General features: G+C 36.3%; 57 protein-coding genes, 2 pseudogenes and 1 other annotated feature (2 of these 60 running past the window's edge). Of the genes and pseudogenes, 37 read left to right on the forward strand and 22 right to left on the reverse strand.

The window, feature by feature from the left end; translation table 11 throughout:
• From addB to QRY57_RS07345, 3 genes are all read left to right on the forward strand, one after another.
• Positions 1-2,073 carry the 3' portion of a helicase-exonuclease AddAB subunit AddB gene (gene addB / locus QRY57_RS07335; protein ID WP_286017084.1) on the forward strand. It extends 1,440 nt beyond the left edge of the window, so 2,073 of the gene's 3,513 nt are visible here — the last part of the coding sequence; its start codon lies beyond the left edge, outside the window; its stop codon occupies positions 2,071-2,073.
• A complete protein-coding gene (gene addA, locus QRY57_RS07340; protein WP_286017085.1) occupies positions 2,070-5,795 on the forward strand; it encodes a helicase-exonuclease AddAB subunit AddA in 3,726 nt (1,241 codons plus the stop codon). Before addB ends, addA begins: the two co-directional genes overlap by 4 nt.
• Positions 5,796-5,871: 76 nt before the next feature.
• Entirely contained in the window at positions 5,872-6,165 is a 294-nt protein-coding gene (locus tag QRY57_RS07345) for an RNA polymerase alpha subunit C-terminal domain-containing protein (protein WP_026590498.1), read from the forward strand.
• Positions 6,166-6,249: 84 nt separating this feature from the next.
• On the opposite strand, the gene gerPF is transcribed toward QRY57_RS07345, so the two are convergent.
• The 7 genes from gerPF to QRY57_RS07380 form a co-directional block, all read right to left on the reverse strand.
• Positions 6,250-6,465, reverse strand: a complete 216-nt coding sequence (gene gerPF, locus QRY57_RS07350; RefSeq protein WP_001141566.1) for a spore germination protein GerPF — start codon at positions 6,463-6,465, stop codon at positions 6,250-6,252.
• A gap of 45 nt (positions 6,466-6,510) precedes the next feature.
• The gene (locus QRY57_RS07355) at positions 6,511-6,897 is read right to left on the reverse strand and encodes a spore germination protein GerPE (protein WP_208017793.1); all 387 of its coding nucleotides are present in this window, start codon (positions 6,895-6,897) and stop codon (positions 6,511-6,513) included.
• A gap of 12 nt (positions 6,898-6,909) precedes the next feature.
• Entirely contained in the window at positions 6,910-7,104 is a 195-nt protein-coding gene (locus QRY57_RS07360) for a spore gernimation protein GerPD (RefSeq protein ID WP_090693406.1), read from the reverse strand.
• A 6-nt stretch (positions 7,105-7,110) separates the two neighbouring features.
• The gene (locus QRY57_RS07365; RefSeq protein WP_098303074.1) at positions 7,111-7,725 is read right to left on the reverse strand and encodes a spore germination protein GerPC; all 615 of its coding nucleotides are present in this window, start codon (positions 7,723-7,725) and stop codon (positions 7,111-7,113) included.
• An 83-nt stretch (positions 7,726-7,808) separates the two neighbouring features.
• Positions 7,809-8,000 (reverse strand): spore germination protein GerPB, encoded by a 192-nt coding sequence (locus QRY57_RS07370; RefSeq protein WP_026590494.1) that lies wholly within the window; start codon positions 7,998-8,000, stop codon positions 7,809-7,811.
• A gap of 16 nt (positions 8,001-8,016) precedes the next feature.
• Entirely contained in the window at positions 8,017-8,238 is a 222-nt protein-coding gene (locus tag QRY57_RS07375; protein ID WP_026590493.1) for a spore germination protein, read from the reverse strand.
• 170 nt (positions 8,239-8,408) lie between these two features.
• Entirely contained in the window at positions 8,409-8,588 is a 180-nt protein-coding gene (locus QRY57_RS07380) for an aspartyl-phosphate phosphatase Spo0E family protein (protein ID WP_026590492.1), read from the reverse strand.
• A 241-nt stretch (positions 8,589-8,829) separates the two neighbouring features.
• Here QRY57_RS07380 and QRY57_RS07385 point away from each other — a divergent pair, with 241 nt between their 5' ends.
• The gene (locus QRY57_RS07385) at positions 8,830-9,729 is read left to right on the forward strand and encodes a fumarylacetoacetate hydrolase family protein (RefSeq protein ID WP_286017086.1); all 900 of its coding nucleotides are present in this window, start codon (positions 8,830-8,832) and stop codon (positions 9,727-9,729) included.
• Complete coding sequence (locus QRY57_RS07390; RefSeq protein ID WP_231503893.1) at positions 9,701-10,204, forward strand: HXXEE domain-containing protein; 504 nt, start codon at positions 9,701-9,703, stop codon at positions 10,202-10,204. The genes QRY57_RS07385 and QRY57_RS07390 overlap by 29 nt, the downstream gene beginning before the upstream one ends.
• 34 nt (positions 10,205-10,238) lie before the next feature.
• Here QRY57_RS07390 and rocD read toward each other — a convergent pair whose 3' ends face one another.
• Positions 10,239-11,429 (reverse strand): ornithine aminotransferase, encoded by a 1,191-nt coding sequence (gene rocD / locus QRY57_RS07395; protein WP_026590489.1) that lies wholly within the window; start codon positions 11,427-11,429, stop codon positions 10,239-10,241.
• 147 nt (positions 11,430-11,576) lie between these two features.
• Here rocD and QRY57_RS07400 point away from each other — a divergent pair, with 147 nt between their 5' ends.
• Positions 11,577-11,945: a YisL family protein gene (locus QRY57_RS07400; protein ID WP_026590488.1), complete on the forward strand. Its 369-nt coding sequence runs from the start codon at positions 11,577-11,579 to the stop codon at positions 11,943-11,945.
• Positions 11,946-12,001: 56 nt separating this feature from the next.
• Here the strand turns inward: QRY57_RS07400 and QRY57_RS07405 are convergent, their stop codons facing one another.
• Entirely contained in the window at positions 12,002-12,556 is a 555-nt protein-coding gene (locus tag QRY57_RS07405) for a DUF2777 domain-containing protein (protein ID WP_026590487.1), read from the reverse strand.
• 272 nt (positions 12,557-12,828) lie between these two features.
• Here QRY57_RS07405 and asnB point away from each other — a divergent pair, with 272 nt between their 5' ends.
• On the forward strand, positions 12,829-14,682 hold the full coding sequence (asnB, locus tag QRY57_RS07410; protein WP_286017087.1) for an asparagine synthase (glutamine-hydrolyzing): 1,854 nt from the start codon (positions 12,829-12,831) through the stop codon (positions 14,680-14,682).
• Positions 14,683-14,810: 128 nt separating this feature from the next.
• Here asnB and QRY57_RS07415 read toward each other — a convergent pair whose 3' ends face one another.
• A complete protein-coding gene (locus QRY57_RS07415; RefSeq protein WP_286017088.1) occupies positions 14,811-16,049 on the reverse strand; it encodes a helix-turn-helix domain-containing protein in 1,239 nt (412 codons plus the stop codon).
• A 296-nt stretch (positions 16,050-16,345) separates the two neighbouring features.
• Here QRY57_RS07415 and QRY57_RS07420 point away from each other — a divergent pair, with 296 nt between their 5' ends.
• From QRY57_RS07420 to colA, 3 genes are all read left to right on the forward strand, one after another.
• Positions 16,346-16,570, forward strand: coding sequence for a DUF2187 family protein (locus tag QRY57_RS07420; RefSeq protein ID WP_026590484.1), 225 nt, complete (start codon positions 16,346-16,348; stop codon positions 16,568-16,570).
• Positions 16,571-16,766: 196 nt separating this feature from the next.
• The gene (locus QRY57_RS07425) at positions 16,767-17,114 is read left to right on the forward strand and encodes a hypothetical protein (protein WP_208017799.1); all 348 of its coding nucleotides are present in this window, start codon (positions 16,767-16,769) and stop codon (positions 17,112-17,114) included.
• Positions 17,115-17,672: 558 nt separating this feature from the next.
• Positions 17,673-20,309 (forward strand): collagenase ColA, encoded by a 2,637-nt coding sequence (gene colA, locus QRY57_RS07430; RefSeq protein ID WP_432804065.1) that lies wholly within the window; start codon positions 17,673-17,675, stop codon positions 20,307-20,309.
• A 159-nt stretch (positions 20,310-20,468) separates the two neighbouring features.
• Here colA and QRY57_RS07435 read toward each other — a convergent pair whose 3' ends face one another.
• Positions 20,469-21,266, reverse strand: coding sequence for a LysM peptidoglycan-binding domain-containing protein (locus QRY57_RS07435; protein WP_286017089.1), 798 nt, complete (start codon positions 21,264-21,266; stop codon positions 20,469-20,471).
• 706 nt (positions 21,267-21,972) lie between these two features.
• On the opposite strand from QRY57_RS07435, the gene QRY57_RS07440 reads away from it, so the two are divergent.
• From QRY57_RS07440 to QRY57_RS07470, 7 genes and pseudogenes are all read left to right on the forward strand, one after another.
• Positions 21,973-23,241: a helix-turn-helix domain-containing protein gene (locus tag QRY57_RS07440; protein ID WP_286017090.1), complete on the forward strand. Its 1,269-nt coding sequence runs from the start codon at positions 21,973-21,975 to the stop codon at positions 23,239-23,241.
• A 334-nt stretch (positions 23,242-23,575) separates the two neighbouring features.
• A complete protein-coding gene (locus QRY57_RS07445) occupies positions 23,576-23,749 on the forward strand; it encodes a hypothetical protein (RefSeq protein ID WP_155924314.1) in 174 nt (57 codons plus the stop codon).
• 283 nt (positions 23,750-24,032) lie between these two features.
• On the forward strand, positions 24,033-24,206 hold the full coding sequence (locus tag QRY57_RS07450) for a hypothetical protein (protein WP_155924314.1): 174 nt from the start codon (positions 24,033-24,035) through the stop codon (positions 24,204-24,206).
• 246 nt (positions 24,207-24,452) lie between these two features.
• Positions 24,453-25,088: a hypothetical protein gene (locus QRY57_RS07455; RefSeq protein WP_286017091.1), complete on the forward strand. Its 636-nt coding sequence runs from the start codon at positions 24,453-24,455 to the stop codon at positions 25,086-25,088.
• Positions 25,089-25,532: 444 nt separating this feature from the next.
• Positions 25,533-25,828 (forward strand): annotated as a pseudogene (locus tag QRY57_RS07460) (ferrochelatase); the annotation flags it as partial.
• A 190-nt stretch (positions 25,829-26,018) separates the two neighbouring features.
• Positions 26,019-27,485 carry a catalase gene (locus QRY57_RS07465; RefSeq protein ID WP_286017092.1) on the forward strand — a complete coding sequence of 489 codons (1,467 nt, stop codon included), beginning with the start codon at positions 26,019-26,021 and terminating at the stop codon, positions 27,483-27,485.
• Positions 27,486-27,701: 216 nt separating this feature from the next.
• Positions 27,702-29,162 carry a flavin monoamine oxidase family protein gene (locus tag QRY57_RS07470; protein ID WP_286017093.1) on the forward strand — a complete coding sequence of 487 codons (1,461 nt, stop codon included), beginning with the start codon at positions 27,702-27,704 and terminating at the stop codon, positions 29,160-29,162.
• Positions 29,163-29,407: 245 nt separating this feature from the next.
• Here QRY57_RS07470 and QRY57_RS07475 read toward each other — a convergent pair whose 3' ends face one another.
• A complete protein-coding gene (locus tag QRY57_RS07475) occupies positions 29,408-29,638 on the reverse strand; it encodes a hypothetical protein (RefSeq protein WP_098303066.1) in 231 nt (76 codons plus the stop codon).
• A gap of 288 nt (positions 29,639-29,926) precedes the next feature.
• The gene (locus QRY57_RS07480; RefSeq protein ID WP_286017094.1) at positions 29,927-31,165 is read right to left on the reverse strand and encodes an ammonium transporter; all 1,239 of its coding nucleotides are present in this window, start codon (positions 31,163-31,165) and stop codon (positions 29,927-29,929) included.
• A gap of 236 nt (positions 31,166-31,401) precedes the next feature.
• On the opposite strand from QRY57_RS07480, the gene QRY57_RS07485 reads away from it, so the two are divergent.
• From QRY57_RS07485 to QRY57_RS07495, 3 genes are all read left to right on the forward strand, one after another.
• Positions 31,402-32,682 (forward strand): alpha-amylase family glycosyl hydrolase, encoded by a 1,281-nt coding sequence (locus QRY57_RS07485; protein WP_286017818.1) that lies wholly within the window; start codon positions 31,402-31,404, stop codon positions 32,680-32,682.
• Between the two features lie 386 nt (positions 32,683-33,068).
• Complete coding sequence (locus tag QRY57_RS07490; protein ID WP_286017095.1) at positions 33,069-33,452, forward strand: ATPase; 384 nt, start codon at positions 33,069-33,071, stop codon at positions 33,450-33,452.
• A 78-nt stretch (positions 33,453-33,530) separates the two neighbouring features.
• Positions 33,531-33,887: an ATPase gene (locus QRY57_RS07495; RefSeq protein WP_286017096.1), complete on the forward strand. Its 357-nt coding sequence runs from the start codon at positions 33,531-33,533 to the stop codon at positions 33,885-33,887.
• A 303-nt stretch (positions 33,888-34,190) separates the two neighbouring features.
• Here QRY57_RS07495 and QRY57_RS07500 read toward each other — a convergent pair whose 3' ends face one another.
• Positions 34,191-34,682, reverse strand: coding sequence for a YajQ family cyclic di-GMP-binding protein (locus QRY57_RS07500; protein WP_208017808.1), 492 nt, complete (start codon positions 34,680-34,682; stop codon positions 34,191-34,193).
• Positions 34,683-34,824: 142 nt separating this feature from the next.
• On the opposite strand from QRY57_RS07500, the gene QRY57_RS07505 reads away from it, so the two are divergent.
• Positions 34,825-35,691: a CvfB family protein gene (locus tag QRY57_RS07505; RefSeq protein ID WP_286017097.1), complete on the forward strand. Its 867-nt coding sequence runs from the start codon at positions 34,825-34,827 to the stop codon at positions 35,689-35,691.
• A gap of 118 nt (positions 35,692-35,809) precedes the next feature.
• Here QRY57_RS07505 and prsA read toward each other — a convergent pair whose 3' ends face one another.
• Both prsA and QRY57_RS07515 read right to left on the reverse strand, forming a co-directional pair.
• A complete protein-coding gene (gene prsA, locus QRY57_RS07510; RefSeq protein WP_026590469.1) occupies positions 35,810-36,664 on the reverse strand; it encodes a peptidylprolyl isomerase PrsA in 855 nt (284 codons plus the stop codon).
• Between the two features lie 124 nt (positions 36,665-36,788).
• The gene (locus QRY57_RS07515; protein ID WP_081810956.1) at positions 36,789-36,920 is read right to left on the reverse strand and encodes a DUF3941 domain-containing protein; all 132 of its coding nucleotides are present in this window, start codon (positions 36,918-36,920) and stop codon (positions 36,789-36,791) included.
• 109 nt (positions 36,921-37,029) lie between these two features.
• Here QRY57_RS07515 and QRY57_RS07520 point away from each other — a divergent pair, with 109 nt between their 5' ends.
• Complete coding sequence (locus tag QRY57_RS07520) at positions 37,030-37,887, forward strand: YitT family protein (protein WP_090693300.1); 858 nt, start codon at positions 37,030-37,032, stop codon at positions 37,885-37,887.
• 27 nt (positions 37,888-37,914) lie between these two features.
• Here the strand turns inward: QRY57_RS07520 and QRY57_RS07525 are convergent, their stop codons facing one another.
• From QRY57_RS07525 to QRY57_RS07535, 3 genes are all read right to left on the reverse strand, one after another.
• Positions 37,915-38,112 (reverse strand): DUF3813 domain-containing protein, encoded by a 198-nt coding sequence (locus tag QRY57_RS07525; protein ID WP_026590467.1) that lies wholly within the window; start codon positions 38,110-38,112, stop codon positions 37,915-37,917.
• Positions 38,113-38,253, reverse strand: a complete 141-nt coding sequence (locus QRY57_RS07530) for a hypothetical protein (protein WP_003195901.1) — start codon at positions 38,251-38,253, stop codon at positions 38,113-38,115.
• A gap of 100 nt (positions 38,254-38,353) precedes the next feature.
• On the reverse strand, positions 38,354-39,163 hold the full coding sequence (locus tag QRY57_RS07535; RefSeq protein ID WP_286017098.1) for a Cof-type HAD-IIB family hydrolase: 810 nt from the start codon (positions 39,161-39,163) through the stop codon (positions 38,354-38,356).
• Between the two features lie 493 nt (positions 39,164-39,656).
• On the opposite strand from QRY57_RS07535, the gene QRY57_RS07540 reads away from it, so the two are divergent.
• Both QRY57_RS07540 and clpB read left to right on the forward strand, forming a co-directional pair.
• The gene (locus QRY57_RS07540; RefSeq protein ID WP_026590465.1) at positions 39,657-39,836 is read left to right on the forward strand and encodes a YjzC family protein; all 180 of its coding nucleotides are present in this window, start codon (positions 39,657-39,659) and stop codon (positions 39,834-39,836) included.
• 178 nt (positions 39,837-40,014) lie between these two features.
• Positions 40,015-42,615, forward strand: a complete 2,601-nt coding sequence (clpB, locus tag QRY57_RS07545) for an ATP-dependent chaperone ClpB (RefSeq protein ID WP_286017099.1) — start codon at positions 40,015-40,017, stop codon at positions 42,613-42,615.
• A gap of 36 nt (positions 42,616-42,651) precedes the next feature.
• On the opposite strand, the gene QRY57_RS07550 is transcribed toward clpB, so the two are convergent.
• Positions 42,652-42,834 (reverse strand): YjzD family protein, encoded by a 183-nt coding sequence (locus QRY57_RS07550; protein WP_016113766.1) that lies wholly within the window; start codon positions 42,832-42,834, stop codon positions 42,652-42,654.
• Positions 42,835-42,991: 157 nt separating this feature from the next.
• On the opposite strand from QRY57_RS07550, the gene QRY57_RS07555 reads away from it, so the two are divergent.
• From QRY57_RS07555 to QRY57_RS07590, 8 genes are all read left to right on the forward strand, one after another.
• Positions 42,992-43,726 carry a lipase family protein gene (locus tag QRY57_RS07555; protein ID WP_286017100.1) on the forward strand — a complete coding sequence of 245 codons (735 nt, stop codon included), beginning with the start codon at positions 42,992-42,994 and terminating at the stop codon, positions 43,724-43,726.
• Between the two features lie 57 nt (positions 43,727-43,783).
• Positions 43,784-44,644 (forward strand): NAD-dependent epimerase/dehydratase family protein, encoded by an 861-nt coding sequence (locus QRY57_RS07560; protein WP_286017101.1) that lies wholly within the window; start codon positions 43,784-43,786, stop codon positions 44,642-44,644.
• Between the two features lie 53 nt (positions 44,645-44,697).
• A complete protein-coding gene (locus tag QRY57_RS07565) occupies positions 44,698-44,871 on the forward strand; it encodes a ComZ family protein (RefSeq protein WP_026590461.1) in 174 nt (57 codons plus the stop codon).
• A gap of 118 nt (positions 44,872-44,989) precedes the next feature.
• The gene (fabH, locus tag QRY57_RS07570) at positions 44,990-45,922 is read left to right on the forward strand and encodes a beta-ketoacyl-ACP synthase III (protein WP_286017102.1); all 933 of its coding nucleotides are present in this window, start codon (positions 44,990-44,992) and stop codon (positions 45,920-45,922) included.
• 30 nt (positions 45,923-45,952) lie between these two features.
• On the forward strand, positions 45,953-47,191 hold the full coding sequence (gene fabF / locus QRY57_RS07575) for a beta-ketoacyl-ACP synthase II (protein WP_286017103.1): 1,239 nt from the start codon (positions 45,953-45,955) through the stop codon (positions 47,189-47,191).
• 298 nt (positions 47,192-47,489) lie between these two features.
• Positions 47,490-47,993: an SMI1/KNR4 family protein gene (locus tag QRY57_RS07580; RefSeq protein ID WP_208017813.1), complete on the forward strand. Its 504-nt coding sequence runs from the start codon at positions 47,490-47,492 to the stop codon at positions 47,991-47,993.
• 254 nt (positions 47,994-48,247) lie between these two features.
• Positions 48,248-49,036: a DUF2268 domain-containing putative Zn-dependent protease gene (locus QRY57_RS07585; protein ID WP_286017104.1), complete on the forward strand. Its 789-nt coding sequence runs from the start codon at positions 48,248-48,250 to the stop codon at positions 49,034-49,036.
• 520 nt (positions 49,037-49,556) lie between these two features.
• Positions 49,557-50,303 (forward strand): YjbA family protein, encoded by a 747-nt coding sequence (locus QRY57_RS07590; RefSeq protein WP_026590456.1) that lies wholly within the window; start codon positions 49,557-49,559, stop codon positions 50,301-50,303.
• Positions 50,304-50,692: 389 nt separating this feature from the next.
• On the opposite strand, the gene trpS is transcribed toward QRY57_RS07590, so the two are convergent.
• Positions 50,693-51,682: a tryptophan--tRNA ligase gene (gene trpS, locus QRY57_RS07595; RefSeq protein WP_090693277.1), complete on the reverse strand. Its 990-nt coding sequence runs from the start codon at positions 51,680-51,682 to the stop codon at positions 50,693-50,695.
• A 209-nt stretch (positions 51,683-51,891) separates the two neighbouring features.
• Positions 51,892-52,107 (reverse strand) — a binding site (T-box leader).
• 108 nt (positions 52,108-52,215) lie between these two features.
• Positions 52,216-52,596: a DUF3899 domain-containing protein gene (locus tag QRY57_RS07600; RefSeq protein WP_026590454.1), complete on the reverse strand. Its 381-nt coding sequence runs from the start codon at positions 52,594-52,596 to the stop codon at positions 52,216-52,218.
• A gap of 110 nt (positions 52,597-52,706) precedes the next feature.
• Between QRY57_RS07600 and QRY57_RS26995 the strand changes: the two are divergent.
• The 5 genes and pseudogenes from QRY57_RS26995 to QRY57_RS07620 form a co-directional block, all read left to right on the forward strand.
• Positions 52,707-52,920, forward strand: a pseudogene (locus tag QRY57_RS26995) (hypothetical protein).
• Positions 52,917-54,572 carry a peptide ABC transporter substrate-binding protein gene (locus QRY57_RS07605; RefSeq protein ID WP_286017105.1) on the forward strand — a complete coding sequence of 552 codons (1,656 nt, stop codon included), beginning with the start codon at positions 52,917-52,919 and terminating at the stop codon, positions 54,570-54,572. Before QRY57_RS26995 ends, QRY57_RS07605 begins: the two are co-directional and overlap by 4 nt.
• A gap of 126 nt (positions 54,573-54,698) precedes the next feature.
• Complete coding sequence (gene opp3b, locus QRY57_RS07610; protein WP_026590451.1) at positions 54,699-55,628, forward strand: oligopeptide ABC transporter permease; 930 nt, start codon at positions 54,699-54,701, stop codon at positions 55,626-55,628.
• Complete coding sequence (gene opp3C / locus QRY57_RS07615) at positions 55,625-56,641, forward strand: oligopeptide ABC transporter permease (protein ID WP_026590450.1); 1,017 nt, start codon at positions 55,625-55,627, stop codon at positions 56,639-56,641. Before opp3b ends, opp3C begins: the two co-directional genes overlap by 4 nt.
• A gap of 20 nt (positions 56,642-56,661) precedes the next feature.
• Positions 56,662-57,671 carry the 5' portion of an ABC transporter ATP-binding protein gene (locus QRY57_RS07620; protein ID WP_286017106.1) on the forward strand. Its footprint extends 34 nt past the window's final position, so 1,010 of the gene's 1,044 nt are visible here — the first part of the coding sequence; it begins with the start codon at positions 56,662-56,664; its stop codon lies off the right edge, out of view.

Below are 57,671 nucleotides of genomic sequence, written 5' to 3' on the forward strand. Positions count from 1 at the left end.
GTGGTACGAACACCGATTATTCGTTTGCAGAAACGCTTAAAACGTTCCGGTTCAATTGTACAGATGTGTGAAGCGGTATATTTGTTTTTAGAAGAATTAGATGTTCCTAAAAAACTAGAAGATTTGCGTATGCGTGCTGAGGCAGAGGGGAATTTCTTATTTGCAAGTGACCATGATCAAGTTTGGGAAGAAGTCATGAACCTTCTTGATACATTTGTAGAGATGCTTGGTGAAGAAAAGATGTCTCTTTCGATGTTTATCGATGTAATGACAACTGGGCTTGAGGCACTTCAATTTGCAAATATCCCGCCTTCTTTAGACCAAGTGCTTATTGCAAATATTGATCGATCAAGGTTATCGAATGTTCGTGCAACTTTTGTAATTGGTGCGAATGAAGGAATCATTCCAGCAGCCCCTTCAGATGAAGGCATGTTATCAGATGAAGAAAGAGAGCTTCTCACCACAGCTGGTGTAGAATTAGCGCCGACAACAAGGCAGACTTTATTAGAAGAGCAATTTGTGATTTATCAAACCGTAACTCGTGCTTCTGAGAAGCTATACATTTCTTGTCCACTCGCGGATGAAGAAGGAAAAACGTTACTTTCATCTAGCTTTATTAAGAAAGTGAAAAGAATGTTCCCTTCTATTAAAGAAGTATTTGTAACGAATGATGTGAATGACTTGTCTCGTCAGGCGCAAATTTCGTATGTAGCAACGCCAGAAGTTACCTTGTCATATGTAACGCAACAATTACAAAACTGGAAACGATACGGTTTTGAAGGAAATCTTGATTTTTGGTGGGATGTATATAACTTCTATGTTACATCGCCCGAGTGGGAGCAAAAAAGTAGTCGGGTATTATCTAGTTTATTTTATCGAAACCGTGCACAGAAACTCAGCCCAGTTGTAAGTAGAAATCTATACGGAGATACAATTAAAGGAAGCGTCTCTCGTATGGAACTATTTAATCGCTGCGCGTATGCTCATTTTGCACAGCATGGATTATCACTAAGAGAGCGTGATATTTTCAAATTAGATGCACCGGATATCGGTGAATTATTCCATGCGGCACTAAAGAAAATTGCAGATAAGTTACTTAGGGAAAATCGCACTTGGGCTGATTTATCGATTAAAGAGTGTGAGCATTTGTCTGCGGCAGTAATTGAAGAAATCGCACCGCTTCTGCAAAGGCAAATTTTATTAAGTTCAAATCGGAATCATTATTTAAAACAAAAACTGCAGCAAATTATTTTCCGTACGTCACTTATCCTTCGTGAACATGCGAAGTCTAGTGGATTCGTGCCAGTTGACTTAGAGGTTCCATTCGGTATGGGCGGGACAGGTTCACTTCCGCCGATGGAGTTTACACTCGCAAACGGTGTGAAAATGGAAGTTGTTGGCCGGATTGACCGCGTAGATAAAGCGGAAGATGAAAACGGTACGTTCCTGCGGATTATTGATTATAAATCAAGCACGAAAGCGTTAGATTTAACAGAAGTATATTATGGTTTAGCACTTCAAATGTTAACGTATTTAGACGTTGTCATTTCAAATGCAAATACGTGGATGAAAAAGGGACAGGCGGCATCACCTGCTGGTGTTCTATATTTCCATATTCATAACCCGATTGTGGAAATGAAAGGCGATGCTTCGGAAGAAGAAATTGAAAAAGAAATTTTAAAGAAATTTAAAATGAAAGGTCTCGTGTTAGGAGATGCGGATGTTGTTCGATTGATGGACAATAAGTTAAGTACGGGAAGTTCAGACATTATTTCTGCTGGTCTGAAAAAAGATGGTAGTTTTAGCGCGCGTTCTAGCATTGCAAGTGAACAAGAATTTACAACTTTACAGCAATATGTGCATCATACATTTGAAAACATCGGGAAAGACATTACAGAAGGTGTGATTGATATTGCACCGTATAAAATGGGGAATAAGGCTGCTTGTACGTTCTGTAATTTCCGCTCTGTTTGTCAGTTTGATGAATCACTTGAAGATAACGAGTTCCGTACGTTAAAAGATATGAAAGATAGTGAAGCGATGGAGAAAATGAGAGAGGAGGTTGGCGAATGATAGAGAATTGGCCACAGAAACCTGAAGGTAGTCAATGGACAGATGATCAATGGAAGGCAGTTGTCAGAGATGGCCGTGATATTTTAGTCGCGGCGGCAGCTGGGTCAGGAAAGACAGCTGTACTTGTAGAAAGAATGATTCGCAAAATTATTAATGCTGAGAATCCAGTTGATGTAGATCGTCTGCTTGTCGTAACATTTACAAATGCAGCAGCGCAAGAGATGAAGAACAGAATTGGCGAAGCGTTAGAAAAAGTATTAATTGATGATCCAGGGTCAGGGCATATTCGTAAGCAGCTCAGCTTATTGAATAAAGCATCGATTTCAACGATTCACTCGTTCTGTTTACAAGTTATTCGAACGTACTACTATATGCTCGACGTTGATCCGCGTTTTCGCATTGCAAACCAGACAGAAAATGAATTATTAAAAGAAGAAGTATTAGATGACATATTAGAAGAGGAATATGGCACAGAGGGAAATAATATTTTCTTTGAGCTTGTTGATCGCTATACGAGTGACCGAAGTGATGATGACTTGCAGCGCATGATTTTAGCGCTTCATACAGAATCAAGAGCACATCCAGATCCAGAGAAATGGCTTGATAAGCTAGTGGAAGCATATGATGTGGAAGGAAAATCAATTGAGGATTTAACGTATGCTTCTTACTTATTAGAAGATGTGAAGTTTCAGCTAGAAACTGCCGAAAAGCATGTTCAAAAAGCAATTGAACTTACTATGCTTCCAGATGGGCCAGCACCCCGCATGGAGACATTACAAGCAGATTTGGTGTTACTCGGAACGTTATCTAGTGCAGCGCATCAGTCTTGGACAAGTGTCTATGAAGCGATGCAAAATGTTTCGTGGCAAACGCTAAAGCGTATTAAGAAGAGTGACTACAATGAAGAGATTGTAAAACAAGTAGATTCACTTCGAAATAAAGCAAAAGATGAAGTGAAGAAGTTACATGAAGAGTTGTTTAGCCGAAAACCAGAAAGTTTTTTACGTGATTTTAAGGAAATGCATCCTGTACTAGAAAAGCTTGTTCAGATTGTAAAAGTATTTACGGAGCGATTCCAAGCGATCAAGCGTGATAAAGGAATGGTTGATTTCACAGATTTAGAGCATTTTTGCTTACAAATTTTAAGTGAACGTACAGAAAATGGTGAGCTTCGTCCGTCACCGGTTGCGCTTCAATATCGCAATAAATTTACTGAAGTACTTGTCGACGAATATCAAGATACAAACTTTGTCCAGGAGTCGATTATTAAGTTTGTAACGAAAGACTCTGAGCAAGAAGGTAATCTGTTTATGGTTGGCGACGTAAAACAATCGATTTATCGATTCCGACTAGCAGAACCGGGCCTTTTCCTAGGGAAATATAAACGTTTTACGGCTGAAGGAATAGACGGCGGTATGAAGATTGATTTAGCGAAAAACTTCCGTAGTCGTCACGAAGTGTTAGCCGGTACGAACTTTATTTTTAAACAAATTATGGGCGAAACGGTCGGGGAAATTGAGTATGACGCCGATGCTGAACTAAAGTTAGGTGCAAGTTATCCAGAAGGGGAAGATGTAGCGGCTGAGCTATTATGTATTCATCAGTCTGAGGGTGAAGAATCGGCAGAGGGAGAAGACGGTGTTGAAGTAGAAAAAGCACAGCTGGAAGCGCGTTTAATGGCCGGGAGAATTAAAGCGATGGTGGATTCCGGTTATGAAGTATACGATCGTAAAACAGATAGCATGCGCCCGGTGAAATATCGTGACTTTGTTATTTTACTTCGCTCGATGCCGTGGGCTCCTCAAATTATGGAAGAATTAAAGTTGCAAGGTATTCCTGTTTACGCTGAGCTTGCAACGGGTTATTTTGAAGCAACAGAAGTGACCGTTATGATGAATGTATTTCGCGTAATCGATAATCCGATGCAAGACATTCCGCTTGCCGCTGTACTACGTTCCCCAATTGTTGGATTACATGATGAGGAGCTTGCGATGCTTCGTGCTCATGAAAAGAAAGGTTCGTTTTATGAAGTGATGCGTTCCTTCTTACAAGGAGCGCCGCTTGAGGAAGAGGCGGAATTACACGGAAAACTACAATGGTTCTATAACCTTCTGCAAGGATGGCGTGAATTTGCACGCCAGCAATCACTTTCTGATTTGATTTGGAAAGTATATCGTGAGACAGGTTATTATGACTTTGTTGGTGGTCTTCCAGCAGGAAAACAGCGCCAGGCTAACTTACGCGTATTATACGACCGGGCAAGGCAGTATGAAGCAACATCTTTCCGCGGGTTATTCCGTTTCCTTCGCTTTATTGAGCGGATTTTAGAGCGCGGAGATGATATGGGAACAGCGAGAGCGCTTGGCGAGCAAGAAGATGTTGTGCGAATTATGACGATTCATAAAAGTAAGGGGTTAGAGTTCCCGGTTGTATTTGTAGCGGGACTTGGACGCCGTTTTAATACACAAGATTTAATGAAACGATTCTTATTACACAAGGATTTCGGTTTTGGATCACAGTTTATTGATCCTCGTAAGCGAATTAAATATACGACGCTATCGCAATTGGCCATTAAACGTAAAATGAAGATGGAACTTATTGCGGAAGAGATGCGCGTATTATATGTTGCTTTAACGCGTGCGAAAGAGAAGTTAATTTTAATTGGTACAGTGAAAGATAAAGCAAAAGAAATGGAAAAGTGGCTTGATGCAAGAGAGCATACAGATTGGTTATTACCAGATTATCTTCGTGCGGGTGCATCTTGTTACTTAGATTGGATTGCGCCGTCACTATATAGACATCGTGATAGTGAAATGCTTCTTGAACTTGGACAAGGAAATATACCAAATGAAATTTATGAATACGATGCGAGCTGGAAAGTGGAAATCGTTGATGGTAGCACTTTACTTGCACCTGAACCAGTACAAGAAGAGAAGCAAGAATTGTTAGAAGCACTTCGTGAGAAAAAAACTGTTCCGCTAGAAAGTGAACGAAAAGAAGAAGTGTATGCTCGTTTAACATGGGAATATGCGCATGAAGGTGCAACAATGCACCGGGCGAAGCAATCTGTTACGGAAATAAAGCGGAATTATCAGTCAGAAGATGGAAGTGATCATGCTTTTATTAAAAAACTTCGTGCTCCTATAAAAACGCGACCTCGTTTTATGGAGAAAAAGGGGTTGACCTACGCTGAACGAGGGACAGCTGTCCACGCCGTCATGCAGCATGTTAATTTACAAAAAACGATTACACCAGAAACAATCAAAGAACAAATTGCGGAAATGGTAAATAAAGAATTACTAACATTTGAGCAAGCAGAAGAAATTGCGATTGATCGAATTGTAGCATTTTTTGATACGGATCTTGGTAAACGTGTGTTAGCTGCGAAGAGTGTAGAGCGTGAAGTGCCCTTTACGATGATGCTTTCAGCAAAAGAGGCATATCAAGAGTGGGAAGGTCAGAGCAAAGAATCTATACTTGTCCAAGGGGTTATTGATTGTATGATAGAAGAGGAAGATGGGATTGTATTAATTGATTTTAAAACAGATACAATTGAAGGGCGTTTTCCGGGTGGATACGATCAAGCGCGACCTATTTTAGAAGACCGTTATAAAGTGCAAATTAATCTATATGCGAAAGCGCTAGAGAAAAGCTTACATCATCCTGTGAAGGGGAAATATTTATACTTCTTTGATGGGAATCACATAGTACATGTTGATTAAAAAAGTGAGTGAAATATACAGCAAAGTATAAATGTGAAAAGAGGAAAGATGTAACTTTAGAAAGGAGCTATGTAAAATGGTAGCATCCAAAAAAAGTTTAAGGACTTGTGACAGTGGACATCAATACTATAAAAGTAGCGACTGTCCTTCTTGCCCAATCTGTGAGAAGGAACGAAAACCAGAAAGTGGATTTCTTTCACTTCTCTCGGCACCAGCGAGAAGAGCGCTCCAACACAAGGAAATAACTTCTTTGCAGCGGCTCTCAAAATATAGTGAGAAAGAGATTTTACAACTGCACGGTATGGGACCAGCATCTTTACCTAAGCTTAGAACTGCTTTGAAGGAACATGGATTATCATTCAAAGACTAAACAATAAGAATGATTACACTTATTGAAGTGAGAACATGAAAAGCAATAGAACGAAAAAAGTAGGAGACTTTTCTCCTACTTTTTTTAAGCTGTTCCAATTTGATCTTGATCCGCAACATCTGAATCAAATGTATTCGTTGCACTGACACCGTTAAATGTATTGACTACAAAACCAACATTTGATGCTCCTGACCCGTTATATGCCTTTGTATTTTCTTTTGGAGATACGTTATAGAAATCACCTAAGTTAAAAGAGCCATTACTATTTTGAACAACGAGGTTCCCAACGACAGAGGGCATGTTATTCACCTACTTCAGCAGTCTTCTTTAACATCACTATATGATTTATTTGTTGAAATGTTCATCTGAAATATATTGGCGCATTTGGTGAATACGTGAATTACTAAATACATAATCAACTGAACCGATTTGAAAGCAGCCAGAATTTAATAAAGTACGAATCGTAACAGCATTTACTTCAATAAAGGGGCATTCATTTATAATATTCATTTTGACATCTGTCGATCTTTTGGGAATTGTAATGTACTCATCTGTAAAGATTTTAAAATCCTCGAATCTTCCTTCGCTTTTTAAATAGTAAGGAATTTCACGGTGTACGATAAGAGCTCGGGTTTTTAATTCCATCTGGTTCGCATCACCAACTTGAAAAACACCAGCATTCCCCATAGAAATAACTTTGGGTTGATGAACAATTGAAATGTGTCGAAGCATGAAGCCCCCTCCTTAACCTGGAGTAGAAGGCACGGCAGTTACGAGAGGTACAAATGGACCTTCAGTCACTGACTCGAAAGGTGTATCGAGAATAGAAGAGAGAATTAGGAGATTCGCATCACCGATTAAAAAAAGTGCAGCTGAAGATACCCCATTCGTTTTAACCTGCCCAACTTTTATTTCACGATTGACAACGGTAAAATTCATATGAATTTACTCCTTTCGAAAATTATTCGGTATGTGCTGAATAAAGGAAAGGAACGCTTTATCGATATCTTGCTTCATAGCCTGAATAATTACGTCTTTCATATACTCGGGGTTTGATGTAATGTCCTCATACGGCTGTACTTGTGATAAATAATAAGGAAGACGATGTTCCATTTGCTTTTTTATATCATCAATCATCATTTGTCGATACATATCATCGAGCGGCGTCCGCTGTTCTTGTTCAAAATGAAGGATTCTGCTATATGCTTCTTCGTCTAAATAGCGATGCATCTCTTGAATAATGCCTTGATAAAAATCAGGGTTTGTTTGTGTCTCTGGATTTACTTTTAATGTTTCTGTATCTACCTCAAAATCTTCAATTTGTTGTCCTTTGGTTGAGAATGGATTTAAGCCGATATTTAACGTACCATTTAAGTTTTCTACTTTTAATTGATCGAATTTATATTCTACTTTTCCTATAGAAGAGGAGGGCCGGCTTTTTAGTTCATCAAGTTCTTCTGTTAGTCTACGTACTTGCTCTTCTAATGCATGGATTGTTTCTTGTTGTTTTTGAAGAACTTGTTGAAATTGTTGTAGGTAAATGTATATATCTTGATTCACTGTATGAAACCTCCTTTTCAATAGGGAGGGGTGTGTATGCTTGCTCTATATGTTTATGACATAAAGAGCCTAAGAAGAACCCATCATGGTTTAATAGAAAGAATTTGTCCTTTTGATTTCAAGGGACGAAGTGGCGCTGTAAATCCGCCGGTATTAGAAAATTTAGATAATGCTTTAATGCTACCGGAACTTCCAATTTGAAAAACGGATGATGTTGTAATACTATCAATTCTTATTTTGTTAATAATAATACTTTGTTGTACATAAAAGTTCACTTACGAATCGCCTCCTTTAGTTGGATCCGATTATAGCTTGATCAATCACGTCAGTATCATTGACGGTTGTTGTATTTTGATAATTGTATACAGAGATACTTTCTCCTACATTAAAAGAACCAGCTCCTGCAAAAGCGCGAGAGTAACTAATCGGCCTGATTGCAAATACATCTCCAATGTGAAAAATACCACTCGATCCAATGTTAACGATATGAATATGTCCAACCATTGCTGGCATAGCAAACACCTTTCATAGATAATATTTTTCTTGCTGTTAAAGAAACGATAAAGTGAAACTTTAATCGGTGGAGGTTTTACTGCCCCTTAAGGCAGGATAAATATTCTTTTCTATTATTGTATGGGCGTTTTCATTAAAATGTGTCTTTTTTCAAACAAAAGACACACACTTTATTGTGTGTGTCTGTCTATAGTATGCGTTTGGACGAAATCTACTTTCATCAGCCAAACAACATTTAAGAGCCTGTCCAGTTCTTGGCTACAATCCACTGTTTTTTGAGAAGTTATTCCGTAGCGTTCAGCAAAGTATATCATTTTTTCACGTTTTTTTTCAATCGCTTGCTCAAACATAGAATCGGCTCCATCTCTTTATAAATTTTGACTATATATGTAGTACATATTATACAAAAATTCCATAAAAAAGAAACAACTTCGATAAAAAAGGTAAAAATTCTACATTTTATTCCAAAATAGCATTGAGCGGTGTGAAGAGTAGGGAGTTTTGTAAAAATTAAAATGTATTGGCAGGTTTTTTTTAAAGGAATGCGAATACAATTACATTGTATGAGTTTTAGGATGGAGAGTGGAAATAATGCGGTTTGTTACAGTGAAGAAAGAAGAGAAGGTATTTGTTGGTATTGTGGATGAGCATGAAGAAACAGTGCTGCATATTCGAGAAGTGCAACGGCAAAAAGGCGAAAAAATTACAATTCCTATTACAATGTTAGAGTGTATCGAAAAGGGAAATGCTTTTATTGAAAAAGTAAAAGAAATTGTAAACTGGGCAAAGGAGAATGAAACAACGGCGTATTACCCTCTACAAGATGTGAAGCTATTGGCACCTATTCCAAGGCCGAGAAAAAATATTCTTTGCGTCGGAAAAAATTATCGTGATCATGCGATAGAAATGGGCGGAGAGGAATCTGTTCCAAAGGATATTATGATTTTTACCAAGGCACCGACGACGGTTATTGGGAATGAAGAGAAGATCCACAGTCATCCGCATGCAACGAATGAACTAGATTATGAAGGGGAACTAGCAATTGTAATTGGAAAACGTGGAAAGCAAATCGCAAAAGAGAAGGCGCTTGAACATGTTTTTGGTTATACAATTGTAAATGATGTAACTGCTCGAGACATTCAAAGAAAACATAAACAATTTTTCTTAGGGAAAAGTTTTGATACATTTTGCCCAATGGGGCCGTATCTAGTTCATAAGGATGCAATTGAAAATCCAAACAAATTAAACATTGAGACAAAAGTGAACGGGGAATTTCGCCAAATTTCAAATACAGTAAATATGATATTTACAATAGAAGATATTATTTCTATTGTAAGTAAAGGGATGACGTTAGAGCCTGGGGACATAATCGCGACTGGAACACCAGCGGGAGTTGGGAAGGGATTTACACCACCCAAGTTTTTACATGCTGGTGATGAAGTAACGGTTACAGTACAACATATTGGAACACTTCAAAACGAAGTTAAATAACCGTTTATCCATTTGGCTCATCCCTATATTATTTGCATTTCATAATGCTGAGGAATATTATTTTTTCCCGGAAATGAAATATGTCCAACCGATTCATATGGAAGAAAATATGATGCAGAAACAACATTTTTTGATAGCAGTATGTTTACTAACAAGTATTGTTTTTTTATGTGCATATGCTCATTTGATAGTTAGAAAGAAATTTACGCTTTATACATTGCTCGTTATACAAGCAATGATATTTATGAATGGATTGTTTCACATTGGCGGAACAATCTTGGCAGAAAGATATGTTCCAGGATTGGTAACGGCAGTAATATTCATTATACCGTTTTCATTGTTTTGGTTTCGGAAAGGGATAAGAAGTGATTGGTGGAAATTAAAACATGTGATTGTCTCCTGTATAGCAGGTATGTTGCTTCTATTTCCAGTTATCGTTGGGATATTACTTTTCTCAAGAATGATTGTTTCATAAAACAAGCTGCCTCGTAAAAGGCAGCTTGTTTTGATTAAGATAATACCGCTTTAATTTTTTGGAATGCCCACTCTAAATCTTCTTCAGAGATTACAAGAGGTGGTGCAATACGGATTACATTTTCATGTGTTTCTTTACATAAAAGGCCAGCTGCTTTTAACTTTTCGCAATATGGACGAGCAGGCTCGTTCAATTCGATTCCGATAAATAATCCTCTGCCTCGAATTTCTGTGATCATTGGATTATCAATTTCTTTTAATTGTCCTACTAATTTTTCACCTAATTGAAGAGAACGCTCTGTTAGTTTCTCATCTAGTAATACGTCAAGAGATGCGATAGAAACAGCACATGCAAGTGGATTACCACCGAACGTAGAACCGTGAGAACCTGGCTCGAATACGCCTAAAATGTCGCTGTTTGCAGCAACGCAAGAGATTGGGAATACACCGCCGCCAAGTGCTTTACCAAGTATGTACATGTCAGGAATTACGTTATCCCAATCACATGCAAATAATTTACCTGTACGACCTAAACCAGTTTGGATTTCATCAGCTACAAATAAAACGTTTTCTTTTTTACATACATTGTAAGCTTCTTCTAAGAATCCAGCTGGTGGAATGTTAATACCTGCTTCTCCTTGAATTGGCTCTAAAATAAATGCAGCTGTATTTGGTGTAATCGCTGCTTTTAATGCTTCTAAATCACCGTAAGGAATCACAACAATACCAGGAAGCATTGGTCCGAATCCACGTTTGTATTCTTCGTTGGATGACATAGAAACAGCACCCATTGTACGACCATGGAAGTTATCTTCACAAACGATAATTTCAGCTCTATTTTCTTCTACCTTTTTCACGTCATATGCCCAGCGACGAGCTGTTTTGATTGCAGTCTCAACAGCTTCCGCACCTGTATTCATTGGGAGTACCATATTTTTATGTGTTAATTTCGCAACTTTTTCGTACCAAGGACCTAATTGATCGCTATGGAAAGCACGAGAAGTTAACGTAACACGGTTTGCTTGATCGATTAACGCATTAATAATTTTTGGATGGCGATGTCCTTGGTTTACCGCAGAATATGCACTAAGTAAGTCCATATAGCGATTTCCTTCAGGGTCTTCTACCCAAACACCTTCTGCTTTAGAAATAACGATTGGAAGTGGATGATAGTTATTTGCACCGTATGTGTCTGTTAGTTCGATAATATCTTTTGTTTGAATCATGATTGTTCCCCCTTTTGTTATTACAAGAAGTTTATAAATACTCTAAATATTATATCATTTAAATTGGAAAAAGCGAAACATTTCCTGAAAAGAAATAGACATGGTATCATATAAAGTGAAAAAGTGTGAAAAGAGGAGGGGGATAACATGACAACACACATGCATATTACAGCGTGGGCACTAGGGCTTATTTTATTCTTTGTGGCGTATTCCATGTATACGGCAGGAAGAAAAGGTAAAGGCGTACATATGGGACTTCGTCTTGTGTATATTATCATTATTGTAACAGGTTTCTTATTGTATCAAAGCATTATGAAAACTGCGACAGGAAACATTCACATGTGGTATGGCCTAAAAATGTTAGTTGGTGTTTGGGTTATTGCTGCAATGGAAATGGTTCTTGTAAAAACGAGCAAGAATAAACCAGCAGGGGCGTTTTGGGGTCAATTCATTATTGCGCTTGTTATTGTATTATATCTTGGATTACGTTTACCGATGGGATTTGACCTATTTTAGTAAAGAAAAGCCACCTTATTTTTTTAGTAAAAATAAGGTGGCTTTTCTATTTGTATTTACATAGATTCTACATGTAATTCTTCGCCATTTGCTTTTATAAACTTAAATATATTTTTATTACAAGTAGAAAAACGAACATAATGATGATGCAATGAGCAAATCATTTCTTCGTTATCAAATAATAGAAGGTTTACGCCTTCACAAGGCCCGTCTTTCGGCTGAAACGATAAGAAATTATGACAATAGATACAATCATATAAAGAATAATTAAATGACTGCAATGTTTCCGCAAAGAATGCAAAAGCGGAATCAGGTAGTTCTTCTAACCATTCATGATAACTGAGTAGCAATTTTTTACGAATTCGTATTATCTCACCATTTTGAAGTGGATGATGTTCATCGGCAATTTGTAATATATTTTGTTCGTAGAATCTTGCCGGTAGCCAATTATTGTTATATAAAACTTCAAATCCGTCTTCAATGATATCCTCTAATAAAAATGCTTCATCATTTTCATCGTCAAAGAATACCCATTCACTGTTTATATATTCCACATTCCCAATTGTATGAGCACGTGGTTGATTATACAAAATATGTTTACGTTGTTTCATTCGTGACCTCTCCTTTTATCAAAGTGGTTATTATTGTTATGGACAGTTCAGTCGTTCTTTATAACTATGGAACACCTAAAGAAAGTTGGGCATAGAATAAGCACATGTTTCATACAGTGAATTTTTTATCCCGACGGAGAAAGACTGTCTGGATCGTTTGCGCTCACCAATTAGGATTTTACGCGTAGTTGTTTCAGCTCAGCCTTTTTGGTTCTATTTGGGTTTTGAGCGGAGTAAAGTTATACGGATATAGGATAGGAAGGATGATTTGTATGTGCGGGATTACAGGATGGATTGATTATAAACGGTCGTTAGAAAATGAAAGAGAAACGGTTACGAAGATGGCAGAAACGCTTGCAAAGAGGGGGCCAGATGATACAAATGTTTGGGTGAAAAGACACGTTGCTTTCGGGCATAAACGCTTAATTGTAGTTGATCCTGAAGGCGGGAAACAGCCAATGACATGTACATGTATGAAAGAGGAAGAGAACTACACCATTTGTTATAATGGGGAACTCTATAATACAGAAGATATTCGTAAAGAATTACTGCAAAGAGGTTATACATTTAAAGGACATTCGGATACGGAAGTACTGTTAGCGTCTTATATTGAATGGAAAGAAGAATGTGTCTATCATTTAAATGGGATATATGCTTTTGCGGTTTGGGATGAGAAAAAAGAGCGAGTGTTTATTGCGCGGGATCGCTTAGGTGTAAAACCATTATTTTATAAATATGATAATGGAAGATTATTGTTTGCTTCAGAGTTAAAAGCTATTTTAGCCCACCCTGGTGTAAAGACGGAAGTAACGACAGAAGGGCTATCAGAAGTATTTGGGTTAGGCCCATCTCGAACGCCTGGGCATGGCATTTATGCGGGGATTCAAGAACTTCGCCCGGGGCATGCTCTTACATTTTCAAAAGATGGATTATGCATATGGCGCTATTGGAATGTTGAGAGTAAAAAACATGAACACTCATTTGAAGAAACAGTAGAACAAGTGCGTTTTTTGCTTAAGGATGCAATTACAAGACAATTGGTTTCAGATGTACCGTTATGTACATTTTTGTCGGGCGGGGTAGATTCAAGCGCGATTACCGCATTTGCAGCAAAAGCATATGAAAGAGAAGGAAAAGGGAAGCTACACACGTATTCGATTGATTACGAAGATAATGAAAAATATTTTAAAGCAAATGCATTTCAACCAAACTCAGATGCACCGTTTATTGATTTGATGACAGAAACATTTGGTACGATTCATCACCGTTGTATAATTTCCAATGAACAGTTAGCAGAATATTTAACAGAAGCGGTACTCGTTCGCGATTTACCTGGTATGGCTGATATCGACTCTTCATTATTATGGTTTTGCCGAGAAATTAAACAAGATTTCGTCGTTGGTTTGTCAGGCGAATGTGCTGATGAAATCTTTGGCGGTTATCCGTGGTTTTATCGAGAGGATGATTTGCAATCAAGTGCATTTCCGTGGATGCGTTCGACAGAGGCACGTGAACAACTTCTGAAGAAAGAATGGCGTAATAAGTTGAAACTAGGGGAATATGTACAGCAGCGCTATGAAGAGTCTATACAGGAAGTACCAATTTTAGAAGGAGAAAGTGCAATTGAAGCAAAAAGACGACAATTATTTTATCTGAATATGGTTTGGTTTATGACAACATTATTAGACAGAAAAGATCGGATGAGTATGGGAGCGAGCCTAGAAGTACGTGTTCCATTTGCAGATCACCGTCTTGTCGAATATGCGTGGAATATTCCTTGGGAAATGAAAATGTATAAAAACCGTGAAAAAGGTCTATTGCGTAAAGCGTTAGAGGGAGTCTTACCAAACGACATATTATATCGAAAGAAAAGTCCGTATCCGAAAACACATAACCCGTATTATACAAAAGCAGTAACTATGTGGTTGGAGGATTTACTAACAGATAGAAATTCTATTTTACATGAGTTATTTGATAAAGAACAACTGCAAGGATTAATTCAATCAGGAGGTAGTGCATTTCAAACACCATGGTTTGGCCAGTTGATGACGGGACCGCAACTATTGGCACATTTAGCGCAAATTCACGTGTGGTTTAAGGAGTATGGGGTGAATATTAAAGAATAGAGAAAAGCGGCTTACAATTTGTGAGCCGCTTTTTAATAAAAGTTTTTTTGAAATGAATTTTCACCTTATTACAGTCTATATGGACTAATTGTGTGGGATATTGTAATATAAGGAATTTTAAGTTGTATTTACATTTTAACTCCCTTGTTTTTAAACTGTCTCGGTGTCATGCCTGTGAACTTTTTGAATACTTTTATAAAATAACTTTGATCATAAAAATGTAATAAGGTATAGATTTCGGACATGGAATGTTTTGTATAGAATATTAACTTTTTTGCTTCTTCAATCTTTTCACGCTGGATATATTCACGTAGTGATACTCCAACTTCTTTTTTAAAAAGGACGGATAAATAGTTGGGATGCATGGAGACGAACTCTGCTAATTGTGAGAGAGTAATTTCCTCATAAAGATGTGTGAAAATATAGTTTCGGCAAGCATTGATTGTTTTTGAGTATTTGAGCTTATTCTCTTTTTCGACCTTTTCTATTAGATCACATAAAGCATGTATCACAAATTGATAAATAACTGTGCTCTCTTTCAGCTCTTCAAGGTTTTGAATATACAAATCGCTGAGGGTGTGGGCAGCTTCGGGAGGAATGCCCCCTTCTATAGCGGCTCTTGCTCCAAGTGATATAGCTGCGATGACAAGGTTTTTTCGACTCCTTAAATGACTCGTTTTAGATAGTATTCTCGGTTCTCCTTTTTCAAATAGTGCCTGTGCATTTTTTATGAATTCATCCTTTTTTCCTTCCTTAATAAATTGCAGAAGTTTTTTCTCTAGTAAAGGAGTAGCAGGCATTTCATTATTTTGTTGATTTTCTGATATACGTATATCAGGTGATTCAGGGCTAATTTTTCTTTCTTTAAGTAATGTATTTTGTTGTAGGATATCGACTATGTCTAATTTTTGATGATAAAGCATGTAATAAAAGATTGCACTCATATTTATCATCTTCACTCTACTTACTACAGGTAAAGAATGATAGTATCGAACGATTTTGTTTCTCCCTTTATAAATATTAAAGTCATTAAGAATTCTATGAATTGATTCATCTGTTAGTTCGAAATAAAGGAAAGGACCAACAATGATTACACCGCTAAATCCCTTATCTGTGTAAAGGTTTATTGAAAAGAAGTTTTCCAGAGAAGTTGTGGTGCGGAAAATTGGAAATTGATGCGGAGCATGATCAGAGAAGAATTGATTCAATAATTCTTTTTTCCTAGGATAAAGCGGATGACTTAATGAACTCGCGGAGAATTCTAATTTTAGCTTTTTTTTGCTATCTATAAATAAAACAGGTAATTCATATAGATTGAAAATAAGATTGCAAATATATTCTAAATCTACTAGATTTGTGAATGCCATATTGTAATGATCGCCTCTTTTATAAAAGTTAAAAAATAGAATTTTTTTCTAAAAATACTATTTTTCTTTAGAATATACCATAAATTTTATAGTAATAAAATATAATACTTACAGGAAAGTAATTTTCACGTGCTATTATATGGAAGTTTTATTATGTAAAAATAGCAAAAAGAAATAGAGTAATTTGGTGGGGCTTTGTAGTAGAAGATATGAGTAAGTTTCATGTAGTATATAACATAACAAATGAAACGATTCATGTTAATGCAATAGATGAAGGGTAGTAAGGAGGCTTTATTATGGATAAAGTAGTAACAGTAAAAAAAGGGGAGTTTGTTCATTTTTCGTATCGCGATGATGCTTCTTTAAAATTTACTGGATATGTAGTTAGTGTTCTGAACAATACAATTATTGTCGATATCTCAGAGGATTTGCAACTTAAAGGATATGAAGAAATAGAATCTCGTCAAGTTGTCAAGCATGGCTGCTATGAAAAAATCGACATGCATACAGATAAAAAATGATAACAAACATAATGATTTGTACAATAGAATGGAAAGGTCATTTTTTCGCATCTACTTTATGTAAAATCAACTTTTCTAACATGTTATATAAGTTAAGAGTAAACAATAACTAAATACTAGTCGTTCATATTACTGGAAGATGATTTCTTCAAAAAGGGTATAGTAGACTATTTTAGTTAATTTCGGAGGTATGACAATGAAGAAAATATTGTTAATCATGTTTACTATTTTGTTTGTTACTGGATGTTCAAAAACATCAAAACAAATTGACGCTTTCGATGCTGAAATGCAAGGACTTTTAAAAGAGGCTACTTCAATGTTTCCTGAATCTAATAGTATGAAAGCATACTATAAGAAAATGGAATCTATTAAACAAGAATTATACAGAAACAAAAACATAAAAGAAAAGGACCGCGAAGTATTAAAAGATCTAACTGCACAATCAAAACTCGTTATGCAATCAGCGGAATCTGGCTTGAGAGATCAATTAATAAATGATATAGAGAAACTAAATAAAATTGTTGAAGAATATAAGAGTGCGTGATTTTTATTGTAGGATTCATTACCACTTACTTTTTGATATATCCCTATAGAGTTATTTATATTCAAATTAATAGAGGACAGGCCCTCTAAAAGAAGAAGTCTATCCAAGGGGAAGTATAACGAATTGATCCGATTTTTAGTCAGGGATATGAAGGAATAGTGAAAAGCGGCTTACAATTTGTGAGCTGCTTTTCACTATTATTTCACTTGAATATAAACAAAATGAATCTTTTATCAGAAGCGTTCTTATAAAGGGGGATTTCATGTCAAACAATTTATACATTACTAAATTGTTTGTGTATAATTTATTATACAGTCTTAATAAAGGATTGTTTCCTAATCATAAGATACAACATTGGCACAGTTTTTGCTTGTATTAAATGTAAGGAAGGGGGAAGGGCTCTAAGAAATAAGTAGGGTGTATTATTAACAGTAAAAAAGTGACTTACCATTATCTCACTACTTTTACTAGTATTAATAGGAAACTGTTTAATATAGACAGATTGAATGATTCATCCTGAAAAAACTGAATTTTTAAAATATTAAAGGGGGCAATAGTATGGCGAAAAACTGGAAATTTTATAAACTGATGCTTGGGGTTGGGATTGTTACGATATCCTGTAATGGAATGCAAATTCAAGCAGAAACAAAAGAGAATAATATGAAGAATGTATTACAAATGGAGCCGGTAGGAATACAGAAATCCGTTGATGAGTTGGCACATCCTTCGAACATACAGGAAAATGCATCTTTCACAAAACGATTAAAGTCAGCAGACTTATCGCAGCGTCCGCCAGCGCCAAAAGAAAATGCTAAACAATTAGTTGAAGAAAAAAAATATTCAATGGCTGAATTGAATCAATTAAGCAACAAAGAATTAACGGACCTTCTTGTGACAATCAAATGGTATCAAATTCCGGAATTATTTCAGTTTAATAATGATAGTTTGAAATTCTATCAAGATGATAGCCGGATGCAAGCAATCATTGATAAACTAGTAGAACAAGGACGAGCTTATACGAAAGATGATTCAAAAGGAATTGAGACATTATCAGAAGCTCTACGTGCGGCATTTTATTTAGGTTTTTATAATGATGAATTAAGCAAACTAAACGAGCGCAGCTATCACGATAAATGTTTACCAGCTTTAAAAGCGATTGCAAAAAATCCGAATTTTAAACTTGGTACACCAGAACAAAACAAAGTTATTTCATCGTATGGAAAGCTGATTGGAAATGCATCAGCTGATGTTGAAGTTATTCAATATGCGGGTGAAATCTTCAAACAATATAACGATAATCTTACAACTTTCATTGAAGATAGAACAAAAGGCGATGCTGTATATGAGTTGATGAAAGGGATTGATTATGAAGTTCAGTCGTATATGTATGATACGGGCAAGGAACCAAAAGATACGATGTGGTATCGAAACATCGATAACTTTATTAATGAAATCAATCGCTTTGCACTGATTGGTACGGTAACAGATAAAAACGGATGGTTAATTAATAATGGAATTTACTATGCTGGCCGGCTTGGAAAGTTTCATAGTACACAGGCAAAAGGACAGCAAGTTGTTACAGAAGCGATGCGGATTTATCCATATTTAGGGGAGCAATATTTTGTTGCGGCAGAACAAATTACTACAAATTACGGCGGAGTCGATGCGAACGGAAAAACAGTAAATTTAGATCAAATTCGAGAAGATGGCAAGAAGAAATATTTACCGAAAACGTATACGTTTGATGATGGGGCAATCGTTTTTAAGGCGGGAGATAAAGTTAGTGAAGAGAAAATTAAACGTTTATACTGGGCGGCAAAAGAAGTACGCTCTCAATTTTATCGTACAGTTGGTAGCGATAAGCCGCTTGAAAACGGACATGCTGATGATGTGTTAACGATGGTCATTTACAATAGTCCGGACGAATATCAATTTAACCGTCAATTGTACGGCTATGAAACGAATAATGGTGGAATTTACATTGAAGGAATAGGAACGTTCTTTACATATGAACGTACACCACAGCAAAGTATTTATAGTTTAGAAGAATTATTCCGTCATGAATTTACACACTATTTACAGGGAAGATACGAAGTTCCTGGATTATGGGGACAAGGTGATATGTATCAAAATGAACGCTTAACTTGGTTTGAAGAAGGAAATGCGGAGTTCTTTGCAGGCTCAACTCGATTAGATAGCGTTGTACCACGAAAAAGTATAATTGGCGGATTATCTAATGATCCAGCTAAGCGATACACAGCAGAGCAAACATTAAATGCGAAGTATGGAACATGGGATTTTTATAACTATTCATTTGCATTGCAATCTTATATGTATAATAATCGCCCTGAGATGTTCGATAAAGTGCATGATTTAATTCGTGCAAATGATGTAACAAATTACGATGCGTACCGCTCTGCATTAAGTAAAGATAGTAAATTAAATGAAGACTACCAATCTTATATGCAAATGCTGATTGATAATCGTGATAAGTATACAATTCCACAAGTATCAGATGATTATTTAGCGGAGCATAAACCGAAAGCGCTTTCTGATGTCACAGCGGATATTACAAATGAAGCGAAGTTGAAAAATGTGAATGTAACAAAGAATAAATCACAATTCTTTAATACATTTACACTGCAAGGAACATATACAGGAAGTACGTCAAAAGGAGAAATAGAGGACTGGAAAACGATGAATCAAGCAACGAATGATATGCTGAAACATCTTTCTGAAAAAGAGTGGAGCGGATACAAAACATTGACTGCTTATTTCGTGAATTACCGCGTTAATAGCGCTGGACAATTTGAATATGATGTTGTGTTTAGCGGAGTGAATGCAGAAGAAGATACTACTGTAGAAAAAGAACCGAATAATGAATTTAATACAGCGAATCCACTATCTTTGAACACAGTATTACGAGGTAGCCTAAGTGATCAAGATCAAGCGGATCGGTTTGTTATTGATGTAAAGGATCCGAAAGACTTGCAGATTACTGTTACGAATGAACAAAACATTGGGCTAAACTGGGTATTATATTCTGAGTCAGATCTTAATAATTATGCCGCTTATCCAACAAAACGTGACGGAAATAAATTGCTCGGGAATTATAATGCGAAGCCAGGCAAATATTATTTAAGTGTATATAAATATGGCGGTGGATCAGGGAATTATACAGTAGAGGTAAAATAATTTAACAGAAATCCAACAGAAATCCCCTTCCTAGGGCGCATGCAGGACATAGTCCATGCGGTAGGAAGGGGATGAATGTTGGTGATGCACAGCACGAAGTTTCCATTTCCTATTTAAAATGATGTATTTGTTGCGCCAAATCTAGAAAAATAAATTTCTTTACTTAGCAAACACATGATTACCGATTACTGCAACAGTTTGGCGTGTGGTAATCCATTTATCAGTAGAGGTTTTTGGATTATAAAAATAAAGCCAATCAGAATTAGTTCCTTTAGTAGAAATTGCTTCTTCTACCGCCATCCTCGCTTCGTGAGTTGCCGGTTGATTAATTCTTCCATCTGTAACAGGTGTAAAAGCATAGCCATATTTAATAGGTTCATAAATAACATCTGTAATTGTATTTGGAAATCCTGTGGCACCAACACGATTTAATACAACTTTTGCTACTGCAACTTTTCCAGCGTAAGGTTCCCCTCCTGCTTCTGCAGTCACTAAACGAGCCATTAAGTCTACTTCTTGTTCTGAAATGCCCGTTGTAATGATTAAGTGTTGACCCGCATAAATTCGGTCACCGTTTGTATTGTTAGCTTGTCTAATTGATTGTACGGATACAGTGTATCGTTTTGCGATAGCTTCTAATGTATCCCCCCGTTGAACTTGATAAACAGCTTGAGCTGAATGATTTGAAGCTACTAACTCTTTTTGAGGTGTAGGCTCGCTTGATGGTGATGAGACTGGAATAGTTAAATGTTCACCAATATAAATTTGATCATTCATCTTATTATTAGCTTGTTTAATTGCTTGAACTGAAACTCCATAGTGGATGCTAATATCCGAGAGAGTGTCATTTTTTTTTACAGTATAAATCGTTGCGGCATCAGCCGTTCCTTGATTAGATACTAGTGTAATTGTTGCAGCAGATATAGGTAGCAAATTTTTCACCTTATGTAACTTCATTCGAAAAAACCTCCTGAAAATAGTTGAGATATACTTAGTTGTGAATATAAATTCGAAAATTAGATTATTTATTATTTATTCATGGTTAAGTCCTCTATATACTAACAAATTGAATGAGTATCGTCATTAATTGTATATCAACATTTAAGCGGTCTTTGTGAAGTCGAATATTGCGATGAATTTATATAATACAAATTAGTTTTATTCATTTGTTATTCATTTTATTGTAATTTTAGGATACTAAATGAATTGAAAAAATATTTATAGTTGCATAATAGTTAGTCAAAAATTCCTCGTCTAGTTTGATGTTAAGGAATTTTGCAACAGAACTTAAACAAGTAAAACAATGATTATATAAAACAAACATATAAAATTAGATTGGTGGAAGATGAATTTTATTAGGCGTGAGCATCAGTAAATTGGTATAATATAGTAATATGAGTGGAGGGGGAGACAACTGATAGTAGTAAATGGGGTATGAAAATTCCATATACATCCAAATAAGTATTAATAATTAAAGTAATTAGTTACAGTTGCGTTGTATTCAAGCTTTCCTTCATAGTTAGACTGATAAGTATAAGGAAATATACAATGTTATTTCTCTATCTACAGATAAAACACTGCATATATTATAATGAATGACACATATAATAGCGCCCAAAAAAATCAGATCAGGTTATGCGAAAAGAGGAGTGAAGATATAGATATGAACATAGGTGAACGTATTCGACAAATACGTATACATAAAAAATTCACGCAGGGAGAATTAGTATCAGGGATATGCTCTATAACTTATTTAAGTAGAATTGAAAATGGACAAATTAAACCTTCAACTTCTTTTTTAGAAAAAATTGCTCAAAAGCTAGATGTTGATTATAAATTTCTTGTAGATGCGGATCATGAGGATGTAGAACCTAAACTTCTTCATATATGTGAAAAGTATAAAAATGAAAAAATTATATCTGAAAAAGATTTATCATTATTAGAACTTTATGTCCGTGAAACAACCTCAATTCCCTTACTGCTTAAGGCTTATGGTACTTTAATATACTATCATGCTCGAAATAATAACTTAACATATATAGAATCTATTGTAGAACGGGCTTCACAATTAATTCCCAATCAAGTCGAAACCAAACATAGTGATGATTTCATACACTACTTAATGGCCCGTGGTCTTTATTACTATAACAAACAAGATAATATTACAGCCCAAGAAATTTATGTTCAAATAGAGAGTCTACTAGGTGGAGAAGAAAGTGTACAACACGCTGATGTATATTATAATTTAAGTATAATAAAACAACGTCTTTATCAAGATCAAAATATTAGTCGTTTGTACTCTACCAAAGCATACAAATTGTATAAAAAATTAAATATGGAAGATCGAGTTATAGATGTTCTAATAATTTTGGCCTTGCAATATCATTTAGATAATCTACATGATAAAGCACTTGAAACGTTGAAGCAGGCAGAACTTGGAGCGGAAGCTATTAATAATTCCATGTATTTCCCTATAATTTTATATAATTATGCGAAAATATATCAAGGTTTAAAAGACTATACCAATGCCATAAAATATTATGAAAAAAGCTTACAACTTAGCGAGTTTCTTCCCAACGAAGCAGATAAAGTATATACAATACGTAGCTTAATCGAAATTTACATAGAATTTAAAGACTGGGAAACCGTTAATAGACTTATGGATGACGCATTTAAAATCTTAGCAGTTCAAGATGTCCCTTATGCACATGTTCAGCTATATAGCTTCAAAGCGACTATATTCAAATTACGTGGTGATTATTATGGATATGAGAAAGAAATGCAAAAAGCTATTGAAATGGGGTTAGAAAAGAAACAATATACGTTAGTTCGAGAACTTTCTACTGAACTAGGGAACCATTTTTATGATAATCGTGCTTATAAAATGTCAGCAAAGTATTTGAAAATATCAGTTGAAAATTCTCTAAATTAAACTTGAAAATTTGCTATATAAACAGCCCATAATTTATTATCATTTCTATCAAATTACAAACACTCAACCTGTAGCGCAGCTATCATTTTGCTGTTAATATAAATTTCTAGTCGGTAGTGTTTCTGTTTGGATAAGATTTTATAACTGGTATTCCAAGTATCAATTTAACTACACTGATCATCTATAAAAATCAAAAGTTTAATGTGATTAGTTAAATTTTTGACTGTTTCTCTTTAAAAAATTGACTGATAAATTCGAATTTTTTACTTCTATTTTTTAACATTGAACCTCTAGTAGTATTTGAATTAACAAAACAACTATTAATGGAGGTTCAATGATGAACATTAAAAAATTCTTTTCAATTATGGTTATGGCTACTGTATTTTCTGGTTTCTCTTTATTTGGTAATGCAGTTCATGCAGATACTACTCCGCAATATTCAATCTCTCAATCTAATGCCGACGATACCCCAATCTTCTATAATGATATTCTACCTCCTGGAAAATAATAAAATGTGCGCCTAAACTAGGATTAAAAAATACATATATAACAAAACAGGTGAATTTTATTATTCACCTGTTTTTATGTTAAGGTTTCATAGCTGATACCTCAAATATCAATTTAACTACACTAACCATCTATAAAAATCAAAAGTTTAATGTGATTAGTTAAATTTTTGACTGTTTCTCTTTAAAAAATTGACTGATAAATCCGAATTTTTTACTTCTATTTTTTAACATTGAACCTCTAGTAGTATTTGAATTAACAAAACAACTATTAATGGAGGTTCAATGATGAACATTAAAAAATTCTTTTCAATTATGGTTATGGCTACTGTATTTTCTGGTTTCTCTTTATTTGGTAATGCAGTTCATGCAGATACTACTCCGCAATATTCAATCTCCCAATCTAACGCCGACGATACTCCAATCTTCTATAATGATATTCTACCTCCTGGAAAATAATAAAGTGTGCGCCTAAACTAGGATCAAAAACATACATATATAACAAAATAGGTGAACAACAATTGAACTGTCCCTATACAGTGAGACGGGTTATTAGATTACTGGCTATTCTATTAGTAAAAAAAGAAGAAAAAATAAACAATAATTCACGATATTTTTAATGGAATTTTACTGATTGTTATTAACATAAATTAACGAGTATATTTTAGGTACAGAAAGCCAAACCGTAAGGAGGGAGTTAGTCTGATGCTAGAGACAAAAAATTCTATAGATATGATAAACAATATAAATTATCATTTGGATCTTGGTAGGCACAACAATCATTATTTAAAAACCTTTTCAAATGAACATGGCGTATTACCATATCATGTTTACAAACACCCATTGAATAAACAAGCATCGCAAAAAGAATCGATGAGTCTAGCTCAACCATTTATTCATATTAATACCTTAGCGCAAATTCTATACGAAGCATTTCACAATCAAACATTTACAGCTTTGGTACCTATTCTATTTGTTTTTCAACCGAATATTGTAACCGGTATGTCTAACCCGGGTGCTTATTCAATAGATTTGTACAATGATTATTTTGTTCATTTAAAAGACATCAATATTCAAGAATTTACAGCAGGAATAGGTGAAAAAAAAGGATCTATAGCTATTGGATATATGATAAACCAAAACGAAAGCATTCAGCATTCAAAAGAATTTATGCATCAAAAGTTACAGGATCAAACTACAGAGTGTATGTTAGCCTTACAAAAGCAATTGCACATACATGGAGAGTTAGAAGAGCAAATTCAGTTATCATTTGATTTCAAGAAAATAATGATACCTTTAATTATCTTACAATGGATTAAACAGGCAACGATTCCGTTGTAAAGTTTTTAAAGGTAACCTAAGCTTTTGCAAAAATAAGCATGTATATTTATCTTGGAAATTGGGTGAGACTTATATCAAATTCAAAGGAGAATGATGTTACCTATATCGTGTAATCGATAAAGAAGGGTGCACATTTTACACAAACGGAACCGAAATCTGAACCCAGATTTCGGTTTTTTGATTTACAATGAATTACAAAATTTATTAACAATGGCATAAAAGGAAGCGCTTTTGGCGGAACTCTTCTATTCTTTAGTCAACTTTGCAACAGAACCGCTGAATATAAAGCGATGGTAGAAAATAAATTATCAAATGAAATTAAAAATCATATTATAAATAATACTTATTTATAATTATTATTTTGACGAACTTATTATCAATTGGTATACTGGAAACGAATATTCTTGAAAAAGATTCTCATTTCCGAAATTGAAATGCATATAGATGACTAAGAAGAAAATAGGTTTACTTGTGATGGTATACAGGACCGAGAGTCATTAACAGATGTGGAAGCATATGATACGCATATCCATCACTGACGTAAGCGATCTCAAGAAGCACTTGATGATCTAATTGACCGCTATAAAGCAATTAGTGGTATTTCACCACTTGCGAAAATTACAAAGGAACAAGCTGATAAATTAACGTAGGAAGTGAATAGACGTTTTTCAGAATATGAATTTGTATGCGATCTAGGCTTAAAGTGCATCGCTCCATTTATTGAAGATGCGGTGGAAGAGAGGCACTAGGTGTACGCTATTTCGGACCAGCTATGCCGAATGCCCAAGATTCATTTATTGATTGCCTAGTAGAAATTGTTTCCAAAATATCGAATAAAATAATTGACAAAAAAGTAAATTTGAATAATAATCAAATTATAATAACTTTAAATAAGTAATTATTATCATAAAAAACAGGAGGTCCCCTTTGATGAATCCAAATAATCGCTTAACAACAAACCAAGGTGCTCCGGTAGGAGATAACCAAAATTCTCGTACAGCTGGTCGCCGTGGGCCGGTATTATTAGAAGATTATCATTTAGTAGAAAAGCTTGCTCATTTTGATCGTGAACGTATTCCAGAGCGTGTGGTACATGCGCGTGGCGCGGGTGCTCATGGTGTTTTCGTAACGAAAAATAGCATGAAAAAATATACAAAAGCAGCATTTTTGCAAAATGCGGGAACAGAAACACCTGTATTCGTTCGTTTCTCAACGGTTATTCATGGGCAAGGTTCTCCAGAAACAGCGCGTGATCCACGTGGGTTCGCTGTGAAATTTTATACAGAAGAAGGAAACTATGATATCGTTGGTAACCATTTACCTGTTTTCTTCATTCGTGATGCAATTAAATTCCCTGACATGGTACACTCTTTAAAACCAGCACCGGATACAAATATTCAAACGCCAGATCGTTACTGGGATTTCATGACGTTATCACCAGAATCTACTCATATGTTAACTTGGGTATTCTCTGATTACGGTACTCCTGCAAACTACCGTCAAATGGAAGGGTTTGGTGTTCACTCGTTTAAGTGGATTAATGCAGAAGGCAAAATTGTTTATATTAAATATCACTGGAAACCACAGCAAGGCGTGCGTAACTTAAATACAAAAGAAGTAGAACAAGTGCAAGGAAAAGACTTCAACCATGCTACTCGTGATTTATTTGATGCAATCAAGCACGGAAATTATCCGAAATGGGATCTTCACGTACAAGTCATGCAACTTGATGAAATGGATTCTTTAGACTTTGATCCGTTAGATCCAACGAAAGTATGGCCAGAAGATAGCTTCCCGCTAATGGAAGTAGGGACAATGACGTTGAATCGTAACCCACAAAACTTCTTCGCAGAAGTAGAACAGGCAGCATTCTCACCAAGTGCAACTGTACCTGGTATTGAGCCGTCTGAAGATAAATTATTACAAGGGCGTTTATTCTCTTACCCAGATACACAGCGCTATCGTCTTGGTGCGAACTACTTACAAATTCCTGTAAACTGTCCATATGCAGCTGTTCACAATCAACAACGCGATGGTGCAATGCAAATGAATCAACAACCTTCCACAATTAACTACGAGCCAAGTCGTCATGTGGAAAACCCAGTTGAGGATCCGGCATACCGTGATTCAACTATGAAGCTTGAAGGTTATGTATCTCGTGAAAAAATTGACAAACCAAACGACTTCCAGCAAGCGGGTGAGCGCTACCGTTCATTCTCTAAAGAAGAACAAGATAACTTACTTGCAAACTTAACAAATGATTTAAAAGATGTGGATGAACAAACGAAGTTACTTGCAATCTGTAACTTCTTCCGTGCAGACCGTGATTACGGTATGCGCTTAGCGCAAGCATTAAACGTTGATATTTCGGCGTATGTAGGAAAACCTGCGAAATAATAATATTCTTGATTGTATTCTCAAATTGAAACTGCTATATGTTTCTATAATAAATAGAAAAGGCGACTGATTTTTTTCGGTCGTCTTTTGTTTTGAAATAGTGAGAAGAACTTCTTGTTCTATAAATAGGAATTATATACATTAGATGTTAAAAATACATAGGCATCTCTACGGAGGAATATAATGCAAGGAATACTTTTGTAGAGGAGCGAAGAGATGCCTGAGAATGTGAACAATCCATTAACAACTGAGCAAATGATTCGTATTATTAGAAATGGTCTTGTAAATTCGCAATCTCCTAAACATATTCTTGTTGTTGGGGCGGGAATGGCTGGTCTTGTTGCTGCCTCTTTATTAAAAGGAACTGGGCATAAAGTCACAATTCTTGAAGCAAATGATAGGATAGGTGGGCGTGTTCATACCTTGCGCTCTCCCTTTAGTGATGGGTTATACTTTAACGCAGGACCAATGCGAATTCCTAATACACATACTTTAACTTTAGAGTATATTAAAAAGTTTATGTTGCCGACAAATGTATTTATTAATCGAACTCCAATGGATATCATTTACGCAAATGGCATTCAAACACGCCTCGACATATTTGAACGCAGTCCAAGTATTTTAAAATATCCAGTTGCCCCTAATGAAAGAGGGAAGACAGCTGAGGAACTGTTGCTTTTAGTCATGCAACCCCTTATTGATTTTATTAAACAAAATCCGGAGAAAAATTGGTCTCTTTTAGAAAAACAATTTAGAACCTATTCGTTGGGTTTTGTGTTAAACACTTATTTTTCAGATGGTGCAATTGATATGATTGGTGTACTCCTTGATATGGAGGCGTATATGGGAATGTCCTTTATTGAAGTTTTACGGGAATCTATATTTTTCACATCAACAACTCATTTTTATGAGATAACGGGAGGCATGGATCAATTACCTCAAGCATTTCTGCCGCAATTAAAAGAAAATATACTGTTCCATCAAAAAATGACGCAAATCGTTCAGGAAAAAAACAGTGTAACCATCCATTCTATTCATAAACAAACCTCAGAGTATTTCGCAATAACAGGTGATCTCGCCATCATAACCATTCCTTTTTCAGCTTTACGATTTGTGAAAGTCGAACCGTTTGATTCTTTTTCCTATAATAAGCGAAAAGCAATTCGGGAACTTAACTATATGGCCTCAACAAAAATTGCAATCGAGTTTAAGAGCAGGTTTTGGGAAAGAGAAGGCCAATATGGTGGTAAATCTATCACTGATCTACCCATTCGATTTACCTATTATCCAAGTTATGGGATTGGTACAAAAGGGCATGCGATGGTCTTGGTAAGTTATACATGGGCAGATGAGGCTTTAACATGGGACAGCTTATCCGAAAAAGAGCGAATTCAATACGCCTTGATGAATTTGGCAGAAATTTACGGGAATCAAGTCTATTTTGAATTCGTATCAGGTTCTTCCTTTAGTTGGGGACAAAATCCTTACTCTTGTGGAGCTTTCACGGCTTTCGAGCCGGGACAGGAATTAGAATTATACCCATATATGACTATGCCTGAAGGAAAAGTGCACTTTGCTGGTGAACATACTACACTTACCCACGGGTGGATGCAAGGGGCGATTGAATCGGGAATACGAGTTGCATATGAAGTAAATAATTTGCCAAACGTACCATAACCTGAATTATCGGTAGGTCGAAAAAAGAAAATTTTAAATTCAGTTTTCATAACTAAAAGAGTTTTTGTGAGTGATAAAGAAGGGAGAATAAGCAAGGAAGAAAGTTCTATTCTTGTTTCTCTTCATAGACAAAAACTTATGTGTTAATTTTAATTACGAAAAAAGTATATTTGTTGGACCACCAATTGTTCAGTCTATGACAAACCAAAAGACGACTGTAAACCAGTCGTCTTTTGGTTTGTTCTCTAGTACTTTTCTTGTTTTTTGTAGTATTTTTTCTTGTGACAACGACATTTGAAGTAATAGTCGTCTTCGTACTTATCTTCGTACTTTTTCTCATACTTGTCTTCATATTTATCGTGGCACTTTTTCTTGTAATCGTCTTCGTATTTATCGTAGTATTTTTTACGGCATTTGCATTCAAACTCGAAATGTTTATGACACTCATCATCGTGTTTTTTATAATAGTATCCCATATTCATATCCCTCCTTTTCTTTTGTTACTATCAATCTATGTAAGAAGAGAAAATAAGGAAGTGTACTTGTCCAATGCTTTTGAAAATTCCGCAATCCATCTGGCTGGTTTGCTAATATTAGGATATATGTAATTGATAGGAAAAACTATATAAACTATTTAATTTAGAAGCAGGGAGGATGATAGATAAATTTTTTAGAGGAATTAGAATGTTATAACTTATGTAGTTATAGCTGAAAAAGAGATATATCCTATTTAAAAGAGGATATATCTCTTTTTCGTATATTTATTACTGACTTACCGATTTTTCGGTATATTCATATGCCTTCTCTCCGTGCATCGAAATGTCTAGTCCTATTTGCTCTTCATGCTCATGCACGCGGACGGGAAGGAAGAAACTAATTCCTTTAATAATGGTGTACGTCATTACAATTGTAAAAGCATAAGTCGCTCCAATTGCCATCAGTTGTTTAAAGAGAAGTGCGGCATTTCCGTAAAATAATCCATCAGCACCACCGCTATTTACAGAAGTCGTTGCAAATAGTCCAGTTGCAATGCCGCCCCATGTTCCGCCGATGCCGTGACAGCCGAATGCATCAAGTGCATCGTCATATCCAAGTTTATGTTTTAAAAAGAAAACGGCTGTGAAGCAAAGGACGCCCCCGATTGCTCCGATTAAAAGAGCGGAAAGTGGAGTGACGAATCCGCAAGCTGGTGTAATAGCAACGAGACCTGATACAGCACCGCAAGCTGCGCCCATTACAGTTGGTTTTGATTGAAAGCACCACTCTGCTAGGATCCATGTTAAAGCTGAAGCAGCAGCTGCTGTATTTGTATTAATGAATGCAGTCAGTGCTACGTCGTTTAGTGTAAGGGCGCTGCCAACGTTAAATCCGAACCACCCAAACCATAGTAAGCCTGCGCCTAAAAGTGTAAAGGGTAGATGGTGAGGAGAAGGTCCGTTTATGTCTTTTCTCTTGCCGAGAAAAATCGCTAGTACAAGCCCGGCAACGCCGGATGTGATATGAACAACGTTACCGCCAGCGAAATCTAATGCTCCAAGTTCGCGAAGCCATCCGCCAACGCCCCATACCCAGTGGGCAACAGGGTTGTAAACAATTGTAGTCCAAAGAAGAATGAAAATGAGAAAAGCGGAAAAACGCATTCGTTCAGCAAATGCTCCTGAAATTAATGCTGGTGTTAAGATTGCAAACATAAGTTGAAACATCATAAATAAATTGTGTGGAATAGTAGTGGAATAGTCTGGATTTGGTGTGTAGGTGACGTTTTGTAAACCGAACCAATCGAGCGAACCGATGATGCCGTTCCAATCTGGGCCGAATGATAAAGAATAACCGATAAAAATCCATTGGATAGAAACGATTGCCATTGCGCTATAGCTATGCATCGTTGTGCTCAGTACGTTTTTGCTACGAACCATTCCGCCATAAAAAAGTGCTAGACCTGGCGTCATGATCATTACCATTACCGTCGCTAAAAATAAAAACACAGTATCTCCCATATTCATTCTTTGTCCCTCCTATAATGTTATAAAATATTACGTATGATGTTATTTTTCATATCATATTCAATAATTAATAAAAAATCAACTTATTTTTCAGAAAATTTTAAATTATATGTAAGAAAACCTAACATGTTATTTGTGTAAGTGCGGTTTGTTTGGAAAGTTGATATACTATTCTTACAATTAGAAAGAAGTTGGGGGATATTATGTGGAAAAGAGGAATGTTCATTTGTTTTTGTATGGTATTGGTCTTTTTAGCGCCTATGTACGCATTGGCGGAAGAAAAAAGAGAGTGGCAAGATGAAGTGATTTACTCTATTATGATTGATCGTTTTAATAATGGAGACGCAAAAAATGATAAAGAGCTTAATGTAGGGAATTTAGAAGGATATCAAGGGGGAGACATACAAGGAATAATAAAGCGAATGGATTATATAAAGGATATGGGATTTACCACGATTATGCTTTCGCCAATTTTTAAAAGCGAAACGTATGATGGGCGTGGTGCGGTTGATTTTCAAAAAGTGAATGAGCATTTTGGATCACTGCAAGATGTGAAACAGCTTATGCAAGAAGCGCATAAGCGAGATATGAAAGTGGTCTTTCAATTTGTTGTAGAAAAAGAGCAGGAAACGCTTATTGATTCGATAAAATGGTGGATGAAAGAAGCGAACATAGATGGAATTTATCTTATGCATAGTAAAGAAATATCTCGTACCTTTTTAAATGAAGTAGAACAAAGTGTTCGAGGAATGAAAAAAGATTTCCTCTTTATGACTGATGGGGAAGAGAATATACATAGTGGATACTATGAGTACATAACGGATATCTTTACGAAACCAGATACATCTATTAAACTGCTTTATGACGCTAGTTTAATAGAAAATGGTAAAGTAACAGGTGCTTTTTTAGATAGTCAAGACACAAAGCGATTTGTCAGAATCGCGAAAGAGAACGCATATTATCCGCCAGTACGTTTAAAATTAGCTCTTGCTTATTTATATACATCACCAGGGGTGCCGATTGTTTACTACGGTACAGAGATTGCGCTTGATGGCGGGGGAGTACCAGATAATCATAGGTTAATGGATTTTAAAACTGATGAAAAATTTTTACAGTATATAACAAGATTGGGAGAGTTGCGTCAAAAGTTGCCATCTCTCCGTCATGGTACGTTTGAGTTGTTATATGATAAGGCTGGAATGAGTGTGCTGAAAAGGAAGTATAAAGATGAAGTAACACTCGTTGCAATTAACAACACAAAAGAGACACAAAAAGTATCCCTTACGGCAAATGAGATAGGAGAAAATCAAGAATTAAAGGGATTATTGGAAGATGAGATTATTAGAGAAGAAGATGGGAAGTATTATCTCGTATTGAAGCGAGAAGAAGCGAATGTATATCAAGTTAGAGAAAAAACAGGGGTCAATTGGCTTTTTATCTCTTTATTAGTTGGTGTAAATGTATTGTTTCTTGCTTTTTTAATTGCTGTAAAGAAGAAAAAATCTTCTACGTTGTAAAGTGAAAGTGGATAGAGTGATGGTATATCTCTTCTATTCATGGGTACTATATATTCTCTAGTGCACTACTAATTCATGAGTAGTGCACTTTTTTATTTATTCTATTACAAATGCGACAGTGGACATTATGACGAGAATATATGTTTTTTAGTAGTAATGTAGGATGAATGAAGGTGGAATTTTTTTAGAATTTTGCGGATCAGATGGATAGCGTATATAGAAGCAGGAAAGGTATTTGTGAGATTTCCTACAGCGAAAAAAGATGAGGATGTATCTTTTTAAAGAATTGATGAATTCGTTTAAAACATTCTAATGTGACATTGAATAGTATGAATATGTAATCTGCATGTTACGAATCTTTTTAGTTAATAGGGGGTGGATTTAAAATGCCTTTCACTACTGGGCCAATTGAAAACGTAGGAAATCAGCCTAATGATGCAAGGAAAGCTAGGGTTAAAATCCTCAATCGTACTGGAGGTACACTTAATGGGGTACTCCGATCTTTTAGGCTTAATGGGGTACTCCGATCTTTTAGGCTTAATGGTACAAGAGCATTAATCGAACAGAGAAACTTTACTGTAGCTGCTAATGCTTCTACTCTTGTAGTTCTAAGTTTAGTTCACTTTACTTCGGGACAAGCGGATCAATATGAAGTTGAAATTGTTCCTAATCAAAACGGCGGCATATACAGTGTTTATGGAGTAACTCCTCAGGGTGTTATTATTACTGCGCAACGAGTTTTGAATACAGAATTAACGCAAATTCTGTAGTAACTATTCCTGATTAATAAAAATTCTCTGTAATCTGCAGGTTATGAATCTTTTTAGTTAATAGGAGGTGGATTTAAAATGCCTTTCACTACTGGGCCAATTGAAAACGTAGGAAATCAGCCTAATGATGCAAATGAGGCTAGGGTTAAAATCCTCAATCGTACTGGAGGTACACTTAGTGGGGTGGTTCGATCTTTTAAGCTTAATGGTACAAGAGCATTAATTGAACAGAGAACCTTTTCTGTACCTGCTAATGCTTCTGCTTTTGTAAATCTAAGTTTAGTTCACTCTACTTCGGGGCGAGCAGCTCAATATGAAGTTGAAATTGTTCCTAATCAAAACGGTGGCATATACAGTGTTTATGGAGTAACTCCTCAGAATGTTATTATTACTGCACAACGAGTTTTGAATACAGAATTAACGCAAATTCTGTAGTAACTATTACTGATTAATAAAACCTCTCTGTAGGATTAAATTTAGATTCTTTTTCTGTGCCATTTATGAATGTATAAGAGAAATTGGCCGATGAAAGTAATGGATTCTGCTTCATAAATGCAGTTGTTCTGGTTGGAATGTATCTTTTTCATTTCCAACCAGAACAACATAACCTATTGCTGTTATTTCAGGATGATTAAACATATTGTATGGATATGCCTGCTATGCACTGGGATTACTTCTTTCGTAACACCTGCAAAACGGTGATTACGTCTGTTATCGCACTCTTATGGAGTTGTTTTGTTAGCGATAGTTAATGAATTGTACATCGATTGGTAAATCAGCACCGCGAATTGCTGCAATGACTGCTTGTAAGTCGTCGCGGCTTTTTCCAGTAACACGTACTTGATCATCTTGTACTTGTGTTTTCACTTTTAATTTTAAATCTTTAATAATGTTATTAATTTTTTTAGCGTTCTCTTTATCGATACCTTGTTGCAACGTTGCACGTTGACGTACTGTGTTACCAGCAGCGTTTTCTACTTTTCCGTAGTCTAAGTTTTTGATTGGTACTTCGCGTTTAACTAGTTTTGAAATAAGAACGTCTTTTACTTGTTCTAATTTAAATTCATCATCAGAAGTTAAAATGATTACTTCTTTTTCTAATTTAATATCACTTTTGCTTCCTTTAAAATCATATCGATTTTGAATTTCTTTTAATGCGATGTTAATAGCATTTGTTACTTCTGGTAATTCTACTTTTGAAACGATGTCAAAAGAACTATCTTTTGCCATAGTAAGCACCTCCAAATTAAATTCCATCTTCTATTATAGTGAATTTTGGTCAGTTGGACAAATAAAGGAAAAATCGTGTTATAATGAAGTTTCTTTGGAATGATAAAAATATAACTTTATATATAGAAGGGAATTAAAATATATGTATTTAGAGCCAGGAGCGATTGAGCAGGTAACTGTTTTACGAGAAACGGAAATAGGATATATGGTCGGATTTGACGATGAGGATGGTTATGAAGAAGTATTCCTACATAAGAATGAAGTAGCAGGAGAAATTGAAGAAGGCGATACGATTGATGTATTTTTATACCTTGATCATAAAGAGCGAATTTCTGCAACAATGAAGACGCCGGTAATTACAGTACATGACTGGAACTGGGTAAAAGTTGTAGAAGTAAAACCTGATTTAGGTGTGTTTGTTGATATTGGTGTTTCTAAAGATATCTTGATCCCAGCTGATGAGTTCCCAATTTATACACCAGTTTGGCCAGAAGAGGGCGACGAATTGTATTGTACATTAAAATTAACAAATCGTGGCCGCCTAATTGCTCTTCCAGCAAGAGATTCAGATATGCAAGAGATTATTGTAGATGCAACGCCATCTATGCGTAATAAAAATGTGAACGGACGTGTGTATCGCTCACTTCAAGTCGGTTCATTTGTATTAACAGATGAACATTTCCGTGCCTTTTTACATCATACAGAGAGAAAAGAGCAAGTTCGTATTGGTGAGCGTGTAACAGGCCGTATTATTGATGTGAAAGATGATGGTACAATTAATATTTCACTTCTTCCGCGTAAAGAAGAGGGAATGGAAGATGATGCAGCGGTGATTTATGAGTATATGGAGAGCCGCGGCGGAGCAATGCCGTTTTGGGATAAGAGTCATCCAGAAGACATTAAAGAACGTTTTAATATGAGTAAAGCAGCATTTAAACGTGCACTTGGTAAGTTGATGAAAGAAGAAAAAGTTTATCAAGAAGAGGGTTGGACGTACTTTAAGAAATAAAAAAAATCCGAACAAGCGTGTAACTTGTTCGGATTTTCAGAGTGTTTGGAAACAGGAGTCAGCAGGCTCCTGTTTTTTGTCCTTGTGTTTTTCTATCAACTCACTCTATCGCCCTTTTTTATTGCTGTCCAAAAAGGCGAGAGAATGTATCTTTCAAATCACTATCTTTTACTTTAATATCAGCTTTTTTGAATTCGTCTAATAATATTTTTTGGCCAGTAGTTTGATCTGCTAACCGCTCTTCTTCTAGATTTTTACGGATGGAATCTTTTACTTCATCATATGGTTTTAATTCTTTTTTATCGGTAAGCTTAATAATGTGGTAACCTTGTGATGATTTAATAGGTTTGCTAATTTCACCGACATTTAATTTGTAAGCAGCTTCTTCAAATTCAGATACCTTTTTACCTGGACCGAAGTATCCTAGATCTCCGCCATTATCTTTTGAACTAGGGTCTTGTGACTGTTGTTTTGCTAACTCTTCAAATGAAGCACCTTCATCCAGTTGTTTCTTAATGTCATTTGCTGTTTTTTCATCGTTTACTAGAATTTGACTAGCTTTAATTTCAGGCTTATAGTTCGCTTTTACGTCTTTCTCTGTAATGCTTTCCTTAATAGCTTTTTCCATCGCTAATTTGAATCTAATTTGATTTTTAAAGTCATCTTCATCTTTTAGACGGTTACTTTCTAGTACCGTTTTGAATTGATCACCAAACTGATCTTTTGCTTTTTTAAATTCTTTATCGACTTCGTCATCGGATACTTTATATTTTTTTGTCATGATATCTTGTGCCATCATTTCATATAACATATCTTTTCCGTACCGTTCTTTTAACTGCTTGTCAAAATCACCTTTTGTAATGGTCGAGACTTTTGATGTTGCAATCGCCTCTGAGTTATCTTTTGGGCCGCAAGCAGACAGCATTAACGTTCCGAGCGCAGCTGTTGCTATCCATAGTTGTTTTCTTTTCATACTAACACCTCATCTAATTATGTTGTTATTATTGTAAAATAGAGAAGTGAACAAGAAGTGAAATTGAGATGTTTTTTTATGAAATGAAAAAGTACATCAACAAGATTGTTGATGTACAAAATAATTAAAGGTGATCTGTTTTTTTAGAATATGCACGCTTTCCTTGTGAGATATTTTTTTGTTCTTGCTCGTTTTTTTCTGTGCGTTTTGCGTTGTTGTCGCGTGCTTTTTTGTCATTATCGCTCGTATGTGGCATACATATCAACTCCATTTCTAAACAGTTGTATGTTTATCATTTCCATTTTCGTAAAGACTATGTATACAATGTAATCGTAAACGCATTATCTATAAAGGTGGGCTGGGAGATGGATTTCAAATTAAATTATGCTGAATTAACGAAAAAACTCATTGTTGTTATCATTGCCGGTTTATTAAATGCAATTGGAATGAACTTGTTCTTAACACCAGCAAAAGTATATGCGAGTGGTTTCGCGGGATTATCTCAATTGCTTTCGCAAGTATTAGGTGATTTTGCATCGATTCACATATCAACAGGGGTACTTTTTGCTTTATTTAATATTCCAGTTGTTATTTTAGCGTGGAAAAAGGTTGGAAAAGCTTTTACGTTATTTAGTTTTCTATGCGTTGTATTTATGACACTGTTTTTAGAAATCATACCAGTAAAGGCAGTTTCTAATGATATTATATTGAATGCTATTTTTGGTGGTCTCATTTCGGCGATAGGAGTAGGAATTGCTTTGAAATGGGGAGCTTCCACAGGTGGTTTAGATATTATCGCAATGATTTTGTCGAAAATAAAAGATAAGCCTGTCGGAACATATTTCTTTTTCTTTAATGCGATTATCATTATTGCAGCTGGTTATTTGTATGGATGGGAAAAGGCGTTATACACGTTAGTAACATTGTATGTATCATCCAGAATTATTGATGCGATTCATACCCGTCATGTGAAAATTACAGCATTTATCGTTACAAAAAATGGTAAAGATGTACGACAAGCGATTCAATCTCGTTTAGTAAGGGGAATTACAACTGTACCAGCTACAGGAGCGTATACAAATGAAAATAAAGAAATGATAATGATTGTAATTACCCGTTATGAGCTATATGAACTAGAGCGAATTATTAAACAAGTAGATCCTGGTGCATTTACAAATGTAGTTCAAACAGTCGGCGTATTTGGATTGTTTCGGAAAGATTAAAGAGGACCGGGAATCGGTCCTCTTATTTTAATGTGCGTTAGTGATGTTTTGCAATTGCTGTTGCATCTCGCGCAATTGTACCTTCTCAGCAGTTGAAGAATTGGCGTAAGCGGATTGCAAAGCATTTTTTGCTTTATAAACGAGTTCCTGCTGCTCGGTGCTGCTTGAACAAGAAACAGCATCTGAAACAGCATCTCGCGCTTGCTGAAATAGTAAGTTGCCCATTTAAACCCCTCCGAGAGAAGAGTTGTTTCGCTCTTTTTCTGCATCAGCTAATGTACCGCGGTAAGGGAATCTTTCAGCGTGCTTCATAACAGCATCGGCCCCTTGTTGGGTGAAACGTTTTGATTTGTTCTTTTTACCCATTCGTAATTCCCCCTTATTTAGCAGAAAATAACTGACACATCGCTGTGTCTAGTTATAGTATGGGCGTTTTGCGGGAAACTATAAGTAGGGAATTTTTAGATTACAATCCAAGAACCTCTTCTAAATAAAGGGCAATTCCGTCTTCTTCATTTGTTAATGTTGTGTGATTGGCTAATGTTTTTAATTCAGGAATCGCATTTCCCATTGCAATTCCATGACCTGCGTATTCAATCATTTCAAAGTCATTATCTTCGTCACCAAAGGCAATAATACGTTCTTTTGGGATGTTATAATGACGGGAAATCTTTTGGAGCCCAACTGCTTTATTGAGGCCGCTTTTCACGATTTCAATAATCGGCCAAGGAGCACCCCATTTGCGGTGATCAATCACTTCAGCATGCATATCGGTTAAATGCCTGCGAATAGCAGTTGAATGTTCATCAAGTGCATCAATTAATAAGCAGGTTGGATGATCTTGTAAAATGTTTAGCAAGTCTCCTGTGAAGATATTGGGAGATCCGAATTCAAAGATATGTTTTTTATCTTCATCAATTTCGCGAACATATACATCATCCATTACTTCAGCGTAAATGTTTTTAACACCAAAATCGAAGCAAGCGCGAACGATTTCTTGTGCAGTGGAAAGTTCAAGAGGGGAATGGTGCGTTCCCCAATTTGCATCGAGCGGGTGATGAACGTAAGCACCGTTAAAGTTAACGATAGGTGTATTTAAATCAAGTTCTTTATAATAAGCGTGACTGGCACGAAATGGACGTCCTGTTGAAATGACAACAACATGTCCTTGTTCTTTCGCTTTTTCAATTGTCTTCTTTGTTCGTGCGGAAATGATTTTATTGTCTGTAAGTAAAGTGCCGTCTAAATCTAATGCGATTAAATGTTGTTTTTTCATGTTTTCACCTCTTATAAAAAATTTTTGTATCTATCTGTATTTCCGTTTTAATATGCAGAAATAAGAGGTTGGAAAGTGTATAGAGAAACAACCGTGAATGGAAGTTTCTTTATATATTCATCTTACGTCGCAAAACAGGGTAGTGTCCACTATTTCCTATTAAAAACTAGAAAAGTCAATGATTTTTTCGAAAGTTCAAATAATGTTTCTTACATTTTGTACAATTTGTGAAAGGGGTTACATTACCCGTGAAGCAAGACGTATAATGAAAACGTAATCTTCTCGTATATGTTTGACTCTCCTTTGGAACTGGCCTGGAATAGGTCGGTTTCTTTTTTTTTCAACGAATGATGCTTGTTCTCCTGCGTTCATATGTAAATTCATACATATGAACGGTAATCAAAAATATGACTCGTTTCCTAAACATAACAGAAAAGCTTTTCCGAAAATGGACATACTAACGGTGTAAGGATGTCATGGAAGGAGAATGAAGATGGGACAAAATCGTAGGTTTCGTTCTGGACAGAAGGCACCGAATGATGGGATTTATGTAGAAATTGGTGAAACAGGAAGTATGGTGAAAGATCCACAAATGGTAAAATTAACTGCTGGTGAAAGGTTTCCTGAGAATTCGAATCAAAATCGTCAGTGGACATATAAAAGAAAACCGTAAAGAAAACCGCAGTGATAAGCTGCGGTTTTTATATGTTTTTCAAAAAAATGAAATATAGAGTTAAATTTATTGTATAAAAAAGGGAACGGGAGTATAATAAAGTTAAAGGTCAAAGAAAGTCAAAAAATCAAAAAAGGTCAAACGTCAAGAAGGTTGAAATGTTTGGAGGTTTGTGAAAATGGACTTAAATCAAATGACGACAAAAACACAAGAAGCGATTATGAGTGCCCAGTCTTTAGCGTTATCCCATCATCATCAAGAAGTAGATACTGTGCATCTATTACTTGCATTACTCAAACAACAAGATGGATTAGCAGTGCGTATCTTTCAAAAAATGAATGTTAATATAGAAGAGTTAACGAAAGGTGTAGAAAGTTTAATTAAGAAGAAGCCTTCTGTAACTGGAAGCGGAGCAGAAGCAGGGAAATTATATGTGACGAGCTTATTGCAGCAACTGCTTGTGAGAGCAGAGTCTGAAGCGAAAAAACTGCAAGATGATTATATTTCAGTGGAACATGTATTGCTCGCATTTTGCGAGGAAAAAGGTGATATACATCAGCTATTTACAAAGTTCCATATTACAAAGGGTACATTGTTACAGTCTTTAATGGAAGTTAGGGGGAACCAAAGAGTGACTAGTCAAAATCCAGAAGTAACATATGAAGCATTAGAAAAGTATGGTCGTGATTTAGTAGCTGAAGTAAAACAGGGAAAAATTGATCCTGTCATTGGGCGTGATAGCGAAATCCGCCGCGTCATCCGTATCCTTTCTCGTAAAACGAAAAACAACCCTGTTTTAATTGGTGAACCTGGGGTTGGTAAAACAGCGATTGTTGAAGGATTGGCACAACGAATTGTGCGAAAAGATGTACCAGAAGGATTGAAAGATAGAACAATCTTTGCATTAGATATGAGTGCACTTGTGGCAGGTGCCAAGTTCCGCGGTGAATTTGAAGAGCGTTTGCAAGCTGTTTTAAATGAAATTAAAAAAAGTGAAGGACGCATTCTTTTATTCATTGATGAGCTTCATACAATTGTCGGTGCGGGTAAAACAGAAGGAGCCATGGATGCAGGGAATATGCTAAAACCAATGCTTGCCCGTGGTGAACTGCACTGTATTGGAGCGACTACTTTAGATGAGTACCGAAAATATATTGAGAAAGATCCGGCGTTAGAACGTCGCTTCCAACAAGTGTTAGCAGAAGAGCCAACAGTAGAAGATACGATTTCTATTTTACGTGGTTTAAAAGAGCGTTTTGAAATTTATCATGGTGTAAATATTCATGACCGTGCGATTGTAGCGGCGTCTGTATTGTCCGATCGATATATATCCGATCGCTTTTTACCAGATAAAGCAATTGATCTTGTCGATGAAGCGTGCGCAACAATTCGAACAGAAATTGATTCCATGCCAACAGAATTAGATGAAGTAACGCGCCGCATTATGCAGTTAGAAATTGAAGAAGCTGCTTTAGGAAAAGAAACAGACCGTGGTAGTCAAGAAAGATTAAAAACATTGCAACGTGAATTATCTGATTTAAAAGAAGTTGCAAATGGGATGCGAGCGCAGTGGCAAAAAGAAAAAGAAGAAATCCATAAGGTTCGTGACTTAAGAGAACACCTTGAACGTTTACGTCGTGAACTAGAAGAAGCAGAAGGGAATTATGATTTAAATAAAGCGGCAGAGCTTCGTCATGGTAAGATTCCAGCGGTGGAAAAAGAATTAAGAGAAGCGGAAGAAAATGGAGCGGGAAATGAGCAAGAAAACCGACTGCTTCGTGAGGAAGTTAGTGAAGAAGAAATTGCAAATATTGTTTCACGCTGGACAGGAATTCCAGTTGCCAAGCTTGTGGAAGGGGAACGTGAAAAACTGCTGCGCTTAGAGCAAATTTTATCAGAACGCGTGATTGGACAGGAGGAAGCAGTGAGTCTTGTGGCAGATGCAGTTCTTCGTGCTCGCGCGGGTATTAAAGATCCAAATCGTCCAATCGGTTCATTTATCTTCTTAGGCCCTACAGGTGTAGGGAAAACAGAGCTTGCCAAAACATTAGCACAATCTTTATTTGATAGTGAAGAACAAATGATTCGTATTGATATGTCTGAGTATATGGAGAAACATGCTGTGTCTCGCTTGATTGGGGCTCCTCCTGGATATGTAGGTTATGAGGAAGGTGGACAATTAACAGAGGCAGTGCGTCGTAAACCGTATTCCGTTATTTTATTAGATGAAATTGAAAAAGCACATCCAGAAGTATTCAACATTTTATTACAAATGTTAGATGATGGGCGTATTACAGATTCACAAGGACGAACAGTAGATTTCAAAAATACAGTTATTATCATGACATCAAATATTGGTTCAGGCTATTTACTAGAAGGTTTACAAGAAGATGGTGCGATTAAAGAAGAATCAAGAGAGCTTGTTATGGGGCAGCTTAGAGGGCATTTCCGCCCTGAATTTTTAAACCGTGTGGATGAAATTATTTTATTTAAACCACTTACAACAAATGAAATTAAAGGCATCGTTGATAAAATTGTGAAAGAATTGCAAGGACGTTTAGTAGATCGTCATATCACGGTGGAATTGACAGAAGCTGCAAAAGAATTTGTTATAGAATCTGGATTTGATCCAATGTATGGCGCACGCCCATTAAAACGATATGTACAGCGTCAAATTGAAACGAAATTAGCAAGAGAATTAATTGCAGGAACAATTACAGATAATAGTCATGTCGTTGTTGATATAGCGAACAATGAATTAGTTATTCATGTAGAGTAAAAAAAGAGTTCGGATGTAATCCGAACTCTTTTTTTATTAGTGTTGTTCTACTGGTTCGTTTGGAATTGCAGCAGCAATTGCCATTACAAGTACAGCAAGAACAATTGAGAATTTAGACGCTAGCGCGAAATCGTATACACCGCCAGTCATAGAGCTAATTACGTAGCTCATCATATGTACAAGCATAAACGACCAAATAAAGGCCCAAATTACACGCATCTTTTCACACCCCTATTCGTTCAATCTGTCCTTATTGTAACACAATTGAAAACAGAATATAGAAAAAAATTTGTGGATTTTTCAACGCAAATTCGGATTCTGTTCATACATTATAAAAGAGTAGTTTTTTATGTTTAGAAAATAAGGCGGGAGAATAATGAGTGTTACGGAACGTTTTTTTTACTTAGAACAAGAACCGTGTGTGATTTATTTGCCAGAGAAGCCAAATGGATTCGGTGTCATGCTACTTGGTGATTACAATTATTTTATTGAGAATGGTACAAGTTTATGGATGCAGCATGCGGGGCGCGCTCATTTTTTAAATGGGCTCATAGAGAATGGATATACGGTTTTTTCATCTAATTTATACGGAAGACATTGGGGGAATGATCAATCGGTTCGTTTAGCGAAGCGATTGTATCATGTTGTGATGAAGAAAGAAACACTAAACGAACAAATTCATATCATTGCAGATGGAATGGGAGCACTTGTGGCTCTTGAAATGATGAATCGGTACCCAGAGTGTATCCGATCTGTGGTGATGCTTACTCCATGCTTAGATTTGCCTGCACATGTGGAATTTGAGAAAGAGCACAAATTTTTCTATAAAAGGCTAGTGAGAGAGTTATCACTTGCGTATGATGTGAAGGAAGCTTTGTTAGAAGCGAAAATTTCCAAGAAGTCCTTTTCTTATTTACCTTCTTGTATACCTGTAAAGATATTTGTACCGACCCAAGAAAAAAAAGCGCGTAAGCAGTTGTTACGAGAATATGAAAAAAAGCGAATAAATGAAAATTGTGAGACATCACTATCGTTTCATTTACAAGATGTAAAATATAAAATGGTTCAACATACATGTCGTTTTTTTAAAAAGTATGAGGAAGATTTATGAAGCTCCAATATACATAGATGAGGAGCTATTTGTTTAGATAGGGAAAGGATTGGTGACATGAAGCGCGTACTGATTATAGGGGCACTTTCGTTTGTAGGCTTTCATCTTGTAAATAAAATGCTTGCGGAAGAAGTGGAAGTGTATGGCCTTGATTTTGCTGATCTAGAAAGTATGTCAAAGATAAGTGAAGAAAAGTTATATTTAATTGGCCGGAATGCTCTGTTTGTGTATTCGTCTATAAGAGGTGAAAATGGATGGAAGACGATAGAAACCGACCATTTTGATGCGGCTTACTTTTGCTTATGTGAACCGAATCAGCAAAATGGATTTCGGAATGAACGAATCATTTTACAATATTTGAAACGTGTTATCCATATGTGCGAGAGAAAGAAAGTGAAGCTAAATCTACTTTCTTCTATTGAAGTAGCAAATATGGAAGATGAATCTGAAAATAAACGGTTATTTATGAAAGTAGAGGAAGAGGTAGAAAAGGGAAATATCCATTATAGTATTTTACGTGTTCCAGTTTTATATGGCCCATGGCAACCTTCTTTTATGACGTACCATAGGCTCATTCTTTCTGAAATTATGGAAAAGGAATATCAACTTGCCCAAAATGAAAATGGAGCGGATCTTCTTTATGTAGAAGATGTGTGTGAATATTTATGGGAAAAAGGCAAAACTGTAGAAAATTTAGGGGTATATAATATGGTCAGTGGTAAAAAGAATTTATGGGAAAAAGGAATTATGCTTTTAAATGCCGAGGATAAAGTGAAGAAAACTGTTAAAGAGGAAAGTAGAGAAGCGATAAAGAGTATTTGTATTGAGAAAAACACACCGTTAGAATTCGGTTTAAATAAACAACTGGCACATTTAAAACGATATAAAGAGTTATACGAAGGACAAAACACATGGTAAACTAGTGTAGAAATAAGGAGTTTGTTACTCCTTCATGGAAAGGATGAAGAACTATGAATGAAAAAAATATGCAGTTTTTACAAATCGCTATGAAACACCTGCCAGAAGCAAAGGCAATTTTAGATGATAATGGGATTGCACTTGATATGGAAAAAGCACAACCAGTACTAGAGTTATTAATGAAAGTAATGGATGAAGCATATGAACTTGGAAAAGCGGGAAAATAAGGTCGACAATATGTCGGCCTTATTTTTTTACTTAGAAATATATTCTAGACAAATAAACATTTATGTTTTAGAATTAGTACCAAGTCATAATAATTGATATAAAACGGAGGGCTGCGATGTGAACGTAGGCATTTTAGGAATTGGGAGATATGTGCCAGAAAAAGTAGTCACTAATCAGGATTTAGAGAAAATAATGGATACATCCGATGAATGGATTCGTACGAGAACGGGAATTGCAGAAAGACGCATTGCCGATGATACAATAGATACTTCATATATGGCGGTAGAAGCTGCCAAGAAAGCACTTGAAGATGCAGGAATTAGTGGAGAACAAATTGATCTTATTTTGGTGGCAACGGTAACGCCAGATCAATCTTTCCCAGCAGTTGCTTGCGTGATTCAAGAACAAATTGGTGCTAAGCATGCAGCGGCGATGGATTTAAGTGCGGCATGTGCTGGATTTATGTACGGAATGATTACAGCGCAGCAATTTATTCAAACTGGAACTTACAAAAATATATTAGTAGTTGGTAGTGATAAACTATCTAAAATTGTTGACTGGAACGACCGCAATACAGCAGTATTATTTGGAGATGGAGCAGGTGCTGTTGTCATGGGAGCTGTTTCAGAAGGGAAAGGTATTCTTTCATTTGAATTAGGAGCAGATGGAAGTGGTGGCAAGCATCTTTATCAAGATGAATATGTTATGATGAATGGTAGAGAAGTCTTTAAATTTGCTGTTCGTCAACTTGGTGACTCTTGTCTTCGCGTTATTGAAAAAGCCGGTCTTACGAAAGAAGATGTGGACTTTTTAGTTCCGCACCAAGCGAATATTCGCATTATGGAATCGGCAAGGGAACGATTAAATTTACCACAAGAGAAAATGAGTACAACGATTGAAAAGTTCGGAAATACGTCAGCTTCTTCAATTCCAATTGCGATCGTAGAGGAATTGCAAAATGGACGTATTCAAGATGGTGATTTAATCATATTAGTTGGCTTTGGTGGCGGATTAACATGGGGAGCAGTTGCTCTTCGTTGGGGTAAATAAGGACTGAGAGAAAAAAGGAGTGTATTTTGTATGGAAAAGAAGCGTGTTGTAATTACAGGATTAGGAGCTGTTACGCCGATTGGAACAGATGTTGAGACAGCTTGGAATAACATTAAAAAGGGTGTATCTGGAATCGGACGTATTACACGCTTAGATCCTGAACAATTTCCTGCAAAAGTAGCAGCGGAAATTAACGACTTTGAAGTCGAGAAATATATAGATAAAAAAGAAGCACGCCGTATGGATCGCTTTACACAATATGCTGTGGCAGCAGCAAAAATGGCTGTTGCAGATGCGAAATTAGAAATTACAGAAGAAAACGGCCCGCGCATCGGGGTATGGATTGGTTCTGGAATCGGTGGTATGGAAACATACGAGGAGCAATTTAAAATCTATACAGAAAAAGGGGCACGCCGCGTTAGTCCTTTCTTCGTACCAATGATGATCCCTGATATGGCTGCTGGTCAAGTATCGATTGCAACAGGTGCAAAAGGAATTAATACTTGCTCTGTAACAGCTTGTGCATCAGGTGCAAACTCAATTGGTGATGCTTTTAAAGTGATTCAGCGTGGTGATGCAGATGCGATGATTACAGGTGGAGCAGAAGCGCCGTTAACAACTATGGCGTTTGCTGGATTCAGTTCAGCTAAAGCATTAACATTTAATGAAGACCCAGCAACAGCATGTCGTCCATTTGATAAAAACAGAAGTGGATTTGTAATGGGAGAAGGATCAGGTATTCTTATCCTTGAAGAGTTAGAGCATGCATTAGCACGTGGTGCGCATATTTATGCTGAAATTGCTGGATATGGTGCAACAGGTGATGCGTTCCATATTACAATGCCTGCTCCTGGCGGTGAGGGCGGTGTTCGTGCGATGCGTCAAGCATTAGCAGATGCAGGTCTTCAGCCGGAGGATATCGATTATATTAATGCCCATGGCACAAGTACAGATGCGAATGAGAAATACGAAACGATGGCAATTAAAGAAGCATTTGGTGACCATGCATATAAAGTAGCAATTAGCTCTACAAAATCAATGACTGGACACTTATTAGGAGCAGCTGGTGCTGTTGAAGCAATTTTCTCTGTTAAATCGATTACAGATGGCGTAATTCCGCCAACAATTAACTATGAAACACCAGATCCAGAATGTGATTTAGATTACGTACCAAACAAAGCGAGACATCAAGAAGTACGTACGGTTTTAAGTAACTCATTAGGATTCGGTGGCCATAACGCAGTATTAGTATTTAAAAAGTATCAATAATATATTGTAGTAAGAGGGTGTTTTGAGAAGCAGCAAAGGGGTTGTTTCTTAAAACACCCTTTTTTAGGTGGGAAAGAGCGTCCGATCATACGTAGAATCGATCGGCTTTTTTCATTTATCTTATTCTTCTCTTTTTTTATAATGAACGGTATGATGGAAGGAAACAACAAGATACCTATGTTACATATAACAGAAGTCATTCTAAATTTTATAAAAATGTCAAAAACATAATGCTCCTTTTAGTTATCAGGTTGGGGTATAAAGAAAAAGCACACGATAAAAAGGAAGTGAAACTCACATGGTAAACACATTGCATACCTTTTGGGAGGACTCTGATGAGTTCGTAAACCCAAATCCAGTTACAGATGAAATGATTCGGATTGCAGAAGAAAAATTAGGTTATAAATTACCAGATTCCTACATTTGCTTAATCAAATCGCAAAATGGTGGTACACCTGTACAGAATTGTTTTCCTACTACCGTACCTACCTCTTGGGCTGAGGATCATATTTACGTAGCAGGATTCTATGGCATTGGTGGCGAGCATGGAATTGATACAGAGGGAATTTACATGATAGAGGAATTTGAATATCCACCTTCTTGTATATATGTAGGAGAATCGCCTACAGCTGGACACGATGCTGTTTTGTTAGACTATAGCGAGTGCGGAAAACAAGGCGAACCAAGAGTAATTCATGTGAATGTAGAAAATTATCAAGATCCAATCATTACGTTCTTAGCGGACGATTTCCAAACTTTTTTAGAAGGGTTACTCCCGTACTCTCATTTTGACAAGGATTAAATGTTTGATTGTCGACAAACAGGCCCTTTTGTGAGGTGCCTGTTTGTATGAACAAAAACTAAATTATAATTCTTATACCCGCCTTTTCCCCTCAGTTTAACAGTGCTCCAACAGAAGTTCCCTTCAGCAAGCACATGCAGGAAAGATGAAGCTGTGCAATTCGAAACAAATCAAAGCCAATCAAAAGTTTCACTTCATCACTTCGCGTTCGCTCCTTTTCTTGCATATGTATAGAAGAGAGGGGAGAGGTGAAGATGGGGATTATTCAAACTGCAGATTGGTTGCATCTTTATTATGGACGTCCAGAAAAACTTTGTGAGAAGTTTACAAAATATATTCCATTGCCAAAAGAAAGATTATATCGTTTTTTAATTTCTAAAGGTATGTATCGACCAGTGATGGAAGGAAAAAAGGAAATTGAGCAGTTAGAGGAAAAACAGATTTGGAAAGAGCTTGCCAATGAGTATGAAGAACTTAAGAACTGGTTGCAAGGCCCGGATGTCCCTGTCTTTATTTTATTATCAGATTCATATAATCGCACTGTGCAAACGGAATATAATGGAAAATCCGGCTTAACAATGCGTCACGTGATTTTCTTATTCGTATGTGGGCGAAATACGGTAGAGGAATTAAAAGCTTTACTTACACATGAATATCATCACATATGCCGGTTACACCAAATTGAAAAGACAGAAAAGGATTATACATTACTTGATACGATGATAATGGAAGGGCTTGCAGAGCAAGCGGTGTATGAAAGGCACTCAGAAAAGAGTTATGCACCATGGACATCGTACTTTACAAAAGAAGAAGCGATTCATTATTGGGAGAAGATTGTAAAAAACAGAAAAGATATTCAGAGAGGAACAAGGGAGCATGATTATTTATTAAATGGAGTGCAAATGTACCCAAAGATGCTGGGATATGGCGTCGGATTTCATATTGTAAAAGATTGTGTGGAACTTGAAAAAGATAATACGCTTTCTTTATTGTCTTTAGATGCAGTCCGCATATTAAATAAAGCGAAAACATTTACTTCTTGATAAGGAATAAATAAGAAACTTGGCGCTGCCAAGTTTTTTTGCATGATGAAAATGGAAGTAAGGAGCAGTGGAGAAATAATATAAAACGAAAGAAAGCCTTTCTTTTTAGGTGGAAGAGAGTGTCCGATCATGCGTAGAAGCGGTTAAGGACTTTTTTCTCTTCGGGCCGAGTGAAACAAAAGGAGATAAAAGTACAATTCAGCTCTGGTGGCTTCGCGCCTTCCAGCGAGGCAAAAATCGCCTCTAGGTCCGGAGCTCCATCCTCCTCGCATTCTAAGCGAGCCGCTGCCGCTTTTTGTTATAATCTAGCTCCAGCGGCAAAAATCGCCTCTAGGTCCGGAGCTCCATCCTCCTCACATTCTAAGCGAGCCGCTGCCGCTTTTTGTTATTATAGCCGCGGCTTATATGTCGAAAAAACAAAATGGATATATGAATAGAATATATTTCCTTTAGTGGAATAAATTTTTTAAAAACTGAACATAATGAGATGTACAAACAGTAATAAAGTGAGGGGTAGAAAATGTTATATCTACATGATGTATGGGTAAATTGGTTTGAAGGTGAAGAAAATGGGTATAACGTTTGTAATTTTTACGAATGGCGGAAGGATGATACGATCGAATTATTAGATCAAGTGCCATTATTAAAAGTAGATTCTACATTATATCATTACATCGAGAACGAATTATTGGAACTTCCGCAAAAATTATTGGAAGACGTACATCATAAGGCGTATATTCGTAAAAATCATGAGCGTTTGCAACAGGAGTATTGTTTTGTTGTAACAGATGGAAAAGGAATTATTGCAGTGGATTCAATTGGCTACAATGTGCCGATTCGAAAAAGTAGGCTTATTCCACGTCAAGAGCAGATGGTATATGAGATGGTAGAAAATGTCCAAGCAGAAAAGTATGAGTTTCAAATGGAAGAATCACAAAAAGAACATCATATTTTATCGCCATCGCCATATATTATGAATGGCTTAACGCGTAAAGAAAGACAATTAAAACAATTGCTTTTTATGGCCCTAGATCAACTACATACAACGAAAAATCCAGCTGAGATTCGCTATTGGTATACAGAATGGGATCCATCTGCATATGGAACTGTTCAACATATGAAATTTGAAGATGTTTGGGAGCGCCTTTATGAAGAAGCGCAATATGGCTGGTCAGAGAAGCATGAACAGCTATGTGAACGCCTTGTAAAAGGGCAACCATTCTTTGAAAAGCTATGGGAAATGGAAAATGAGCAAAAGGTAAATTAAAAAACCCGCCAAATTTGGCGGGTTTTTTAATTTAGTCGAGCTCCAGTGGGAAGAATGTTCGGTGGCGTCGCGCCTTCCTGCGAGGTAAAAAGCGCCCCTGAGTCAGGAGCTCCATCCTCCTCACATTCTAAACGAGCCACTTCCGCTTTTTGTAGTAACCCCTAGCCCTTCGCGTCCAAGAACCTTCCCCACGAGAAGGTAAAAAGCACCTTCTGTGGGAAAGAACCTTAGACACCCAGGGTTAAGCAGTCGCCTCCGCTTTTTGTTATAATCCAGCTCCAGTGGGAAGAATGTTCGGTGGCTTCGCGCCTTCCTGCGAGGCAAAAAACGCCTCTACGTCAGGAGCTCCATCCCCCTCACATTCTAACGAGCCACTTCCGCTTTTTTCATTACCTACGTTTTCTGCTTAATCCCATTGCATTTTCAACTTTACGTAGTTGTTTGAATGCAACGCGGTTTGCTTTTTCAGCACCTTTGTCAAGGATTTCATCTAATTCAGGAGAGTTGATTAGTTCGTTATATTTTTCTTGAATTGGACGAATTGCTTCTACGACTACTTGGGCTAAGTCACCTTTAAAGTCGCCGTATCCTTTTCCTTCGTACTCCGCTTCTAGTTCTTCAATTGTTTTGCCTGAGAATGAAGAGTAGATTGTTAATAAGTTGGAAACACCAGGTTTGTTTTCTTTGTCGTATTTTACGATACCGTCAGAATCAGTTACGGCACTTTTAATTTTCTTTTCAATTGTTTTTGGTTCGTCAAGCATACTAATCATTGACTTTGGATTTGGATCAGACTTACTCATTTTTTTCGTAGGCTCTGTTAATGACATAACACGTGCACCTACTTTTGGAATACGAATCTCTGGAATTGTGAAAATTTCACGGAAACGTTTATTGAAACGCTCTGCTAAATCACGAGTTAATTCCATATGTTGTTTTTGATCATCACCAACTGGCACAATCTCAGTATTATAAAGTAAGATGTCAGCTGCCATTAATGGTGGATAAGTAAGTAATCCAGCTGGAATAGACTCTTTACCAGATGATTTATCTTTATATTGCGTCATGCGCTCTAATTCTCCAACATATGCGATAGATTGCATAATCCATCCTAGCTGAGCGTGCGCAGGCACCTCTGACTGTACAAATAAAGTTGATTTTTCAGGATCAATACCACAAGCTACATATAGTGCAGCTAGGCTACGAATATTTTTGCGAAGCTGTACAGGATCTTGAGCTACTGTAATTGCATGTTGGTTTACAATGCAGAAATAACAATCATGTTCATTTTGTAACTCCGTAAATTGCTTCATTGCACCTAAATAGTTCCCAAGCGTAATTGTTCCGCTCGGTTGAATACCAGAAAAAATAACTGACATAAGTAATTCCTCCTTAAATTGGATATGTATTGTTAAAGAGTAGGGAGTCGCTTTTTGAGTAATCTAGCTCCAGCGGCAAGAATGATCGGTGGCTTCGCATCTTCCTGCGAGGCAAAAAACGCCTCTACGTCAGATGCTCCATCCCCCTCACATTCTGAACGAGCCGCTTCCGCTTTTTAAATACAAAAAAGCCCATTCATCCCAAATGATATAGGGACGAATGGACCGCGGTACCACCCTAATTATTTCACAGTTGTGAAATCTCTTGCATCCATTATAACGTTGGATATAACGCCAAAGCCTACTTCTTTCGGTTCGGTTTGGTGCTCAAAAGCCCATTCCATACTGTACAATTACTTGTTCTCACCAACCACAAGCTCTCTGAAATTGCTGCAATATGTACTCTTCTTTCTCATCGCATAAATATGAATTTATTATAATATAGCTCTGTTTTTTAACAGCTGAGCAAGCCGCCACTTTTTGATATAAAATGTTTTGCAAGTAATTATATCATATAGAAAATCGTTTGCAAACTACATCAAAATAGTAAAGCTAATAAGTGTAGAGATGAGACCTAACAGAATACCTGTAAGGCAGATAGGGTATGTCCATGTGAAAGAATACGTTTTATATATTCTTTCTTTTTTGTTTGTTGCTGGTTCTTCTTCTTCAATTAAAGATTCTACTTTTTTGTTCGTTCCAAATACTTTTTGAAACGCATATATCGTTATGTTGAAAAAACCACTTTGAAATAAGAATAAAAAACCTCCTATAATGATGAAAAAGAGCGCAATATAAAACATAATATTGACAAAATTCAACAAATATTGAGCTGAAGATAAGAATGCTCCAATACTAGAAGCGATTATTGCCAACGATATTAGTATACAAGTGTGAAAAGAAAGTTTATTCAAAATATTCCCCTCCGTCAAAATATTACTAGAATTATTATACTATAAAAGTTATAATGAGTACTAGGAATAATTATTTGAAAATTATACGCAATTTCGTATTTTATTTCAATATGATGGGAGCAATGTTAAGTACTCCATTTACAAAAAAATAAAAAAAATAAACATTTTATTAAAAATTTTAACAAAAAAACAAAAAACTATATTCACAATCGTCACATTATATGTATAATGAAAATTGTAGAAACTTGGAGATTATTCTTTCAATTCTGCTTTTTAGCAAGTGGGGGTACAGGAAGTGCACTTAGGGGAGGCAGTTCAACATGAAGAAAAAGACGTCGCTATTACTTGCATCGACATTGACTGCAAGTATGTTACTTGGGGCTTGTGGGTATCAAAAAGATGATGCCAAAGCAAAAGGGAAAGAAAAAGAGAACAGCAGTAGTAATGGAAAACAAATTGTTAATTTAACGGAACTATCTGAAATTCCGACAATGGATGCGTCTATGACATCAGATTCCGCATCCTCAATGGTATTAAATAACACGATGGAAGGATTATACCGTGTTGGAAAAGACCAAAAGGCTACCCCAGGCGTAGCGGAATCCTATGAGAAACTAGAAGATGGTAAGAAATATATCTTCAAATTACGAAAAGATGCGAAATGGTCAAACGGAGATCCTGTAACAGCACATGATTTTGTTTATTCTTGGAAACGTGCAGTGAATCCGGATACAGGCGCTACATATTCTTATATCATGTTTGATATAAAAAATGCAGAGAAAATTCATAAAAAAGAGTTACCAGATACTGAATTAGGTGTAAAGGCAATTGATGACCATACATTAGAAGTAGAGTTAGACAATCCTGTTCCTTACTTTGTTGATTTAACAGTTTACCCTGTGTTCTACCCATTAAATGAAAAGTATATACAATCACAAGGGAATAAATTTGGTTTAGAGGCAACTACAACACTTTACAATGGACCATTTGTACTGAGTGAATGGAAACATGAAAGAAGCTTCCAGTTTAAGAAAAATCCGTCATATTGGGATAACAAAACAGTTAAGCTTGAAGAAGTTAACTTTAATATTGTGAAAGATACAGCAACGGCCGTTAATTTGTATGAGACAAATGCAATTGATCGAGTAGATTTAAAATCTGAATTTGTGGACAAGTACAAATCAAGTTCAGAATTTAAAGCAACGAAAGAAGCAGGAGTTGCATACTTACGTTTCAATCAAGGAAATAAATTCTTAGCAAATAAAAATTTACGTAAGGCAATTTCAATGTCCTTTGAACGTGAAAATGTTGCGAAAGTTATCTTAAATAATGGAGCTATCCCGGCGTATGGATTTGTTGGTAAGGATTTTGCTGAAGGGCCTAATAAGAAAGACTTCCGAGCTGAAAGTGGAAAACTTGTAGACACGAATGTAAAAGAAGCGAAGAAATTGTGGGACACAGCAAAGAAAGAGCTTGGTACAGACAAAGTTGAATTAGAGTTGTTAAACTTTGATAACGAAGATTCTAAGAAAATTGGTGAATTCTTAAAAGGTGAGATTGAAAAGAATTTACCAGGAGTGACACTCAAGATTAAACAGCAGCCATTCGCACAAAAAAATAAATTAGAAGATGCGCAGCAATATGATGTTTCTCTTGGTATTTGGAGTCCAGACTACCCAGATCCAGTGTCATACTTAGATATGTTTGTTACTGGTGGTACACAAAACAAAACAGGGTATTCAAATCCAAAATATGATGAACTAATTTTAAAAGCAAAAACAGATACGAAAGATTTACAAGCTCGTTGGGACAATCTTTTACAAGTTGAAAAAATGTTAGTTAAAGAAGATGCGGTGATTGCACCAGTTTACCAAAAAGGAGCATCTTATATACAAAAGGGTACCGTAAAAGATATTGCCAAACATAATTATGGTGGTAAATATTCCTTTAAATGGGCATCTGTTGAGCAAAACTAATTTTTATTCCATCGTTTACAAGGGTATATGCCTATGATGGGCGTATGCTCTTATTTTAAAAAAATAAAAGTAAGAATATTTCAAACTATCTTATTGCTTTTGAGAAAAATGGGGAGGTGCTTGATTATGGGACGTTATGCATTAAAACGTTTCGTGTACATGGCTTTGACGTTATTTTTAATTACTACGTTGACATTCTTTTTAATGAAATTACTGCCGGGTTCTCCGCTTAAAAACCAAGAGAAATTATCTCCGGCACAAAGAGAAATCATTTTGGAAAAATACGGTTTGAATGATCCGGTACCAGTGCAATATGCGCGCTACTTAGGAAACTTAGTAAAAGGTGATTTAGGAGTATCATTCCAATATGATAACCGTCCAGTAACTGAGATGATTGTTGATCGTATTGGACCATCAGCACAACTTGGATTCCAAGCAATTCTATTAGGAACATTTATAGGCTTAATTTTAGGGATTGTTGCAGCACTTCGTAATAATACATGGGTGGATTACGGGGCAACCATAATTTCCGTACTCGGGATGTCGGTACCATCATTCGTATTCGCAGCATTATTACAATATTTTGTAGGGGTAAAACTTGGTTGGTTCCCAGTGGCATTCTGGAAAGGACCTGAATTTACAGTTATGCCTACGGTTGCTTTATCGATGGCGGTTATCGCAACGATTGCTCGTTTTGCTCGTGCAGAATTGATTGAAGTTATGCAAGCTGATTACATTTTAACAGCGAAAGCAAAAGGGATTAGTCAAGGAGTTATTATTATAAAACACGCACTTCGTAACGCATTGATTCCAGTTGTTACAATTTTAGGACCAATGGTTGCAGGGTTAATTACAGGAACACTTGTTATTGAACAAATCTATGCTGTACCTGGACTTGGGGAACAGTTTGTTAAATCCATTCAATTAAATGACTATACAGTTATTATGGGAACAACAATTTTCTATAGTGCAATCTTTATTTTAGTTATTTTTATCGTGGATATTCTATATGGAATTATTGATCCTCGTATTCGTTTAGCGGGAGGGAAAAAATGATGAAAGATTTACAAAAATTATCTCCAGATCTATTCCAAATAGCTAATCAAAGTAACATTGATAATGAAGTCATTGCCCGTCCGAGCTTAACGTTTTGGCAAGATGTGAGAAGACGTTTGTTTCAACATAAAGGAGCAATGTTTGGACTTGTATTGCTGATCCTTATTGCGCTTTTGGCAATTTTTGGACCGATGGTAAGTAAATATTCTTATAAAGATCAAGATTTAGGCCGTGCAAAAATGCCGCCGAAAATTCCAGTGCTTGAAAATGTTCATTGGTTACCATTTGATGGTACAGACCAATATGGCGTTGATCAATATGAGAAACGTGATATTAAAGAGTATTTCTGGTTTGGTACAGATGATCTTGGGCGTGATCTTTGGACAAGAACATGGGAAGGAACACGCGTATCATTATACATCGCTCTTTTGGCAGCGGCAATTGACCTAGTAATTGGGGTTGCATACGGAGGTATCTCAGCGTTCTATGGCGGACGAGTAGATAATATCATGCAGCGTATTATGGAAATTATTAATGGTATTCCGTATTTAATTATCGTTATTTTGATGGTAATTATTATGGGATCAGGTATTTGGTCCATTACACTTGCGATGGCCATTACCGGTTGGATTGGTATGTCACGGATTGTGCGTGGACAAATATTAAAATTAAAGAACCAAGAATATGTATTAGCATCTCGTACATTAGGTGCAACAAATACACAATTAATCGTAAAGCATTTAATTCCGAACGTAATGGGACCAATTATCGTTATGACAATGTTTACAATTCCTACAGCAGTGTTCGGTGAAGCGTTCTTAAGTTTCATTGGACTTGGTATTCAACCACCATTTGCATCGTTAGGTTCTCTTGTAAATGAGGGGTATAAATCGATTCAAACATATCCACATATGATGTTCATCCCTGCGGTTGTCATCAGTGTGTTAATTTTAGCATTTAACTTAATGGCAGATGGATTACGCGATGCGTTAGATCCAAAAATGCGTAAGTAAACGAGGAAGGAGAGGTAAAAATGAAAACATTGTTAGAGGTAAAAGATTTACAAGTCTCCTTTGATACACACGCTGGCGAAGTACAAGCTGTTCGCGGAGTTACATTTGATTTGAAAAGGGGAGAAACATTAGCGATTGTAGGAGAATCTGGTTCTGGGAAATCAGTTACTTCGAAAGCGCTAATGGGATTAATCCCTAATCCTCCGGGACGCATTAAAGATGGAGAAATTGTATTTGATGGTCGTGATTTAACAAAATTAACGGAAAAAGAAATGCAGCAAGTGCGTGGGAAAGAGATTGCAATGATTTTCCAAGATCCGATGACATCATTAAACCCAACGATGACAATCGGTAATCAAATTATGGAAGGTCTTATTAAACACCAAGGAATGAGCAAAGCGGATGCTCGTAAAGTTGCTTTAGAGCTTCTTGACCTTGTTGGAATCCCAAACCCAGAAGCGCGTTTAAAGCAATACCCACACCAATTCTCTGGTGGTATGAGACAACGTGTTGTTATCGCAATGGCGCTAGCTTGTAATCCGAAATTATTGATTGCGGATGAGCCGACAACAGCACTGGACGTTACAATTCAAGCGCAAATTTTAGAACTTATGAAGGACATTCAGCAGAAAACGGAAGCAGCGATTATTTTCATTACGCATGATTTAGGCGTAGTAGCAAACGTTGCGGACAGAGTTGCAGTTATGTATGCAGGTAAAGTTGTTGAAATTGGTACGGTTGATGAAATTTTCTACAACCCAAAACATCCGTATACATGGGGATTGATCGCGTCTATGCCAAGTTTAGATGGTTCAGAAGCTGAGTTATATGCAATTCCTGGAACGCCTCCAGATTTATTAAAACCGCCAAAAGGGGATGCATTTGCACCACGTAACCCACAGGCGTTAAAAATTGATTTCGAAATGGAACCACCGTTATTTAAAGTAAGTGATACACATTATGCAGCAACATGGTTACTTCACGAGCAAGCACCAAAAGTACAACCGCCAGAAGTCGTTCAAAAACGAAT

This window comes from Bacillus arachidis (assembly GCF_030285945.1).
Taxonomy (GTDB): domain Bacteria; phylum Bacillota; class Bacilli; order Bacillales; family Bacillaceae_G; genus Bacillus_A; species Bacillus_A arachidis.

Coding starts and splice junctions, on each gene's coding strand:
- addA (WP_286017085.1), top strand. CDS start 2,070: ATGATAGAGAATTGGCCACAGAAACCTGAAGGTAGTCAATGGACAGAT.
- QRY57_RS07345 (WP_026590498.1), top strand. CDS start 5,872: ATGGTAGCATCCAAAAAAAGTTTAAGGACTTGTGACAGTGGACATCAA.
- gerPF (WP_001141566.1), bottom strand. CDS start 6,465: ATGCCCTCTGTCGTTGGGAACCTCGTTGTTCAAAATAGTAATGGCTCT.
- QRY57_RS07355 (WP_208017793.1), bottom strand. CDS start 6,897: ATGCTTCGACACATTTCAATTGTTCATCAACCCAAAGTTATTTCTATG.
- QRY57_RS07360 (WP_090693406.1), bottom strand. CDS start 7,104: ATGAATTTTACCGTTGTCAATCGTGAAATAAAAGTTGGGCAGGTTAAA.
- QRY57_RS07375 (WP_026590493.1), bottom strand. CDS start 8,238: ATGCCAGCAATGGTTGGACATATTCATATCGTTAACATTGGATCGAGT.
- QRY57_RS07380 (WP_026590492.1), bottom strand. CDS start 8,588: ATGTTTGAGCAAGCGATTGAAAAAAAACGTGAAAAAATGATATACTTT.
- QRY57_RS07385 (WP_286017086.1), top strand. CDS start 8,830: ATGCGGTTTGTTACAGTGAAGAAAGAAGAGAAGGTATTTGTTGGTATT.
- rocD (WP_026590489.1), bottom strand. CDS start 11,429: ATGATTCAAACAAAAGATATTATCGAACTAACAGACACATACGGTGCA.
- QRY57_RS07400 (WP_026590488.1), top strand. CDS start 11,577: ATGACAACACACATGCATATTACAGCGTGGGCACTAGGGCTTATTTTA.
- QRY57_RS07405 (WP_026590487.1), bottom strand. CDS start 12,556: ATGAAACAACGTAAACATATTTTGTATAATCAACCACGTGCTCATACA.
- asnB (WP_286017087.1), top strand. CDS start 12,829: ATGTGCGGGATTACAGGATGGATTGATTATAAACGGTCGTTAGAAAAT.
- QRY57_RS07415 (WP_286017088.1), bottom strand. CDS start 16,049: ATGGCATTCACAAATCTAGTAGATTTAGAATATATTTGCAATCTTATT.
- QRY57_RS07420 (WP_026590484.1), top strand. CDS start 16,346: ATGGATAAAGTAGTAACAGTAAAAAAAGGGGAGTTTGTTCATTTTTCG.
- QRY57_RS07425 (WP_208017799.1), top strand. CDS start 16,767: ATGAAGAAAATATTGTTAATCATGTTTACTATTTTGTTTGTTACTGGA.
- colA (WP_432804065.1), top strand. CDS start 17,673: ATGGCGAAAAACTGGAAATTTTATAAACTGATGCTTGGGGTTGGGATT.
- QRY57_RS07435 (WP_286017089.1), bottom strand. CDS start 21,266: ATGAAGTTACATAAGGTGAAAAATTTGCTACCTATATCTGCTGCAACA.
- QRY57_RS07440 (WP_286017090.1), top strand. CDS start 21,973: ATGAACATAGGTGAACGTATTCGACAAATACGTATACATAAAAAATTC.
- QRY57_RS07445 (WP_155924314.1), top strand. CDS start 23,576: ATGATGAACATTAAAAAATTCTTTTCAATTATGGTTATGGCTACTGTA.
- QRY57_RS07450 (WP_155924314.1), top strand. CDS start 24,033: ATGATGAACATTAAAAAATTCTTTTCAATTATGGTTATGGCTACTGTA.
- QRY57_RS07455 (WP_286017091.1), top strand. CDS start 24,453: ATGCTAGAGACAAAAAATTCTATAGATATGATAAACAATATAAATTAT.
- QRY57_RS07465 (WP_286017092.1), top strand. CDS start 26,019: ATGAATCCAAATAATCGCTTAACAACAAACCAAGGTGCTCCGGTAGGA.
- QRY57_RS07470 (WP_286017093.1), top strand. CDS start 27,702: ATGCCTGAGAATGTGAACAATCCATTAACAACTGAGCAAATGATTCGT.
- QRY57_RS07475 (WP_098303066.1), bottom strand. CDS start 29,638: ATGGGATACTATTATAAAAAACACGATGATGAGTGTCATAAACATTTC.
- QRY57_RS07480 (WP_286017094.1), bottom strand. CDS start 31,165: ATGAATATGGGAGATACTGTGTTTTTATTTTTAGCGACGGTAATGGTA.
- QRY57_RS07485 (WP_286017818.1), top strand. CDS start 31,402: ATGGTATTGGTCTTTTTAGCGCCTATGTACGCATTGGCGGAAGAAAAA.
- QRY57_RS07490 (WP_286017095.1), top strand. CDS start 33,069: ATGCCTTTCACTACTGGGCCAATTGAAAACGTAGGAAATCAGCCTAAT.
- QRY57_RS07495 (WP_286017096.1), top strand. CDS start 33,531: ATGCCTTTCACTACTGGGCCAATTGAAAACGTAGGAAATCAGCCTAAT.
- QRY57_RS07500 (WP_208017808.1), bottom strand. CDS start 34,682: ATGGCAAAAGATAGTTCTTTTGACATCGTTTCAAAAGTAGAATTACCA.
- QRY57_RS07505 (WP_286017097.1), top strand. CDS start 34,825: ATGTATTTAGAGCCAGGAGCGATTGAGCAGGTAACTGTTTTACGAGAA.
- prsA (WP_026590469.1), bottom strand. CDS start 36,664: ATGAAAAGAAAACAACTATGGATAGCAACAGCTGCGCTCGGAACGTTA.
- QRY57_RS07515 (WP_081810956.1), bottom strand. CDS start 36,920: ATGCCACATACGAGCGATAATGACAAAAAAGCACGCGACAACAACGCA.
- QRY57_RS07520 (WP_090693300.1), top strand. CDS start 37,030: ATGGATTTCAAATTAAATTATGCTGAATTAACGAAAAAACTCATTGTT.
- QRY57_RS07525 (WP_026590467.1), bottom strand. CDS start 38,112: ATGGGCAACTTACTATTTCAGCAAGCGCGAGATGCTGTTTCAGATGCT.
- QRY57_RS07530 (WP_003195901.1), bottom strand. CDS start 38,253: ATGGGTAAAAAGAACAAATCAAAACGTTTCACCCAACAAGGGGCCGAT.
- QRY57_RS07535 (WP_286017098.1), bottom strand. CDS start 39,163: ATGAAAAAACAACATTTAATCGCATTAGATTTAGACGGCACTTTACTT.
- QRY57_RS07540 (WP_026590465.1), top strand. CDS start 39,657: ATGGGACAAAATCGTAGGTTTCGTTCTGGACAGAAGGCACCGAATGAT.
- clpB (WP_286017099.1), top strand. CDS start 40,015: ATGGACTTAAATCAAATGACGACAAAAACACAAGAAGCGATTATGAGT.
- QRY57_RS07550 (WP_016113766.1), bottom strand. CDS start 42,834: ATGCGTGTAATTTGGGCCTTTATTTGGTCGTTTATGCTTGTACATATG.
- QRY57_RS07555 (WP_286017100.1), top strand. CDS start 42,992: ATGAGTGTTACGGAACGTTTTTTTTACTTAGAACAAGAACCGTGTGTG.
- QRY57_RS07560 (WP_286017101.1), top strand. CDS start 43,784: ATGAAGCGCGTACTGATTATAGGGGCACTTTCGTTTGTAGGCTTTCAT.
- QRY57_RS07565 (WP_026590461.1), top strand. CDS start 44,698: ATGAATGAAAAAAATATGCAGTTTTTACAAATCGCTATGAAACACCTG.
- fabF (WP_286017103.1), top strand. CDS start 45,953: ATGGAAAAGAAGCGTGTTGTAATTACAGGATTAGGAGCTGTTACGCCG.
- QRY57_RS07580 (WP_208017813.1), top strand. CDS start 47,490: ATGGTAAACACATTGCATACCTTTTGGGAGGACTCTGATGAGTTCGTA.
- QRY57_RS07585 (WP_286017104.1), top strand. CDS start 48,248: ATGGGGATTATTCAAACTGCAGATTGGTTGCATCTTTATTATGGACGT.
- QRY57_RS07590 (WP_026590456.1), top strand. CDS start 49,557: ATGTTATATCTACATGATGTATGGGTAAATTGGTTTGAAGGTGAAGAA.
- trpS (WP_090693277.1), bottom strand. CDS start 51,682: ATGTCAGTTATTTTTTCTGGTATTCAACCGAGCGGAACAATTACGCTT.
- QRY57_RS07605 (WP_286017105.1), top strand. CDS start 52,917: ATGAAGAAAAAGACGTCGCTATTACTTGCATCGACATTGACTGCAAGT.
- opp3b (WP_026590451.1), top strand. CDS start 54,699: ATGGGACGTTATGCATTAAAACGTTTCGTGTACATGGCTTTGACGTTA.
- opp3C (WP_026590450.1), top strand. CDS start 55,625: ATGATGAAAGATTTACAAAAATTATCTCCAGATCTATTCCAAATAGCT.